Raw genomic sequence first — 57,461 nt, 5'->3', positions numbered from 1 at the left:
GCATGGGTAACCACGATGGTTTGGGCCGATACCGGAGCGGTGGTAGCGAGGGCCAGCATGATAGCGAGTTTCCGCATCACTTTGCGCCTTTCCGCCCGAGCTCGAAATCTGAAACCGGCTCGCCGCGCGGCTTCGTACGGTCCCAAGCCACCGCACCACCGATCATCACCAGGTCGGGCTCGGCATAGATGCTGAATGGACTGGCCGACCACAGCACCAAGTCCGCCTCATAGCCCGGCGCAAGTATGCCGACGTGCTTGTCGAGGCCCAGCAGCCGCGCCGGATTACTGGTGATCCAGCGGATCATCTGCTCGGGAGGAATGTCGATGCCGATGCGCCTCCCTGCTCCAGCCGCCTTGGCAGCAGCGATATTGAGCCGTTGGCCGTCCGCAGGAGAATCGGAATGCATCATCACGCATACGCCGGCGCGCTCGAGCATCGGCGCTTCTGCGCGGATCGCATCCTGGGCCTCCATCTTGAAGCCCCACCAATCGGCCCAGACTGCCGCACAAGTCCCGGCCTCGCGCATGAGGGCAGGTATCTTGTAGGCTTCAGTCGCATGGTGGATCGCGGCGATCCGGAAGCCGAATTCCTTGGCGAGCGCCAGCGCTCCGGCGATGTCATTGGCACGGTAACAATGCAGGTGGACGCGAATATCGCCCGCGAGGATGCCAGCCAGCGTTTCGAGTTTCAGGTCACGCGGAGGTGCCTCTCCGGTCCCCAGCCGCGCCTTTTCGAGCGACAGTTTGTAAGCCCGGGCATTGATGAAGCCCTGCCGCATATAGGCAATGACGCCTTGCCGGCTGGTCGGTCCGTCATTTTCGCTCTCTGCCCCCCAGCTCTTGGGGTTTTCGCCGCAGGCCATCTTGAAGCCCTGGGTATTGCCCGTGACCTTCATGCCCCACACGGTCGAGGCGCGGATCGGCTTCACCACAACCGAACGGCCCGCGAATATCGGCGTCGAACCAGGCAGGATCTGCATGGTCGTCACGCCGTTCGACAGCGCCCGATCGAAAGATGTGTCCTGCGAATTGACCGCAGTTTCGATCCAGGTGTCGGCGACGTTGGCACTGCTCAGGTCGGAAACGTCACTGGCCTCGCGGTCGGGATCAGACAGCGGACGGACAAAGGTCCCATCATGGCTGTGAACGTCAATGACCCCGGGCGTCACCCACCGCCCCCGGGCATCGACTTCGCGGACGCCCGGATTGACGAGCCCCTTGCCGACCGCGACAATCTTGCCAGCGCGAACCAGAACGTCACCGCCGTCGATCCGCTTGCCTGCGCCATCTAGGATTGTGGCGCCGCGAAGTAGTTGGTCTTCCGGTGTCGGCGCGCGATAGGTGCTGGGGTACGGATTTTCTTGCCACGGCGCTGCGGCCGCGCGCTGCGCGGTTGCCGGCACCGGCAACGTCAGCAAGGCCGCCGTAGCGAACACCGCTGCCGCCCGAACCCGCTTCATCATCGCCTTCAGCTCCTGTCGTTGAATCGCCACATCCAAGCCCGAATATCGTCGTCAGGCAGGACACTCAGGATCGAGTCGAGCGTCTCGGGCGCTTCATCCTGCCCTAGTTTGAACTTACCCGATACACTTGTCACTCGCGCGCGAAATCCGACGATCCGGGTCAGCATCCCGTGATAGCGCGAACCAAGCTCTGCCATGTGCCAGGGTTGCGGTCTTCCCGCCTCCATCGCCTCCACCAGTACGCCAAGCGCGTGCTCGGTAAGCGCATCGTCAAAGGTGACCTGCGCCTCGACCTTCACTTGCGCATAGTTCCAAGTCGGCGCCCAATCGCGCTTGCCGGCGTGTTCGGGCGAGACGTAGGCGTCCGGTCCGCTGAACAGGATCATCGCTGCCGCATCGCTGGTAAGCGTGGCGAGCAACGGATTCGACCGCATCAGATGACCGATCAATTCGACCAGATTGCCCTCGGCATCGAACACCCCGATCAGCGGCAGCTGGCTTGCCTGAAGCGTGGATGCCGGTCCGCCGCAGACCCAGGCGAGCGGGAATTCCTCGATTAACGCACGGACGTCCGCAGCGTCGAAGCGCTCAAACACGGAGACCGATCCTCCCTCGCTGCCTGCCGTGCCGGCGATGATGTCAGCCCCGTTCATGTGCCCCAACATTCCTTATTTCAGCATCCTTGTCCGTCACGCCCCGGTCCCGAACAAGCGCCAAAACGTAAAAGCTGCATGGTCCAGCGAGTGCTTGCGATGTTGAAACCGAAGGCTACAGTTGGCCCCCGCAGTTACGCCGATCGAATGGAAAAGGCAGGACCAATGCTCAGGCCATGGCAAGTCAGTCTGGTGGACCGGATCGACCCCTCTCGCAACATCCCGATATATATGCAGATCATTCAGGCGCTGATCCGCGACATCGAACGTGGCCGGCTTGCCTCGGGCGATTACTTGCCCAGCAGCCGCCAGCTTGCGACATTGCTCGGCGTAAATCGCAAGACAGTTGTGCTCGCTTATGAAGACCTGATTGCGCAGGGCTGGCTTGCTTCCGCAGGAACGCGCGGGACCATGGTTTCGAAGTCGCTCCCCCAGTCGGTCAAGAAAAAGCAGCCCGAAGCTGAAGTCACCATGAGCAATGTCGCGATTGACTACCGGGTGGCGCCGCCGCCAGACCGGTCGCTTGCTTTGCCGGCTGGCCCAGGTCTCAAGCTCGATGAAGGTGCTCCTGATGGCAGGCTGTTTCCTGCCGAACTTCTTGCCCGCGCTTATCGCTCCGCTACTCACCGAGCGGCGCGCAGGAACGGCTTTCAATATCGCGATCCCCGAGGCTCGCCACTGTTGCGCGAGTGCATTGCGACGATGCTCAAGAGCCAGCGAGGCCTGCCGGTCTCCGCCGAGAACATCTGCATCACGCGTGGCAGCCAGAACGGCATCTTTCTCTCCACTCAGGTTCTCGTCCAGCCCGACGATGCGGTCATTGTCGAGGATCTGACCTACGAGCCGGCTGTCGCCGCGTTCCGCGCGCTTGGCGCCAAGGTCCTGTCGGTGCCGGTCGATGAAGACGGTATGGATGTCGAGGCGGTCGAAGCGTTATGTCGTCACAATGCCGTGCGCGCTGTTTTCGTAACGCCGCATCACCAGTTCCCGACCACGGTCGCGCTGCGGCCGGAACGCCGCCTGCGCCTGCTCGCGCTTGCCCGCCAGTTCGGCTTTGCGATCATCGAGGACGATTACGACCATGAGTTTCATTTCGAATCGCAGCCACTGCTACCGATGGCGGGTTATGGCCCCGGCCAGGTGATCTATGTCGGATCGCTGTCAAAGCTGCTGCTGCCCGCCTTGCGGATCGGTTATGTCGCGGCTCCGCCGTCGGTGATCGATGCGATCGCACACCGGATTTCGTTGACCGATGGCATGGGCAACACTCTCACCGAGGACGCCGCTGCCGAACTAATCGAGAATGGCGAACTGCGCCGCCACGCCCGCAAGGTTTGGCAAGTCTACGCCCGTCGCCGCGAGAATTTCGCTGCCGAGATTGATCGCAGTTTCGGCGAGTTGGCCGAATACAGCATTCCTGATGGAGGCCTCGCCTTCTGGTTGCGCTTCGACACAGATCTCGATCAGCTTGAGGCGCGTGCCGCTGCGATGGGCCTGCGCTTTGCTGCATCGCGCTCGTTCATGATGCGCGACGATGCCCCGCGCGGCCTGCGTATCGGATTTGCCAGCCTGACGGAGCAGGAAGCACAGAGCGCCATCGCCGCTCTGCGCCAAGCTGCTGGCTGAACTGCACCTTGGCCCGGTGAGGCCGGCCGCAATTGGATGTTTCGCATTCGCCCGCAAATGACCAAGCTCCCTGAACTGCAGGAGGAATTCATGCGAATCGAGACCCTTCACGACAGCAGGCCAACGCACGCAATGGCCCACGCCTGACATGTACAATCGTCGCAGCCTCCTCGCCTTTGGTGCCAGCGCGGCTGTTGCGGCTGCGGCCCGGTCTGCCTTCGCAGCTTCGGGGGAGCTCGATGTTGCCTATATAAGCGGCCGGATTTGGACCGGCGCCGGGCGTGATGTCCGCACCGATGCGATCGGCGTAAAGGGGGATCGTATCGCGGCCATCGGCGCAGCGGCCGTGCGCGCTGGCATCGGCAAGCGCACAAGGATCGTCGATCTCGGCGGAGCCTTCGTCACGCCCGGCTTCATCGATTCCCATGTCCATTTCGTGAAGGCGTCTTTCATGCTGTCGCGACCCTCGTTGCGCGATGCGAACAGTCCGGAGGAATTCGTCGAGCGAATCGCCGCTGCCGCCAAGGCGCTGCCACGCGGTCAATGGCTTGAAGGTGGCAACTGGGATCAGGACCGTTGGGGCGGGAAAATGCCCGACAAGACGTGGATCGACGCCGTAACCCCGGATACGCCGGTCGCTGTCATACGCTACGATCTCCACACCTTGCTGCTCAATTCGGTCGCGCTCAGGTTGGCCGGGATCGACCGCAATACGCCCGAGGTTCCCGGCGGAGTCATCGAGCGCGACGCCAGCGGCGTACCGACCGGCATCATCAAGGACGCCGCGAAAGAATTGGTGCTGCGGGCGATCGGAACGCCGACCGATGCCCAGATCGACGCAGCCACGCGCAAGGGCATCGAGCTCGCTTTGAGCAAAGGCGTGACTCAGGTTCATCCGACCGAACTGGACTGGCTAACCTTCGAATCCACCCGCCGCCTGCATGCCGCAGGTGAACCCGGTATCCGCTTTCGGCACTATCTTCCACTCAAGGATTGGCAGCGCCAGACTGAGATGATCAAACAGGAGGGGCGGGGTGACGACTGGGTGCAGTGGGGAGCTTGCAAGGTTGTATTCGACGGCTCACTCGGCTCGCGCACGGCCTTGTTCTATGAGCCTTACCTCGACGAGCCCGGAACGCGCGGCATCGTGGTCACTGACCCCGCCGACTTGCGCCAATGGATGAAGGATGCCGACATGGCGGGCCTCCAGATAACCGCCCACGCAATCGGTGACCGCGCCAACGACACCATACTCGACATCATGGCAGCGGTCGCCGCCGCAAATGGCAAGCGCGACCGGCGGCTGCGGGTCGAGCATGTTCAGCATGTCAGGCCGGCCACGATTCCGCGCTTTGCCAAACAGGGCGTCATCGCGTCGGTCCAACCATATCACGCGATCGACGATGGGCGCTGGGCCGTGCGGCGGATAGGCGACGAGCGATTGAAGACGAGTTTCGCTTTTGGATCGCTGGTCAGTTCGGGGGCCCACGTCTGCATGGGATCGGATTGGCCGGTGGCACCGCTTGATCCGCTCACCGGGATTGAGGCTGCCATCAACCGACAGACGCTGGACGCAAAGAATCCGAACGGCTGGTTCCCTGAACAGCGCGTTTCGCTCGCCCAGGCGCTGCGCAGTTACACGCGCGAACCTGCCTATGCAGGGTTCAATGAGCGTTCGCTCGGCCTGATCGCGCCCGGTTATCTCGCGGACTTTGTCGTACTGGACCGGGATCTGTTCGCGCTGGACCCTCACCTGCTAACTGAGGCAAAGGTGCTGCGCACGATTGTCTCTGGAATTCAGCGTTTCGGCTGAAAGATTTATTGGCACAAGCGAGTAGGGATGGCCATTGGCCCCCCAGATAAACGCAAACTGGATGTTTTTCGGCCCAACGCGGGGTTCCAAGGTAGCGGCAAGATAGGGCTTGGCCCAGCCACGCCCGATCCGTCACGGTCCAGTTCATTAGCATTCGGGGGTTTGAGACATGGTTGCCTATCGCGCCGCAATTCGAGGTTCAAGCGTTGCCACAATGGCAGCCGTTCTGGCTTCGGCCGCGCCAGCTTTCGCACAGGAAGCGGCGAAAGAAGACGATACAATCATCGTCATCGCCCAGCAGGCGCAGAAACAGGTAACCAGCAACGGCGATCTTGGCGCGCTTGGCAGCCAAGATGCGATGTCGACGCCGTTCAACGTCACTACCTATACGGCCGAACTGGTGCTCAATCAGCAGTCCGAGACCATCGGCGACGTGATGAAGAACGATCCTTCGGTGCGCGTTTCATCGGGCAGCGGTAACCAAGCGGAACTGTTCGTCGTGCGCGGCTTCCAACTGTTCGGCGACGCGATTGCGATCGACGGTCTCTATGGCGTTGCCCCTCGCCAGCTTATCTCGCCGGAACTGTATGAGGGCATCCAGGTCCTCAACGGAGCGAGCGCGTTCCTTTACGGCGCACCTCCGGGCGGATCGGGCGTGGGCGGCGGCATCAACCTGACGCCCAAGCGCGCCAGGACGGAGCTCTACCGGGCGACGGCCAGCTTCGGCGGCCGAAGCATTTTCGGCGGCAACTTCGACGCCGGCAAGCGCTTCGGCGAAAACGAACAATTCGGTATCCGCGTCAACGGCGTGTACCGAAAAGGCGAGAATTCCATCCACGGCGAAGACAAGCAGGTCGGGGTTCTGGGCGCTGGGATCGACTTCCGCAGCGGCCCCGCACGGATCATGCTCGATGTCGGGTACGAGAACCAGCAGGTCTTCAAGCCTCGCCCGATCGTGCGCGTGGCCGCCACGCTCCCTTCGATCCCATCGCCACCGTCAGACCCATCGTACAACTATGCCCAGGACTGGACCTATACCAAGCTTCGGGATTTTTATGGAACGTTCCGCATCGAAGTGGATGTTGCGCCTAACGTGACCCTTTATACTGCCATCGGTGCGCGCGACGGGTCCGAATACGGTGATTACTCAACGCTCACAATGCTCGCGGTCAATGGCGACGGCACTCAGGCCCGCCTTTACGTACCTCGCGCCGACAATAACGAAGCCGGGCAGCTAGGTATGCGCGCGAAGTTCGCCACCGGCGGCGTCTCGCATCAGTTCAATGCCGGCGCTTCGGTGGCCTTCCAGGAAAACCGCAACGCCTTCATGAATGGCGTGTTTCCCGCAACGACCCGCCCCGCCGCATCCTGCACCAACATTCCCGCGGCATCGCTGACCGTCAACGTGTTCTGTTCGAACCTGTACAATGCGCCAGTGGTTGCTGCGCCGCTGACCGGTAACACTGCCCTTGCGACGGGCGGCGACCTGATCAATCTGCCTAGGTCGCAGACCTTTGCCTATACCAGCGCCTTTGCATCAGACACCCTAGGCTTCCTTGACGACCGTTTCCTGATGACGCTGGGCGGCCGCTATCAGCGGATCGTCGCCCGCACTTACAACAAGCAGAATGCGCAGACGTCGAATTACGTCCGCCATGCGTGGACGCCGGCGATCGGGATTGTCGCAAAGCCAAGCGAAAACATCTCGATATATGCGAACCGGATGGAAGCCTTGGTCCAAGGCCCGGTCGCATCAACGACTACCGTCGGCATCCTCAACCCCGGTCAAGTCTTTGATCCTTACCGGTCGGTCCAGTACGAGGCCGGCGTCAAGCTGGCGATCCACGGGCTAACCGGCACGCTGGCAGCCTATACCACCTCGCAGCCGCTGCAATTCAATGATCCTTCCCCGACCAATCCGACGCAGTTCACCTTCCGCGTCGATGGCGAACAGCGCAACCGAGGCATCGAACTCAGCCTGAATGGCGAACCCACCGACTGGCTGCGCTTCATCGGCGGCATTACCTATACCGACGCAAAAATCACCAAGTCGATCGCCGCTAACCTTGGCAAGCGGGCGATTGGCGTGCCTGAATGGCAGGTCAGCTTTGGTGCTGAACTCGTGCCGCCCTTCCTCAAGGCTGCGACCTTGACTGGCCGCGTGGTCTACACAGATAAGCAGTATGTGAACCTGACAAACACGCAGAGCATCCCCGCCTGGACGCGTTTCGATCTCGGCATGCGTTATGTCTTCGTTGTCGATGGCCACCCCATGACCTTCCGCGTCAGCGCGGAGAATGTCACCAACAAGGCTTATTGGGGTTCTGCTTCCGGCGGCTACCTGACGATCGGCGCACCGCGTACTTTCAAGAGCTCGATCACCTTCGAATATTGATCAGCTGACCACGCAGCACCGACCGCAAGGCGGCCCGGTTGGCGACAACCGGGCCGCTTTTCGTTCTCCGATAAAAGCCCTGATTGGACCCATGTTCTTTAAATTTGTGGAGGTTCATCGCCCCCAAGAATGAGGGCAATCCATAATGATCATGGCTCAGTCTGCTCCTTCCAATCGCTCGTCCCGGCAACGCATCCTGAAGTTTCATCGCTGGATCAGCCTTGCTGCGGCCACGTTCTGGCTCGTCCAGGCACTTACGGGGATCGGAATCCTGTTCCATTGGGAGATTGCCGACGCGGCTTATCCCTCGCCTCACCAACCGACCGACCTCGCCCGGATCGAACAGCGCATCGATGCGATCAGGTCTACAGGCGCGACGGTCAAGACAATCTGGACCACGGCCGGAGCGGCGGACCGCTATACCATCAATCTCGACAAGGGCAGCGTCCTGATCAGCGGCGACGGCACCGTGCTTCGTCCTGCTACGATCGAGAAACCCGCGCTGATGGGCATGCTGGTTGGCATCCACCATGACCTGCTTGGCGGCAAGCTTGGCAGTTGGATCGTATCGATCAGCGGCCTGCTGCTGCTCAGCAATCTGGCGCTCGGCCTGACTGCGGGCTGGCCTCGTGGCCGGGCGTGGCAGGCGGCGCTAGTTCCGACTCGTAAGGGTCCGTTACCCGCGCGCCTGTACAGTTGGCATCGCGCCATCGGCTTATGGGGTTGCCTGCCTGCCCTGCTCGTCGTCACCACTGGCACCCTGCTGAAGTTCGAGGATGGCGTGGGAGACCTGATCGGCGCTCGCCCGGTGGCTCTGCCGGCGGTGCCGCGCGCCGGGGATCCGGTCGGCTTTGCTGCCGCAGCCAGTTCCGCGCTTGCCGCCATACCCGGCAGCACACTAACGATGGTTCGCTGGCCCGACGAGGTCGACGCGACTTATACCGTGCGCGTCCGCGCGCCAGGCGAAATTCGACGTGCCTATGGCGCCAGTGTCGTGCTGGTGGATGCCAATACCGGCGCGGTTCGCGGCACTTATCCGATCGCACAGGCCGATCCGGCACGCGGCTTCATGAGCGCGCTGTTTCCCCTTCACACCGGGGAGTTCGGCGGGCTTGTGGGGCGTCTGTTGTCGGCGCTTGTCGGCTTTTGGCTGCTGGGAATCATCGTGCTTGGGACCATGTTGTGGACCAAGCCGCGCAGGTCAGGAAAGGCCTGACATGCGTTTCCACGCCAGCTTTGCAGTGATTGCGATTGCGCTCGCCGAGGCACCAACCAGTGCCGAGGACGCGCAAGACGGAATGGAGCAGCACCATCACGTTATCGACACCCCTGCGTTCAGGATCCCGGGCCTTGATTTGAGCGGGGACCTGCGGGTTCAGGGAGAGCTTAACTCGCCCGTCAAAGATGCCCGCGACCGCTGGCGTTCAGAATTCCGCGCCCGCATACGCGCCACGTATAGGGTGTCCTCCAGCCTTACGATCGGCGCCCAGATTGAGAACGGCGAGCCGGAGGACCCTGACTCAGCCGATATCGCGCTTTCGAACGTCGATGACTACCTCGATCCAACGTTGGATCAGGCTTGGGCGCGCTACACTCAGGGCGATCTAACGGCCGTCGCCGGAAAGTTCCCGCAGATCTTCAAACAAACCGACATGGTCTGGGATGCCGATTTCGCTCCCAAGGGGGTCGGCGCAACTTACGGTAAGCACCTTAGCAATGCCTACCTTGAAGCCCGGGCCACTTATTTCGTGATCGACAATGATACCGCAAGCGACAGTGACATGATCGGCGGGCAAGTGCTGCTCATGGCGGCTCTGTCACCAGTCCTGAATTTGACCCTTGCCGGCAGCTATTATCACTATCGCCTCGGATCGGTCGCACAGCCGGATTCGGAGGACATTCAGGGTAATATTGTTGCCTTGGGCCGATACCTGTCGGATTTCAGACTCGCAGGGGGATTAGCGGCACTGAACTGGAACGGCCTGACTCCGCGCTGGCCGATTGCCGTCACTTTGGACTATGTCCGAAATCTGGGGGCCGCGGTCTCTACGGATACCGCCGTGAACTTCGAACTCGTCGCCGGCCGTACTGAAAAGCGCGGCGATTGGCGTATCGCTTATAATTACGCACGCGTCGGCGTTGATGCCATTTTTGCCGCCTTCGCCCATGACAATCTCAGCCTTGCGACCAACTACAAGCTGCACGGGCTCAGTATCGCCCATGCTCCCGCCAAAGACATGGTCGTCGACTTCATGGTCTACCGCTACCGCCCGCTCGACCCGCTATACGCCGGAACGAATAACCCGGCGGCTTGGCTCAACCGAGTCCGGTTGAACTTCCTTGTGAACTTCTGAACCGGATTCGATCCGGCCTTCAATTACACCTCGTCGGGCAAGGTGGCGGCAATCCAAGGCGAGGCCTGTTCGTAAGCATGACCGACCTGCAGCACGGCAAGATCGGCATGATTGGGCCCGATGATCTGAAGCCCGATTGGCAGCTTACGTTTGCCGCCAAAACCAGCCGGAACGGCCAAGGTCGGCAACCCGGCCATGGTTGGCGGCAGGGTCACCTCCATCCAACGATGGTAACTGTCCATCGGACGCCCGGCAATCTCGCGCGGCCAGCGCTGCTCGACGTCGAACGGGAACACTTGCGCGGTTGGCAGCACCAGGAAATCGTAGCGCTCAAAGAGCGCACGGAATGCCTGATAAATTCGCGCACGTCCTTCCGAGGCTTCGGCAACCTGCTGGCCGGTCAGCTTCAGATAGCCCTCGACCTCGTAAATCGCTTCAGGCCTCATGAGGGCGCGCTTGGCGGGATCGGCATAATAGGAAAACAGATCGGAACCGACTGACCAGTACCGCAGCGCGACTGCTGTGCGCCACATCTCTGCCGCAGAAAGTGACAGGCTCGCTTCTTCGACTTCCATGCCCGCAGTGCGAAAGGCGGACAGCGCCTTCACGCAGGTTTCCATGATCCCCGGCTCCATCGCCAGCCCGCCTTGCAAGTCACCGAGCCAGCCAACGCGCCGGCCTTTCCATTCACGCTCAAGCGGTCCTGCGAAGCGTGCAGGGTCGTCGGAAAGCGAAAACGGCGCGCGGGAATCGGCCCCTGCCTGAACAGAAAGCATCAGGGCGAGATCGCGGACGCTGCGCGCCATCGGGCCTGAGGTGGCAAAGGTCTGCCCGAACACATCGCTCGACGGCACCGAGGGTACCCGGCCAAAGGACGGACGGAAGCCGAAGACGTTGTTCCAGCCCGCGGGATTGCGGAGAGACCCGCCGAAATCGCTGCCATCGCCCAAGGGTGTCATCCGTAGCGCCAGCGCCACGGCGGTTCCGCCGCTGCTGCCTCCGGCCGAAACCGCCGGGTTCCACGCATTGCGGGTGACCCCGAAGATAGGATTGAAACTGTGCGAGCCAAGCGCGAATTCAGGTACATTGGTCTTGCCAATGAACACTGCCCCGGCATTTCGCATTCGCGAAACGACCAGCGAATCTGCTTTAGGAATGTTGTTCCGCAGCAGGGGGGACCCTTGTGTCGTCAGAATGCCTTGGGTAGGCGCGGTATCCTTCACCGCATGCGGAAAGCCGTGCAGGGTGCCACGGAAGCGACCCGCCGCCGCATCTTCATCCAAGGCCGCAGCTGCGCGCATCAGTTGCTCGGAAGATACTCGCGAAACGATCGCATTAAACTTCGGGTTCAGTCGGTCGATCTGCGCGAGGTGTGCTGCCATGACTTCGCGGCTCGACAAGTCACGTCTATGGATAGCTCGAGAAAGATCGGTCGCGCCCAGCTTGACGATCTCACGTCCGGGAGCGGTAGTGGGGGATGCTATCACCTGCGTTGCCGCAATCGCGACCGGCACTGCCAACACGGACCGCCGGGTCCACTTGGCGCCTGCGGCGTCGGCATGGTCTTGCATAACTTGTTCACCTAGTGGTCTGAAACATGTTCGCGATCATTTGAATTTGGCGCGGGGCGGGTTGCTGGCGCGCCAACCATCGATCCTTTTAAGCCACTGGGCCGCTGAAACCGGACCAACCGTCTTGGAATCGGTATGTTCGGCGATGAATTCACGAATGTCCACGAAATAGGCCGGACCGCTTGGAATGGCCAGTTCCTTGCGCTTGGCCGCCATCCTGGCTTCCTGCTCAGGCGTCGGTTTTTCTGCAGCGACCGGCTTGAACAGGATCACGTCGAAGTCGGCACCATTCTCGTGGAAGAACAACTGGACCGGCGGAAGCCCCCCCGCTGCTCGAACCTGATCTGTCTGGTCGAGGCGGCGAACGAATTCTTCCTGCTTGCCTGGAACCAGCTTGAATATCTCGAACCATGCCTCTGGGAACGCCTCCTCGGCAACTCTTGTCTGAGCCGTGACCGGGCCGGCCATCAGAAGGGAACCGACAAGTGCAAGCGAGAAAATCTTCATGTGAGTTCTCCGTGATTCGCAGACACTGTCGGCATCCATGGTGGAACTATAAACCGCCAACTTTGCTTATATTGACTGGGCCAGTGCATCACGCGAGGATCAAGGTAATTGGCGCTCTGGGATCGCCACCTCGGCAAACAGGATTGGAACGTTGCTTCGCCGCGCACAATATTCCTCACGATCCAGCTCTTGCCTGCAGTAGAAAAATACCGCCCGGTCTGCCGCCGAATTGTTCAACCTCCGCTGCGCAGAGGTATTGCATCGTCGCGTCCTCGCCAAGATCCCGATTAAGCGCCATCAATATGCCCTGCTGCGCGGGGTTCGCGCATTCGCAGCGAGACGACAAACGCTGCGCCGCAGACTAATGCCAGATACCAGCCAAACACCCATTCCGCTCCCGCCTGTTTCAACTGCAGAGCGACGAATTCGGCCGTACCTCCGAAGAGAGCGGAGGCGATCGCGTGTCCGAGTCCGACTCCAAGTGCGCGGACTTCGGTAGGGAACAACTCAGCTTTGAAAAGCCCCGAAACAGACGTGTAGAAGCTCAAGATAAATAGGGCGCACGCAATTAGCGCGAAGGCTTGGTACGGGTCCGATGCTCCCTCAAGCGCAGAGAACAGAGGGACGGCTGCAATCGTCATACCGCCTGTGAATAGCAAAAGACACGTTCGGCGCCCGATCCGATCAGAAACAGTCCCGATGATGGGTTGCAGGAGCATGAAACCGAGTGTTGCCACAATCATCACTTTGCTCGCAGCAGGCGCATCTAGGCCGGCCGTATTGACGAGGTATTTCTGCATGTATGTTGTAAAGCTGTACAACGCTAACGCGCCCGCCGCGCTAAGTGTCATCACGGTGAACATCGCGCGCGGATGCCGCGCGAGCGCTCGCAGAGATCCGGCGTCACTTGTCTGCCTGCTCACGGTCTCATGCATTTGGTCTTTGAAAAGTAGAATGCTAATCGCCGCGATCGCGCCAATTGCGAATGGAATACGCCATGCCCCTTCTCGCAACGCGACCTCGCCAAGTAGCCATTGCAACAGGCCTAGAATGAGCAATGCGCTCAGTTGCCCGCCGATTAGCGTCACAAACTGGAAAGAAGCGAAGAAGCCCCGCTTCCCTGATTCTGCAACTTCGCTGAGATAGCTTGCCGCCGCGCCATATTGGCCGCCGCTTGAAAAGCCCTGCATCAGACGTGCTATCAGGAGAAGTACAGGCGCGGCGACTCCGATAACTTCGTAACCGGGCAGAATGGCGATCAGCAAAGACCCAGCGCCCATAAGCAAAACCGAAGTAACCAGCGCAGCCCGTCGGCCTCGACGGTCGGCAAATCGACCGAAGTACCAGGCACCGATCGGGCGGACCAAGAATCCCGCTGCGTAAATGGCGGCGACATTGATAAGCTGCGCGGTCCGGTCCCCCGAAGGAAAAAAGGACGCTGCGAAATATAGAGCGGTATAGGCGTAAGCGTAGAAGTCGTACCATTCTATTAGATTGCCTGCCGAACCCGCGATCGATGCACGAAGCCGCGACCGGCGATCAAGCGAGCGGATATTGCCGGCCTGTGAAATCTCCGACTCTAATCCCTGAGGTATCATGTAACCGCCTCCGCAAGGGGGGCTTCGACAATTTCGCTGGCGCCAATGAGCAATGGAGAGCGATGACCCTTGTGATGCGAGCACAGACTGTGGCCAATAGTCGTAACATCATTGATCAACGTGCCGCGCAGTAGCTCGTTCATGGTCACACCTCTCTCGCCGGTACCGCTGGCAACTGGCAAAGTTCGAGAGCGCGTGAACGCACTACCGCGACCTGAACAACCTGCGGATGCAGTCTTTCGATCCAAGCCTTGCGCCAAAGGTCATTGGCTTCGGTCGCAATCACTCCCATGGCTTGTCAATTCCTCGCGCAGCTCTGCCTTGCCGCTGTGGTATCCCACCACACGCATATTTTTCGTTCAACTGGTCCCCCGGCAAGCACCAAGAGCAAAAAACTAACGGGGCCAAAGATCGATCAGGATCTGGTGCGCTAAGATCAGGTCTGTCGGTCGATACTGTGAAATCCACTTGCCGAGTGTCGCCTTCCGATCCCCAAATCCACTGCGACCCGCTCACGCGGCAGACCACTGGTCAGCGCAATGCGCACCGCCTCCTGCTTGAACTCTTCTGAATGCTTGATCATCTCGTCGGTCTCCTGCTGCGAGCTCTAAACGCTCAGGTGACCGGCGCAAAACCGTTACAAGTCCATGCTGACGGTAACCGCGAACATAGCCAACATTCGCTGTCTCTGATTGCCAGTCGAAACTGGCCCTACGTTCAGTACTCCTGAGAGAATCATCTTGGAAGTATCATGGTCCATTCCAGAAAAAATGAAGCAAGATAATAGTTTGTCCGCTCCCGCGACGGAACCAATGCGCGGCTCGCGGATTATGATCCGCGCCGGCTTCAAGAGACCGGGGCGTGTGCACGCGATTGCACCTAGGGTATTTCCATGAATTTTTCGGTGAACCGTATGGCGCTGCTCAGCAGTGTTTCGTCTGTTGCAGCATTTCTTGTCATCCCGACTGCCGTTCAGGCACAGTCGACGTCCTGCTCGCAGACAGGCTCGACGATCACGTGCATTGATGGCGCATCGACGGTTCTGACCGCAAGCGTGCCTGCAACGACCAATACGGTTGCTGGACCCGGTCTGGTTACGGTCGATGCAACTGGCGCATCCACGATCAGCTACACAGCCACTGGTCCGATCGCGACGACTGGCGGACGCGCAGTCAGCCTGACCTCAACCGGCGGTGCTCTTGGCTTCGTGCCAACGGGCAGCACTGCGCCAGTAAACATCAGCACGACCGGCGGCGTTGGCGCCAATGGCCTGACGCTGATCACGCCGGGGCAAGCTGCAGTCGCCACCGTCGGAAACATCTCGACGAGCGGCGCCAACTCCTTTGGTGTCCTCTCAACTGCCGGCACCGACTTGACGCTCCGCACGGGCAACATTGTGACGACCGGCATCACCAGCACGGCTATCGATGCTGGCGCGCAGACCGGCAACATCAACATCACGGCAGGCAACATCAATGCATCGGGCCGCGGCATTCGCACCGCGACATCGAACGCCGGGACAAACACCATAGTCGTTGGCGACGTCACGACCGGAGCTTCGGGCATCCTCGCCAACGGTGGAACGGTCTCGGTGACAACCGGGACGATCACGACGTCGACCAATAGCGGAACGACAGCGGGCGGATTCGGTGCCGCAGCGCAGGCCTTCGCCGGCAATGCCACGGCGCGCACCGGCGCAGTCAGCACTGTCAACGGGGCCGGTGTGATCGCAAGTGCCATCAATGCCACCGGATCAGCCGATATCAGTGGCTGCCCAAGCGTTTCGACTACAGGCAACAATTCAACAGCAGTCGTAGGACAGGCTAACGGAACCGGCTCGGTTACGATCAACTGCGGCGTGCTCACCACGACCGGTGCGAACAGCAACGGTGTCTTTTCGCAATCGAACGGCGGCAATATGGTGGTCAACATCTCCTCTGCCTCGACAACGGGCGCTGGCGCTTATGGCCTGACGGCAAACACGAACGGCAGCGGCACCGTGACAACGAATGCCGGCACGATCACCACCACAGGTGCCGGCTCAACCGGACTGTTCAGCCGCGCAGGTACCGGTGCGATTGACGCCGGATATGGCAATATTACGACTTCAGGTGTCGGTGCGGGTGGCAATACCGCCAGTGCGCTCGACCTCGCCTCGGCCGGAACGATCAACCTGCGGGGCACCGGATCGACCCTGCGCACCAATGGTGCTGGCGTCACCGCCGCGCTCATTACTGGCGCGGGTGTGACCGGCAACCTCGGCAACGTCACCACTTCCGGTGCGGGAGCCCAGGGTGCGATCATTACCTCGACTGCTCCGGTGAACGTCACTGTCGGCAACGTTTCGACTACCGGGAATGCCCTCACGGTCAACGCCGGGACCAGCGCCGTCACCCTGACAGCCGGTACCGTCACAGCCAGCGAAGCCGGTGCAACCGGCACGGTGATCACCTCCACGGGCGCGATCGCCTTCAACGGCGGAAAGCAGACCGCTAACGGTGCAACTGCGCTGACCATTGCTGGCGGTGCCGGCGCAATCAACGCGACGGTCGCGGGAGCCGCCACCACCGGCAGCGCCACGGCTGTCGACATTGCCGGCGCGGGTCCGCTGACTTTTGCCAACACGGGCACCATCTCGACCGTCGGAGCGACCTCCACCGCGCTCAAGATCTTTGGCGTGACCAGCGCTACGGTAAATTGCGGCAACGTCTCCACCACCGGCGCCGCCAGCCCGGCGGTCCAGATCTCGGCGAATGGCACGACGAACGTGACTTGCGGCGCTGTCACCACCACCGGCGCGGGCAGTGACGGGGTGCTCGTCAACAATCTCGCGGGAACCACCACGGTCACCGGCGGAACCACGCTCGCGACCGGAACTGGATCGCGCGGGATTGTCGTGACCTCATCGGCGCCTGCCGCAGTGGGTCTTGTCACGCTCAACACGGGAACCGTCGCCGCCAACGGCAATGCGGTAATCGCCGGTGCCTCCAATGGCGCCAATGTGGTCGTCAATGCTACCGGCAACGTGTCCTCAAACACTGGCATTGGCATCCTCGCCAGCACCAGTGAAACGACTGCCGTTACGATCGGCGCGGGAACGACGACCACAGGTGTCCAGGGAGTCAGCCTGCAAGGCACTGCCGGCAACACCCTCGTCGTCAACGGAACTTTGCGGAACACCGCAGGCACAACGCCTTACACGGTGCTTGCTGGCGGCCCGTTCACGCTGACGCTGGGATCGGGTGGCACGATTGTCGGCCCGCTGCAGTTCACCACCGGTAATGACAGCTTCAACAACCAGGGAAGGTTCGCGGCGCCTGCTTCGCTCGATTTCCTGACCGGTAATGATACGCTCAACAACAGCGGAACGCTGACAGCCTTCACCGGTACATCGGCAATCGCAAATCTTGAGACCTTCAACAATGCCGGAGGCCTGATCGACCTTACGGACGGGGCGGCGGGCGATGTCCTGACGCTCACCAATTCCAACTACGTTGGCTCGGGCAATGCTCGCCTGGGGATTGATGTCGTGGGTTCTGGCGGCACCCTTGTCTCTGACAGGCTCGTCGTGGGCGGGACAACCGGGGGAACAACTACGGTTCTTGCCAACGTGGTGACTCCGGTCATTGATACGACCGGCGCTCTGGTCGTCGATTCCACGCTCAATAATGGCGCTTCCGGACAATTCGTTCTGGGCGGTCAGTCGCGATACGGTTTCGTCAACTATGCCCTTCAGGTCCGCGGCGGTGATACCTTCATCGTCTCGACCCCTGATGCCAGCATCTATGACACCATCTTCGTAGGCCGTCAGATGCGCGACCTGTGGTACAAGTCGGCCGACACCTACACGGCCTACGCCACTGCCCGCCGGATCTCCTTCGGTCAGGAACGCAAGAGTCCGATCGGGTTCTGGGCGCAGCTCTACGGCGGATCTGAAAAGTCGGGCGATACAACTCGCACCACTTCGGTATTCGGTACGTCATTCGGCGTTACGGACCGCGTAAAGACCGACTATCGCGGTGCACAGGGCGGCATCGACTTCGGAGGCTCGAACTTCGTGATCGGTGTTACCGGGGGTTACGCCAAGGCAACCACGCCGGAAGCAGCCGCGACACGTATCAGCACGGAAGGCCGGAACTACGGCGCCTATGCCCAGTTCGGCATGACCACCGGCCTCTATGCCGGCGTGCTCGTCAAGCATGACGATTACCACACGGACATGTTCAACGGCCTGGTGCAGGAAGGTTCGGTCCAACCGAACGCGCATAGCACTGGTGCCGAGGGCGAAGTCGGCTTCCGCACTGGCGGCGAAGGCAACATCAACTTCGATATCGGCGCTGGAGCGGCATACGTCCGCCACAGCATCGATACCTTCACGTTTGGTAACGTAACGTTCGATGCGGACAAGATGACCAGCATCCGCGGTCAGGTCCATGCCCGGGCAAGCTTTGCCGGAACCACTGCGCCCTTCATCGAAGTTCGCGGATTCCACGAGTTCAGGGGCGAAAACGGCTTCCTGGTGCAGAGCGGCTCAAACTCAAGCTTCCTCGATGGCAACAAGAAGGGAACCTGGGGCCGGGTTGAAGCCGGTATCGGCGGCGGTACTGGCGGTGGTCCGATCGTCAGCGCCTGGGCCGATTTCGGAGATACCCGTGGCTACGGTCTGCGCGCAGGCTTCCGCTTCTAAAGTCTGACACGATGAGTGAAGTGCCGGGTAAGTTGGAAACGACTCACCCGGTACTTTTGCGAAATTGAGGTTTCCGATCGGAAGGTTCCTACCAAGACGCAAATTGCCACTGGGCTTACGGCCATTTGGGATTTCCAACGGTATGAATGGACGACGGTGTTCCCAGCCATCTGCACTCGAAAATTCGCAACTCAGATAAAGGCGCGAGGGAGTGCTGTCCTGGTTGGACCCGATGAATGAGCGGCCGCTATTGCGATCAGCCGGGAAAAGTTGCCGTTCCGGATTGCCCAACGGATTGGTCATTCCGGACGTCGTTCAGCCTTTGCTTTCCAACTCCGCGATCCGCTCCGAACAGACCTCGTGGACAACCTGGCCAAGTTCTTCGACCCGCTGGCCGAGCCAAGCCAGCTCTTCGTCGCTGATCCGGTAGTGCTTCGAATATCGCGCCTTGACGTAGGCTTCCTTGAGCTTCTCGAACAGTGCGCGTTGCTTGCGGTTTTCGGCGGGCCAGACGTAAGTCAGCCGCCGATCCAGCCGCTCGGCCTGGGTGCGTAGGAAGCCGAGATTGTGCACGTGTGGGGTATAAAAGGTGCAGACCAGCAGAACGCAATGATACAAACGTTCGCAAGCTTGGTGCAGATCAAACGCAGCCTTTTTGTAATCGCTATCGTCCATCGCGTGCCGATAGCCGCGCATGAAACTTTGTGCGCTTGGCGACCAGTCTTCAAAATATTCCTGCGCCATTGCCAGGGCCTGTTTGGGCGTTTTGGGTTTGGGCGTGTGCAATTCGATGTCGTCGCTCTCGTAGAGCGCCACGCCGTCCTTGGCGACGTCCATGAAAAAGTAGCGGCCATGGGCAAGCCCGTCGTTCACTTCCTGCAGGGTGTGAACGATGAAGTTGACGGGCGTGCCGAGCGTGCCGGTGATGCCGTATTCGCGCATCAGCCGGTCATCGAGCTTGGCCCAGTACTTGACCCGGTCGGTGAGCCGCTTGTCATTGACGATGATCAGCAGGTCGAAGTCAGATTTGTAGCCCTTGGCCGTGTGCGGCTCATCGATCCACCCGCCGCGCGCGTAGGACCCGTAGAGGATCACCTTGAGGATGCGGCCAGCCTTCTTCCATTCGTGTTTGGCCAGCGCGAAGGCGTCTTCGAATTCCTCAAACAGGATCTGCACGACGCGCTCAAGCTCGCGCTGTTTGTTGGCCGGAAGATGATCAAGGTCGGTGCGCATCAGACACTCATGCTAGCAGAGCAGAACCTGACCTGCCCAGTGGGGCCAGCGCAAAATGCCCCACATTCGAGGTAACTGCTATGCCGGCCGCGATCGCATGGATTTGCGCCAGAGCTTGTCGCTGTGCGCCGCCGCGCGATCGGGGCTGAATGCGGCTTGTCTCTCGCAATCCCGCAGGCTCCGCTGGAAGTTGCCGCGACATTTGCGCGGCGTTGCCAATGGAAGCCATGCCATGCCCGAGAGGATCATTCGCCTCAGAACCGTGCTCGATCGCACCGGCCTGTCCCGCACGACCGTCTACCGCAAAATCGCGGAAGGAACGTTCCCCAGGCAGATCAAGATCGGAGTTCATGGCACAGGCTGGCACGAAAGTGCCATCGATGCCTGGATCGCCGATCCTGCCGGTTGGCACCGCGCGCAGAGCAGTTAACACAATCACGCTGCCTTGAGTTGTTCACCAGTTGAAGCCTTGGCCGGGACGCTCGCGCAGTAGTCCGCCCAGGCATCCATGAGTCCCCGGCGCTTGTCGAACAGGTCACCGCGCCGATAGGCAGCTTCCGCCTTGTTGCCGATGGTGTGGGCGAGCGCCATCTCGCAGACCTCATGCGAGAATCCGGTCGTCTCCGATGCCCAGTCGCGAAAGCTTGACCGGAATCCGTGCACGGTCACCTCGCTCTTCATTCGGCGCAGAAGCATGGCCATGGCCATCGACGACAAGGGCTTGCCTTCCTTGGGACCTGGAAAGACATGGCCTTCCTCACCCAGCTTGCGCATGGCCTTCAATACCTTCACCGCGCGCGCCGACAATGGCACCCGGTGTTCGCGCCCTGCCTTCATCCGTTCGGCAGGAATGGTTCATATCTGCCGTGCCAGATCCATCTCGCGCCATTGTGCGCCGTAAACCTCGCCCGACCGTGCTGCAGTGAGCACGGTAAACTCGAGCGCTGCTGCCGCGACGGCATCGCGCTCCCTGAGCTTACCCATGAAATCCGGCACATCCTCGAACGGCATCGCTGCATGGTGACCGCGTGACAGGCGTTTGCGCTTGGGCAGCAGCTGGTCGAGATGACCGCGCCAGCGTGCCGGGTTCTCGCCCGAGCGGTGCCCCTTTGCCTTGGCGGCATCGAGCACGTTCTCGATACGCCCGCGCATGCGCTCGGCCGTTTCCGGCACGCGCTTCCAAAAGGCCTCGAGCACCTTCAGCACATCCTACGTTGTGATTGCGTCGACCCGCTTTGCCCTGATCGGTTCAGCATAGGTCTTGAGAGTCATGACCCATTGGTGGGCGTGCTTGGAATTACGCCACGATGGCTTCATCGCTTCGATGTAATCATCGGCGCATTTACCAAACGTCGGGAGCTCCTTGTGCCGGGCTCGTTCAGCCTTCGGATCGCCGCCAAGTGCGATCACTTCGCGCAGCCGTGCAGCTTCCGTTCGGGCATGAGCAAGCGAGAGGTCCCTGGCACTTCCCAGTCCTAGCTCGACGCGCTTGCCCGACTTCCCATACAAAAAGATCCAGCGCCGCTTCTCGGCACTATCAACGTACAGGTAAAGGCCGCCGCCATCCGAATGCCGGCCCGGCTCCTTCAGCCGCGCGACCTGCACCGCGGTGAGCTTGTTGAGTGTCCTTCCAGCCATCATCCGTTCTCCTCGCGGCGGCGCTCTCAAAGTGCTCCGCCTAACGTTGGCACCCCACTTTCATGTCGTGCTTGAACGGTATCGCTCGGAATGAATCGGGACAAGAATAATCAGATTATAGCTTAATTATAGTGTGTTATAGGAAATTCTGGAGGCTTACCGAAAACGCTGGAGTAGCATTCTAGGCGGACTCCCGCTCCGCCATCTTCCATTAGAATTTTCATGTTTTACTGGGGGCTGGTATTTTGCTCCAAGCGATCAATCCTTCGCGCCGGGACAGGCTCAAGGCAAACGACGCCGCCGACGGATCCGGGACATAGGCTATGCCGTCGGTCAGCGGATCCATCCAGTCCGCCGTGGTCATTTCATTGCCATCGCTTCGCCGCCAGACGCCGGGTTCGCGAAATTCCATCGCCAAACCGCCCCGGGCCGCGCGGGCACGGGCCAGTGCCGCGACGAAGTCTTCGAGCTGCCGATCGCGGTTCTGCCAGTCGATCCAGCCGATGGAATTGTCCTGACAATAGGCATTGTTGTTCCCGGCCTGGCTGCGGCCGAATTCATCACCAGCGGTGAGCATGACCGTGCCGATAGAGGCGAACAGCGTTGCCAGCAGGGCGCGCTGGTCTGCTTGGCGGCGGGCGGTGATTGCGGGGTCGCTGCTCGGCCCTTCGGTGCCACAGTTCCATGACTGGTTGTCACCGTGCCCGTCGCGGTTGTCCTCGCCGTTGGCATGGTTGTGCCGCTCGGCATAGGCCACGGTATCGGCCAGTGTGAAACCGTCGTGCGCGGCGAGGAAATTGACGCTGCGGCAGTCCTTGCCGAAAATGTCCGATGAACCGGCGATGCGCGTGGCCAGCGCGCCGATAGCGCCATCACCGCGCCAGAACCGGCGTACGTCGTCGCGGAAGCGATCGTTCCATTCTAGCCAGTTCTGCGGGAACCTGCCCAGCTGATAGCCGCTGGGGCCGATATCCCAGGGCTCGGCGATCAGTACCCGGTCGGCGAGCAGCGGGTCGGCGGCGATTTCGGCAAAAATCGGGGCGTCCTCACTAAAGCCGGGACCGCGCGCCATGATCGTCGCAAGGTCAAAGCGGAAACCGTCAACGCCGCAATGGCGCACGAAGTGGCGTAGGCTGTCCAGAACGAGCGCGCGCAATGCCGGCCGGGCGAAATCGAGCGTGTTGCCGCAGCCGGTATCGTTGATTAACGAGCCATCCGGCGCATGAGCATAAGCGGCATTGTCCAGCCCGCGCAGCGAGAGCACGCCGCCATGAATGTCGCTCTCACCCGTGTGGTTGAACACGAGGTCGAGGATCACGCCGATCCCCGCCTTGTGTAAAGCCGACACCATCTCGCGCAGTTCCGTCACGCCGCCGGGACAAATGCCCGGATCGAGCGCCATCAGGGCGACCGGATTATAGCCCCAGGCGTTTGTCAGGCCGAGTGGCGGCAGGTGGCGCTCGTCGATCCATGCGACCACGGGCATGAGCTCGACGGCGCCGACGCCAATCTCTTTGAGGTGCGCGATCACCGCCGGGTGCGCCAGCGCCGCCACGGTGCCGCGCAGATTGGCGGGCACATCGGGATGTTGCATAGAGAAGCCCCGGACGTTGACCTCGTAGATCAGATCGCCGCGCGCGAAACGGGGTTTGCGGCGGCGGACTGTCGGCAGCCGCTCTGGCACGATGGCGCGAGGGACAATGCCAGCCGTGTCCTCACCGAACGCCGCAAGGCTGGGGTGCTGAAAGAAGCGCCTGTCGAGTTGGATCGCATAGGGATCGACGAGCAGCTTCGCCGAATCGAACCAGTGCCCGCGATCCGGCGCCCATTCACCCTCGGCCCGGTAGCCATAGCGCGCTCCCGGCACTTCTGCGGGAAGCTCTGCCAGCCAGTCATCACCATCACGGCGCATGGCGATGCGTCTTTCCGCATCGCCATCGAACAGGCAAAGCCACAGCGCGCTCGCCTCTGGAGAGCGGACCACAAAGCGGGTTCGCCCCCGGCCGATGCTGGCTCCGTAGGGCCGGGTCACGTCACCACATCAGGTGCGGCTCGCCCTGTATGGCGGACGATGCCCGCGATCGCTTCCGCCGCTGCGACCAACGCGGACAGGGCATCGCCAGTCTCGCGGTCAAGCGCGCCGCCGGCTGGTTCGTAAGCCTCGAGATAGACCCGCAGAGTTGCGCCTTCGGTGCCGGTCCCGGACAGGCGGAACACCACGCGGCTGCCGCCTTCGAACATAACGCGAAGGCCCTGATTGGCGCTGGTCGATCCATCGACGGGGTCGGTATAGGAAAAGCTATCCGCAGCCGCGACAACCAGCGCCCCGATTCTGCGCCCCGGCAGAGCCGGAAGGGCGGCCGTGACTTCTGCGATCAGCGCATTGGCCGCCGCGCTGTCGATCGCTTCGTAATCGTGCCGGGCGTAATAATTGCGCCCGAAGCGGGACCAGTGTTCGCGCACGATGGCATCGACGCTTTGCCCGCGCACGGAGAGCACGTTGAGCCAGAGCAGCACGGCCCAGAGCCCGTCCTTCTCGCGCACGTGATCCGATCCGGTCCCGGCGCTTTCCTCGCCGCAGATTGTCGCCTTGCCCGCATCAAGCAGCGTGCCGAAGAACTTCCAGCCGGTTGGCGTTTCAAAGCAGGGCACGCCCAGCGCTTCGGCCACGCGGTCAGCCGCTGCGCTGGTCGGCATGGAACGGGCGATACCCTTGATCCCTGCCGCATAGCCTGGGGCAAGGTGGGCATTGGCCGCAAGCACGGCGAGCGAGTCCGAAGGGGTGACGAACCGGCCCCGGCCGATGATCAGGTTGCGATCGCCGTCGCCGTCCGAAGCCGCGCCGAAATCGGGCGCATCGGGGCCCATCATCAGCGCGTGGAGTTGATGAGCGTGAACCAGATTAGGATCGGGGTGATGTCCGCCGAAATCCTCGAGCGGCTCCCCATTGCGGACGGTGCCCGGCGCGAAACCGAGACGCCGCTCAAGGATCTCGACCGCATAAGGCCCGGTCACCGCGCTCATCGCGTCAAAGGCCATGGTCATGCCGGCATCCACCGCGCGGCGGATCGCGGCGAAATCGAACACGCTTTCCATCAGCGCGGCATAGTCCGCCACCGAATCGATCACTTCGACCGTCATCGCGCCGACCTGCGACACGTCGATGGCATCGAGATCGATATCGGCGCTGTCCTCTGCCAGCCATCGGTTGATAACTTGCGTGCGCGCATAGATCGCCTCGGTCACGGCTTCGGGTGCAGGACCGCCGTTGGCGATGTTGTACTTGATGCCGAAGTCGCCTTCAGGCCCGCCCGGATTGTGGCTTGCCGAAAGGATCAGCCCGCCGCTTGCCCGATATTTGCGGATGACGTGGCTGGCCGCCGGGGTCGATACGATACCGCCCTGCCCCACCAGCACGCGGCCATAGCCGTTGGCCGCAGCAATGCGGATCGCCTGCTGGATCACCGTCCGGTTGTGGAACCGCCCGTCGCCGCCGATGACCAGCGTGCTGCCTGCCTCCACGCCGATGGCATCGAAGACCGACTGGATGAAGGTTTCGGCATAACCCGGCTGCTGGAATACCTGCACTTTCTTGCGCAGGCCCGATGTGCCGGGCTTCTGGCCGGGGAACGGCCGCGCGAGGTGAGTGATCACAGTCATGCCTTGCCCACCAGTTCGCGGTACAGCCCGGCGTAAGCCGCGCCGCTGTTGGTCCATGAGAAATCGGCCTTCATGCCGTTGCGCTGCAGGGTCTTCCATTCGCCCGGCTGGTAATAGAGCGCATTGGCGCGGGTGATCGCGGCGGCGAGCGCATGGTAATTGACGCCGTTGAACTGAAATCCGGTCGCCACCCCGGCCGCACGTGCCGCAAGGTTGGCGTCGATCACCGTATCGGCCAGCCCGCCCGTGCGCGCCACCACCGGCACGCAGCCATAGGCAAGCGCATAGAGCTGCGTCAGCCCGCAAGGCTCGAACCGGCTGGGCACGAGGATCGCATCGCCGCCCGCCTGCATGCGGTGCGACAGGGCTTCGTCATAACCGATCCGCACCGCGATCTTGCCCGGATGGCGCGCTGCCCCTTCCTGCAGGCCCGCAACGAGAGCCGCGTCCCCGCTGCCCAGCAGCGCCAGCCGTCCGCCAATCCCGGCAAGGTGATCCAGCACCTCGACCAGTACGTCCATGCCTTTTTGCCAGGTGAGCCGGCTGACGACGATGAACAGCGGCCCGTCGCCCGGTTCCAGCCCGAATTCCGCCTCTAGCGCGCGCTTGTTTGCCGTGCGGCGGGCCAGGGTCCGCTCGGTGAAAGGGCTGGCGATATGGGGATCGCTGGCGGGGTTCCAATCGGCGCTGTCTATGCCGTTGACGATGCCGCGCACCCGGTCGCCCCGGCTGGCCACCAGTCCTTCCAGCCCCATGCCGAACTCGGGGCTGCGGATTTCGTCGGCATAGGTCGGGCTGACCGTGGTGATCACGCTGGCGGCTTCCATGCCGGCCTTCAGCATGCCCACGCCGCCGTGGTATTCCACGCCGGTCATCGACCATGCCGATCGCGGCAGGCCCAGTTCGCGGAAGGTTTCCTTCGGATAATATCCCTGAAAGGCCATGTTGTGGATGGTCATGACCGATGGAACGGACTTGCTGCCCTTGACCGGCGCAAAGCGCAGGTAGGCCAGCGCCATGGCCGCCTGCCAGTCGTGCGCGTGGACCAGATCGAAACGGCGTCCTTTGACAAGGCCTCCGGCGAGGTCCGCGGCCGCTCGGCCCAGTGCCGCAAAGCGCCGCCAGTTGTCCGCCCAATCGCGCGCCTGCGGATCAGTGTAGAGCCCGCCCTGCCGGTCAAAGAACGCCGGCGCATCGAGCACGATTAGCGGCTGCGCACCCAGCTTGCCCGCAATCAGGCGAGCTGGCTGGCCGAGCAGGCTGTCATAGGTATGCAGCACCTTTGCCCGCTTGATCCCGGCCATGACCGCCGGATAGCCCGGCAACAGTGTGGTCATTTCAACACCGTGCTGAGCCAGTGCACCCGGCAAGGCTCCGGCCACGTCAGCCAGCCCGCCGGTCTTGACCAGCGGTACGGCCTCCGAGGCAACCGAGAGAACGGCCAATCCCATGGTCAGGCCTTGAGCCTTTCGATCATGTCGCGGGTAATCAGGCAGACCCCGTTCTCACTGCGGCGGAACCGCTTGGCATCGACCTCGGGATCCTCGCCGACGACCATACCTTCGGGAATGCGCACGCCTGAATCGATGATCACGCGGGTCAGCCGGGCACCGCGGCCGATGTTGCAATAGGGCAGGATCACGCCTTCGTTGACGCTGGAGAAGCTGCCCATCTTGACCCCGGTGAACAGCAGGCTGCGCGTCGCAACTGCGCCCGAAACGATACAGTCCTGGCTGATCAGCGAGGAGATCGCATGGCCGCGCCGGCCATCCTCGTCATGGACGAATTTGGCGGGGGCGGCGATGATCTGGTCGGTCCAGATCGGCCAGTCGCGGTCATACATATTGAGCTTGGGGACGGTATCGGTGAGATCGAGGTTGGCTTCGAAATAGGCATCGAGCGTGCCCACGTCGCGCCAGTATTCCTCGATCTGCTCGGCCGCTCTGATGCAGCTGTCGGTGAAGCGGTGCGCCACCGCCTTGCCGTGCTTGACGATGTACGGGATGATGTCGCCGCCGAAATCGCGCTTCGATCCGGGCGTAGCGGCATCGCGGCGCAGCTGTTCGAACAGGAACTCGGTTTCGAAAACGTAGATTCCCATCGATGCCAGCGCGTGATCAGGATCGCCGGGGATGCCTGGGGGATCGGCGGGTTTTTCGACGAATTCGGTGATCGTCGCGTTCTTGTCGACCGCCATGACGCCAAAGCCTGTGGCCTCCATGCGCGGTACGACGAGGCATCCTACGGTGACGTCAGCGCCCGAATTGACGTGCTGTTGCAGCATCAATTCGTAGTCCATCTTGTAGATGTGGTCGCCCGCCAGGATCACCATGTACTTGGGCGCATTGGACTGGATGATATCGATGTTCTGGTACACCGCATCGGCCGTGCCTTCGTACCACATCTGCTCGGAAATGCGCTGCGAGGCGGGGAGAATGTCAAAGCTCTCGTTGCGTTCGGGCCGCATGAAATTCCACGCACGGTTCATATGCCGGATCAGCGAGTGCGCCTTGTACTGCGTGGCGACACCGATGCGGCGGATGCCCGAATTGATCGCGTTCGACAGGGCAAAGTCGACAATCCGCGACATGCCGCCGAAATAGACGGCCGGCTTGGCCCGGCGGTCGGTCAATTCGAGCAGACGGCTGCCGCGCCCGCCTGCCAGCACATAGGCCATCGCATCGCGCGCCAGCGGTGCCTGAATCCTCTTCGCCATGGCATCCTTCCCCTTTTTTGGTCTTAACCCTGATATTCGAACATGACGGTCGCCAGCGGTGGCAGGACGACATGGGCCGCGCCGTGCTCGGCAAAAACCGCGCCCTGATTGCCCTGTCCGCTGCCGCCGTAATCCTGTGCGTCACTGTTAAACACTTCGCGCCAGGTGCCGCCGTGCGGCAGCGGCAGGCGGTAGTGTCCGTGCAGCGTCGGGGTCATATTGCTGACCACCGCGATCGGCGGCGCGCCGGGCGCCTTGCGCAGCCAGGCAAAGACCGAGGCACTGGCATCATCGACGACCAGCCAGTCGAAACCTTCGGGCTCGCAATCGCGCGCGTGAAGGGCGGGCTTTTCGCGGTGAAGCCGGTTGAGGTCACGCACCAGCCGCTGCACGCCAACATGGGCAGGGGCGCCGAGCAGTTCCCAGTCGAGCGCGCGCTCTTCGCTCCATTCGCGTCGCTGGGCAAATTCCTGTCCCATGAACAGCAGCTTCTTGCCTGGATAGCCCCACATCAGGCCGTAGTAAGCGCGCAGATTGGCGAACTTCTGCCAATCGTCGCCGCTCATCTTGCCCAGCAGCGAGCCCTTGCCGTGGACCACCTCATCATGGCTTAGCGGCAGGACGAAGTTCTCGCTGAAAGCATAGACAAGCCCGAAAGTGATCTCGGCATGGTGGTGTTTGCGGTGGACCGGATCACGCGCCATGTACTGCAGCGTGTCGTGCATGAAGCCCATGTTCCACTTGAAGCCGAAACCAAGTCCGTCTTCATGGACCGGCTTGGAAACTCCCGGCCAGGACGTCGATTCCTCGGCAATCGTCACGATCCCCGGGTGGCTGGCATAGACCGCCTTGTTCATCGCGCGCAGGAATTCGACCGCTTCCCAGTTTTCGCGCCCGCCCTGTTCGTTGGGTATCCATTCGTCGGCTTTGCGGCTGTAATCGCGGTACAGCATCGAGGCGACCGCATCAACGCGCAGGCCATCGACATGATAGTGCTCGGCCCAGAACAGCGCGTTGTTGACGAGGAAGCTGCGCACCTCGCGCCGCCCGAAATTGTAGATCGCGGTGTTCCAGTCGGGATGGAAACCAAGGCGCGGGTCTTCGTGTTCATATAGCGCGGTGCCATCGAAATGGGCGAGGCCGTGTTCATCGACGGGGAAGTGTGCCGGCACCCAGTCGATCAGCACCGATATCCCGGCGCGGTGCGCGCCGTCGATGAAGCGGGCGAAGCCGTCGGGGCCGCCGAAACGGGCCGAGGGCGCGTAGAGCCCGGTGGTCTGATAGCCCCAGCTGGGATCATAGGGATGCTCGGACACCGGCAGGAATTCGATATGGGTAAAGCCCATGTCGACCACATAAGGCACAAGCTTCTCGGCCATCGCATCCCACGACTGGAACCAGCCGTTTTCGTCGCGCTGCCATGATCCGGGATGGACCTCGTAGATTGACATTGGCTCGCGCCGGGCATCGGCCGCCGCCCAGTACGCCCGGTGCGCGGCATCGCCCCAGTCAGGCTTTGCGGGCATCGCAGTGAGTGAGGCCGTCTTCGGGCGCAGTTCGGCAGCAAAGGCGTAAGGGTCAGCCTTCAGCGGCTGAACCGTCCCGTCTGGTCCGACGATGCGGAACTTGTAGGCGCGGCCTTCGCCGATGTCGGGGACGAAGATTTCCCACACGCCGATGTCCAGACGCTTGCGCATCAGATGCCGTCGGTGGTCCCAGTCGTTGAAATCGCCGACCACGCTGACGAAACGCGCATTGGGTGCCCAGACGGCGAAGTGAACGCCGCTCACGCCTTGGTGTTCGATCAGGTGCGCGCCAAGCTTGTCGAACAGGCGCAGATGGGTGCCCTCGGCAATCAGGAAGTCGTCAGTCGGCCCCAGCACCGGGCCAAAGCTGTAGGGATCGCTGACCCACCATACGTGCCCGCCGCTCTGGCAACGGTACTTTACCGGCTGCGGCTTACCCTTGACCTTGCCTTCGAAAAGGCCGCGCGGGTCAACGCAGACCAGCTTGCCGAGTTTCTTGCCGGCGAGGCTGTGCGCCTCGGCCTGCTCAGCCCCCGGCAACACGGCGCGGGCGAAGCTGCCCCCCGGTCCATCATGCACGCCCAGCAGCGCGAAGGGGTCGGCGTGCGTCCCTTCCAGCAGTGCAGCAATAGCCTCTCCAGGCGGCCTCATAGGGCTCAGACTTTCCAGATGTCCTTCGCATATTCCGCGATGGTGCGGTCGGACGAAAACCAGCCGACATTGGCGATATTGTGCATGGCGCTCTTGCGCCAGCCTTTCTGGTCGTTCCAGCGCCGATCGACTTCGCGCTGCGCGGCGGCATAGCTGTCAAAATCGGCGGCCAGCAGGAACCAGTCGCTTTCATAGAGGCCGTCCATCAGCCCCTTGTAGCGGTTCTTGTCATCGGGCGAGAACACGCCCGACGAGATCGCCTCGACCGCCTGATGCAGTTCGTAAGACCCCTCGATCACTTCACGGGGGTTGTAGCCATTGGCCCGCTTTTCCGCGACTTCATCGGCGGTCAGGCCGAAGATGATGATGTTCTCGTCGCCGACGCGGTCCTTGATCTCGACATTGGCGCCGTCGAGCGTGCCGATGGTGAGCGCACCGTTCAGCGCGAACTTCATGTTGCCGGTGCCCGATGCCTCCATGCCGGCCGTGGAGATCTGTTCGGACAAGTCAGCCGCCGGGATGATCCGTTCGGCCAGACTGACGTTGTAATTGGGCACGAATACCACCTTGAGCAGCCCGCCGACCGATGGATCGGAATTGACCCGGCGCGCGATGTCGTTGGCCAATTTGATGATCAGCTTGGCGTTGTGATAGCTCGACGCCGCCTTGCCGCCGAAGATCTTGACGCGCGGCACCCAGTCGCGCTCCGGATGGCTGCGGATCTGGTCGTAGAGCGCGACCGTCTCGACCAGGTTGAGCAACTGCCGCTTGTATTCGTGGATGCGCTTGACCTGCACGTCGAACAGGGCATCGGGGTTCAGCCGCACCCCGGTCAGGTCTTTGAGGTGCGCTGCGAGCGCCACCTTGTTGCTGCGCTTGACCTCGGCAATCCGCTCACCCAGCGCTGCATCACCGGCGAGGGCATTGAGCGCGCTGAGCTGCTCGGCATCGTCAAGGAAGGCATCGCCGATGGCATCGCGCAAGGTCGAGGTCAGCGCGGGGTTGCACTGCTGCAACCAGCGACGCGGCGTGACGCCGTTGGTCTTGTTGTTGATCTTGCCCGGATAGAGCTTGTGCAGCGACGAGAACACCGTGGTCTTCATCAGGTCGGTGTGCAGCCCCGCGACGCCATTGACGCTGTGAGCTCCGGCAAAGGCGAGATTGGCCATGCGGACGCGGCGGTCCCCGCCTTCGTCGATCAGCGAAATCGCCGCGATCTCGCCATCGTCCATGCCGATCTTGCGGGCTTCGCGCAGCACGCGCGAATTGATCGCGTAAATGATCTGCATGTGGCGCGGCAGCAGCCGCTCGAACAGCGGCAGCGGCCAGGATTCCAGGGCTTCGGGCAGCAAAGTGTGGTTGGTATAGCCCACCGTGCGCCGCGTGATGTCGAGCGCCTCGTCGAATTCCAGCGCATAGTGATCGACCAGCAGCCGCATGATCTCCGCCACGGCGACCGCCGGGTGGGTATCGTTGAGCTGAATCGCCGCCTTGTCAGGCAGGGTCCGCACGTCGCCGTGATACTGCACGTGGCGGCGGATGATGTCCTGGATCGAGGCTGAGGTGAAGAAGTACTCCTGCCGCAGCCGCAGTTCCTGCCCGGCTGCGCTCGAATCCGCCGGATAGAGCACGCGCACCAGGCTGTCGGCACGCATCTGCTCGGCCAGCGCGCCAATGTGATCGCCGGCGTTGAAGGCATCGAGCTTGATCGGATCGAGTGCGCTCGCCGTCCATAGCCGCAGCGTGTTCACCCGCTTGCCGCGCCAACCAACCACGGGAGTGTCAACCGCAGTTGCCTCGACCGCTTCGGCAGGGTGCCATTCCACCCCGTCACCCTTGGCAATCACTTCGCCGCCATAGCCGATGCGGTAGCAACTTTCGCGGCGTTCGAATTCCCACGGATTGCCATGCGCCAGCCAGGTTTCGGGCAGTTCGACCTGCCAGCCATCGTCGATGCGCTGGCGGAACATGCCGTTCACATAGCGGATGCCATAGCCGTAGGCCGGGATATCGAGGCTCGCGAGGCTTTCCATGAAGCAGGCCGCCAGCCGGCCGAGGCCGCCATTGCCGAGTGCAGCATCAGGCTCCAGATCCTCAAGCGCCGAAAGTTCGAGCCCGTAGGTGCGCAGCGCCTGCTCCATTTCGCGCCCAAGACCCAGGTTCGAGATCGCATCGCGCAGCAGGCGGCCGATCAGGAATTCCAGACTCAGGTAATAGACGCGCTTGCCGCCGGCATCGTAAGTGCGCCGGGTCGATTCCATCCACTTGTCGATGATCTCGTCGCGCAGGGACAGCACTGCGGCGGTGAACCAGTCGTGCGTCTTGGCGGCACGCTCGTCCTTGCCGACGCGGTGGCGCAGGACATCGAGGATCTTGGCTTCGAGTTGCTCGATCTTGGCATTGGTTCTGGACGGCACGAAACACGAACTCCCTGTGCTCAAAGGCACCGCGCGTCCGGAGTTCGCCGACCCGGTTCGCGAGCTGTTCCGATTCAGCCATCCACCCCAGATGACTGTGTATGCCTGCTGATCGCGGCGGGGCAACACCTGAATTGCCTTGGCAGGAGGTTAGCGCACGATTTTGGCAATTTTCATGGTTGCCATGGCCGCATCTGCCGCCGAAGCTTGGAGGCAATGGTCCAGACTGCATCCGACGATATTCACAGACTGGCCGAAGCGGCAGGGCTGCAATGCTCGTGGCGCGATGTCGAAGGCCGCGATCAGATCGTCGCTGGCGATGCTCTGGCACGCATTCTCGAGCATTTGGGATACGAAACCGGCACCCAGCGCAAGCGCGCGGCAAGCCTGAAGCGCACATTGGAGGCCGGGACAGGCCTGCCGCCGCTGGTGGTTACCGAAGTGGGCATGGAGACGCCGCTGTCCACTAGCGCCAGCTCAGCAGAGCTGACCGACGAGCAGGGTGTCACGCAGAGGCTCGCCATCACCGATGCTGCGCTCTCGCCGGTGGCGCTGCCGGGATATTATGATCTGGTGCTGGCAGACGGCACCTGCAGTCTGGCCGTTGCCCCTGCCGCCTGCCCGCTTCCCGCAGCGACAGGCAAGCGCCTGTGGGGAACCTCGCTCCAGATCCCGTCCCTTCGCGGTACACGCGAAACCGCATTCGGCGGGCTTGGCGAGCTTTCGGAAGTCGTCCTGTCGCTGGCACAAGTCGGCTGTCAGGCCGTGGCTATCAATCCGGTCCATGCCCTGTTTCCGGGTGTGGGCGATGATTTCAGCCCCTATTCGCCGTCCAGCAGGACCTTCCTTAACACGGCAATGGCCGATCCGGCGCTGCTTGGCCTTGGCCCCCTCAAAGCAAGCCAAGGTGCAGCGCTGATCGACTGGCCCAGCGCTATGCCAGAGCACCTTGCCGCCTTGCGCGAGAGCTTCGCGGGCTTGAGCCCAGAGCAGCTGGCACGGATCGCCGCAGCAGACGGACGTGACGATCCCGGTCTTTCGCGTCATGCCCTGCACGAGGCGCTCTACTGCCATTTCCGCGCCAAGGGCGCGCGCGACTGGCGCGATTGGCCAGCGCGGTTCCGCAGTCCGGACAGCGCGGCATCAAGGCGCTTTGCCGAGCAGCACGCGGATGAGATTGCCTTCCACCTCTATGCTCAGCGGCTCGCGAGCGAAGGATTGAGCGCGGTTCAGGACGGCGCAAAGGCGGCCGGCATGTCGATCGGCCTGATTGCCGACCTTGCCGTTGGCGTGCGGCCATATGGCAGCGATTGCTGGGCAATGCCCGGCGCGATGCTGTCCGGCCTAACCATCGGCGCGCCCCCTGATCCGCTTGGCCCGCTGGGCCAGAACTGGTCGATCACCGGCTTTTCACCCGAGGGCCTGCGCAGTTCCGGTTATGCCCCGTGGATCGCCATGCTGCGATCGGCCCTGCGATCGGCAGGGGGCCTGCGGATTGACCATGCCTTCGGCCTCGCGCGGCTTTGGTTGATCCCGGAAGGCGGCGAATGCGCTGATGGCGCCTACCTGACCTACCCGTTCCTTGACCTTGCCAGACTGGTGACACTCGAAGCCCACCGGGCCGGGGCCATGATCATTGCCGAAGACCTTGGCACCGCTCCGCCGGGATTCACCTCGGCAGTCACTCATCGCAACATGCTGGGCATGCGGGTGTTGTGGTTCGAACGGGCGGAAGACCACGGATTTATCGGCGCGCATGACTATCCGGCAAATTGCGTGGCCATGACCGGCACTCACGATACACCCACGGTGGCCGGCTGGTGGAGCGGCCGCGACCTTGACTGGGCTGAGGAACTGGGCCGCCTGCCCGAAGGCGTCGATCGCCAGAAGGCAGAGGATATCCGCGATTGGGACCGGGGCCTGTTGTGGTCGACAATCGGGTCAGAAGGTCGCCCGGCGGCTGACAATCCCGATCCGGCAGTCCATGCCGCGCTTGCCCATATCGGCAAAAGCCCTGCCGTGATCGCCATTGCCCCGATCGAGGATTTGCTGGCGCAGATCGAGCAACCGAACTTGCCGGGCACCACGAGTGGCCACCCGAACTGGCAAATCAGACAGGACGCGCCGCTGGGTGATCGCTTGCGTGAATCCGGAACATTATCCCGGATTGCGGCAATTTCCTGCGCCGAAAGTAATCTCGGAGGCTAGACGCGCGGGGCGACTGCCGGCGTGCCCTTGAGCGAAGGCTTGGAAGCATTGGGCTTGGGCGGCGCTTCCTTCTTGGCCTTGCGGGTTTCCTTGGTTTTCTTTTGTTGACCTTTGGCCATGGAAAATTCCTCTCAGTCAGGCGCGGAAGAAGGGGAAGCGCTTGACGATGCCCGTGATCAGGTGATCGGACAGCAGGCCGCGCATGGTTTCAGCGCCGGTCCCGGTCATGCAGACAAGGTGCGTTCCGCCCGAGGGCAGCGGCTCGATCGCGCTGATCGTCACGCCGCCTTCGGTGCAACGCTTGCGCACAGTGGCTTCGGGCAGCTTGAGGTTCATCGCGCGGCTCATGTCTGGGCACACCCGGTTGCCATGGCGGCAGGCCAGCCGGCCGAGGCTTCTGCACCCAGCGCTATCTGGTAGTTGCGGATGCGGCTGGCGAACGAGCCTGCGGCGGCAAGGTGCTGCGTACGGGCGAGGCGACTGGGCGCGGCAGCGGCGCGCATCGTCGATACCTGATGCTGATGATAAAGGTGATTGAGATCCATGTCGCGGCTCCACCGTGTAAGCGGGAGCGCATATGGTCTCTCAGCCAAGGGTGCCTACGTAATGTTCGCCCTTGATGCTTGTCACCTAGCCGATGATCCCGGAAAACACAAGGAAAACGATCCGTCGCCGCCCCCGGCTCGGCCTGCCGCAACCATTTGCCGCCTGCTTTCAAGGTAGGTTCACTCCGCCGCGCTGCTGGGGTAGCCTGTGCCAATGACGGAATCGCAATTCCTTGCAGGCCGACTGCTTCTCGCCATGCCCGGGATGGGTGACCCGCGCTTTGATCATTCGGTTATCGCCATGATCACCCATGACGAGAGTGGTGCTTTCGGACTTGGGCTGGGGCACCTGCGCGAAGGCGTGGGGCTGCACGAAATCCTAGAGGAACTGGACATCGATCCCGGCAAGGCACCCGATGCGCCGGTTCACGATGGCGGGCCGGTAGAACCATCGCGCGGCTTCATCCTCCATTCGCGCGACTGGCAGGATGAGGCGTCACTCGATGCCGGACCGCTCGGCATGGTCTCGGCCTCGCTTGACCTGCTCCGCGCCATTGCCGAAGGGCGCGGGCCGGAGCGGTGGCTGATGGCGCTCGGCTTTGCCGGCTGGGGGCCGGGCCAGCTCGACAACGAGATGCGCCATCACGGGTGGTACGCCGCCGATTGTCATCCCGAAGTGATCTGGGAAACCCGCGCCGCTGGCCGCTGGCAAGCCGCCTGGCGCGCCGAGGGGATTGATCCGTCGCTGTTGGCGAGCGAAACGGGTAACGCCTGAGGTTCAGTTGAGCCGGAACGGCGTCTGGCTGGCGTTGTCGAAATAGTCGGCAGGAATCGGAAGCACATCATGCAAGGCGATCGCCAGCGCGCCGACAATGGCCAGCGCCGCGGTGTCCGCTCCGGCGGTCGCCTCTTCATAGCGCCCGGGGAGCATGACTGAAGCCAGGTATTTCCCATCCCCGCCGCGCGAAAGCATGTAGCCGGCATCGTCGCCAATCAACGAAAGCGCGGCACTGGTTCCGGTGCCCATGCTTACCAAAGTGTCGAACAGCACGGGGTCAGGCTCGGCCAAGCCATCAACAAATGCGGCCGAAGGCGCGTGATCGATCAAGCCATGAAACCGCCGCAGCATCTCCGCCTCGTCTTCAGGGAAGGCACCCGCGCAGGCAAACGCGAGTTCGCCAAGCGCATCAAACCACGAGCCTGGGGCAGAAAATTGCGGGGGAGCTTAGTCACGGGTACGGCCTTTCCAGTGCATTGCGCGAGCTTGCCCCCCACCCGGACAGCGTTAACTAGGCTGCATTGTAATATCAGTCGGTTTGCAAGCTTTCTGCGACGACTTAAGTGCCGCTGCCTAAGTACGAGTGCCTATCGCGTGCCGGGGCGGGACGGCCACGCCCGCCTTTGCTAACGCCGATTGCTCCCAGTCTGGTTACTGGCGCCAGGCGCGGAACGGATGGCCGGCATCGCAGTGCATGACTTCTGCCGTGATGAAGCGGGCATCGTCGGACCCCAGGAACAGGCCCAGGTTGACGATGTCTTCAGGCGAGCCCTCACCCGGCAGCATCTGGAGCGCGCGGATCGCCTCCTGCCGTTCTGCGCCGAGCGAACTGGCGCTGGCTTCGGTTTCCATCAGGCCCGGCGCGACTGCATTGACGCGGATGCCGTCTGCACCGAACATGCGTGCCATGCCCCAGGTCAGCTGGTTTAGTGCCGACTTGGTGACGCCGTAAACCACGGCCGGCTGGTATGATGCCATCGAGCTCTGGTTGATCACGCAGGACCCCCGAACCTTGGCGGCCGCCTTCAGCGCGGGCCGCAGCGCGCGGGCAAGGAACAGCGGCGACAGCGTGTTGAGGCCAAGGAAGAACTGGAACTTGTCCCACGACACCTGATCGATCGGCGTGTTCACCTCGCCATAGGCAGCGCCGGCGTTGTTGTAGAGCACGTCGATCAACGGGAACCGCGCGAGCACTTCGGCGCCGAGTGCCTCGACAGTCGCTTCCTGCGAAAGGTCGCCCACGAATGTTTCCACTGTGGCACCCAACCCTTCGGCGAGGACCTTCGTTTCCGCCAGTCCATCGGCCTTGACGTCGACCAGCCCCAGCGTTGCACCTTCGCGGGCATAGCCGAGCGCCAGCGCCCGTCCGAGGCCCTGCGCCGCGCCCGTGACCACCACGACCTTGCCTTCGTACCGCTTGCTCATGAACTCGCTCCCATTCGAATTTTCGCGCGCGTGATCGTCCGACGAACTGCTGCCCGCAAGCCTGCAAGCTATTTGATCGCCGGTGCGCGTCAGGCCATCGTCGCGGCAACATCCTCCAGCCGGGCCGCTGTCCATTCCGGCTCGGTGATCATCAGGTCGTGCCCGGTGTCGATATCCCAGACCCGGCCCTGCGACCGTTCGCGCAGCAGGTCCATATCGCGGCCCACAGTGGTCGAGGAGCAGATGATATGGCTCTCCGGAATGGCGCGCATCGCCGCCTCGTTGGTCAGGACCAGCGGCTGGGTATAGCAGGCCCACGGCTGCGGCCCGAGCCGCGCGGCGGTGAACTCGGCGTCCTCAGGATCGGTGATGCCGAAGAAGTGCGGCGGCATGTGCTCGGGGAAGTCGACGAGTTCCACGCCGTCGATCAGGCGCATGGTTGCCTCCAGCGGGGCGATGTTGGCACCGGCATGAACCAGTAGCGATTCGCCGTTCACCGGGTATGCGGCATCAAGATAGACGCGGTGGCCCACGCGTTCGGTGGCGCGGTCCGCGACCCCGGTGATAATCATCCCGCCATAGGAATGGCCGACGAGAATCACGTCGGTCAGGTCATCGACTTCGAGAATGCGGACGATGTCGGTGACGTGGGTATCAAGGTTCATGCCCGGAAACCGCAAGTGCTCACGCTCGCCCATGCCGGTCATCGACGGGTTGTAGACGATATGCCCCTTCGCCTGCAGCAGCCGCGCCACCTTCTTGTAGCACCAGCCGCCGTGGTGGCCGCCGTGGACCAGCATGAATGTCGCCATCGAACCGTCTCCCTGTCTGGCGGCGAAGGTGCAGCGGAGAGGGGACAGTGGCAAGCTGCGGTCAGAACGCCCTGCCGATATAGTCAAGCGGGCTGGCTGGGAAGCGACTAGCATGGCACGAACCGCCGCGAAGGAGAGCCCGCATGTCCCTAGATCACTACCGCCTGCTCGGGCGATCCGGCCTGCGGGTGTCGCCGCTCAGCCTCGGCACCATGACCTTCCGCGCCGAGGGCTGGGGCAGCAGCGATGAAGAGGCGGCGCGGATGGTCGATCTCTATATCGACCGCGGCGGCAACTTCATCGACACGGCCAATTTCTATGGCGGAATGGGAGGATCCGAAGACCTGCTCGGCCAGCTTGTGGCAGGGCGGCGGCGGCGGCTGGTAATCTCGACCAAGTATTCGCTCACCACTGCGCCGGGCGATCCCAACAATGCCGGCAATCACCGCAAGTCGATGGTCCATGCGGTGGAAGACAGCCTGCGCCGGATGAAGACCGACTGGATCGACCTGCTCTACCTGCACATGTGGGATTATCGCACCCCAGTGGACGAGATCCTGCGCGCCTTCGACGACCTGATCCGGTCGGGCAAGGTGCTTTACGCCGGCCTGTCGGACGTACCGGCGTGGCAGGCCAGCCGGATGCAGGCCGTCGCCGATCTGCGCGGCTGGAGCCCGTTCTGTGCGCTTCAGATTTCCTACAGCCTGATCGAACGCACGGTGGAGCGCGAGCTGATCCCGATGGCGCGCGAAATGGGCATGGGCGTCTGCCCGTGGTCACCGCTGGGAGGCGGCGTGCTGACGGGCAAATATGCCAAGCCGGGGAGCGACGGCACGCGCGAAGCGATGAATGTCGCGACCGGTAGGCTGAGCGATCGCAATTCAGCCATCGCCGCAGAGGTCGTTGCCGTGGCCGAGGAATTTGGCTGCACCCCGGCGCAAGTCGCGCTGGCCTGGACCATGCTCGATCCGGTTGTCACCTCGCCTGTGCTGGGCTGCCGGACCCCGGCGCAGCTGGAGGACAACCTCGGCGCGCTCGATGTGCGGTTCGATAATGGGCAGCGCGCCCGGCTTGACGCCGCGAGCGCCGTGCCGCTGGGCTTCCCGCACGAAACACTGGCTGGGCCGTTCATGGCCACGGCCTTTGGCGGGGTGACGGTCGAAACGCGCTAACTAGGCCGGCATATCCGCCGTGGCGCGGGTAATGACCATGCGATCACGCCAGACCCGGTGGCGAGCCTCGTCCGGCCCCTGGATCTCGACTGCAAGCGCGACGTGTCCAAAGGCCATAACGAGATCGAGCAGGCGCTTTTCCTGATCAGACAGGGCATCGAGCGGCCGCGTGTCGAGTTCGTCAAGAATCGCTGCAGCATGCGGGCTGACGGCATCGTAGAACGCCTGACGTTGCTCCGCCGAAGACGTGGACCGGGCAGCGGCGCGCTCAGCCGTGGTCGGCAGCGCCCACTGCGCGGCAAAGGGTTCCAACTGCGCATAGGCTGGGGGAAGCAGGGTCATTGAACTTTCCTCTCTCCGCCAAGCTAACACGCGCTGCATTTTTTACAACAGATATGTGGTAATTTTACTCGATAATCCCGTCGCGGCGCAATTGCCGGCGATGTTCTGCCATGAAACGTTCGCTGATCGCTGCCGGATCGGCATCGGGTGCCACGGAATTCTGCAGTATGCGCGGCCCGATGATGGCCGAAGCGAGCAGCATCACCGAATAGACTTCGGCGTCGACCTCCTCGCCGGGATGGGAAGCAGCGAGGCGCTTCGTCATGCCGGTAACCAGATCATCCCAACGCGGATATCGATCACGAATATCGCCCGGCGCGATGAAGTCGTCGATCCACAGTTTGATCAGTTCCGGGTTGGCGAGCACAAAGCGGTTGATCCCCGCCATCCGGTCAAAGCGCGAAGACCCGGCATCCATTCCCCGAGCCAGTTGCAGACTCGACCACTCCTTGACCGCCTCGATCATCGCCTCGCGGCTGGGAAAATGGTAATAGACCGTAGTGCGGTTGATCCCCGCCTCGCGCGCCAGGGCAGAGACCGAAAGCGCCTCTACTCCCTTTTCGGACAGCATGCGGACAGCCGTCTCAATGAGCGACTGGTGCGTCTCCTCAAAGCCGCGATTGCGCTTGCGCTCGGTTGTCCGGGTCTTCTGCATGCCGGCGTATCCCCCTTGATAAGGATCGTCCGGTTAGCCCCTTGCAAGCGAAATGCAAATCCCGGTCGGTCAGAGGTCCTCGGGATCCGCCGTGGTCACGCCGGGTCGCTCGGCCCCCATGCCCGAAAACCCGATGGAATAGCCGCCGTCGACCGGCAGGATCACACCCGTGACAAAGGCCGCCTCGTCGCTGGCAAGGTAGAGTGCGGCATTGGCGATATCCATCGCCGTGCCCCAGCGATTCATCGGAATGCCGGCAAGCACCGGGTAGCCCTCGGGCGGCGTGTCATGGCTGGCCGAGGCCGCGACAAGCCCGGTCCACATGGTCCCGGGCGCGATCGCGTTCACGCGGATATTCTTGTCCGAATAGTCGAGCGCGGCGATCTTGGTCATGTGATGAACGCCGGCTTTGGCCGCACCGTAGACTGAATGGTGCTTCCATCCGACCACGCCCGAGGCAGAACCGGTATTCACGATCGATCCGCCGCCGGTCTTCAGCATCGAAGTGATGCCGTATTTCATGCCGAGGAACACGCCGCGGATGTTGACGGAATGAATCCGGTCCCAATGCTCGGCGCTTTGCTTGTGCAGCGGCGCCATGCCGCCGCCGAAGCCGGCGTTGTTGCACAAAACGTCGATTTTGCCGAAACGCTCTTCCGCCACGGCAATCATCGCCTGAACCTGCTCCTCATTGGACACGTCGCAATGGATCGCGCTCGCCGAAGCGCCAATGGCCGCCGCAACCTCGTCCTGCTTGCCCGACACGTCGGCGAGCAGCACCTGCGCGCCTTCCTGCGTGAAGCGGTGCGCCATGGCCTTGCCCATGCCCGAACCCGCGCCGGTGATGATGACGCACTTGCCTGCCAGCCTGTCTGCCATTTCCGTTTCTTTCCTTAAGCCGTCGTGTCGATTGTCGGACGGACGGTGATTTCCGAGATGTTCACGTTGCGCGGCATCGACAGCATGAAGACCACGACTGCTGCCGCTTCCTCCGCCTCGACCACACCGTCCTTGTTGACGTGCGACTTGATCATTTCGCGCCAGGTCGGATCAGGCATGGACTCCGCCACCTCGGAGCGCGTCGCACCGGGCATGTAGATCGACACGCGGATGTTGCGATTTCCAACTTCCTGCCGCAGCCCGTCGGTCATGGCGTTCACCGCGTGCTTGCTCGCCGAATAGGAGCTGGTCATCGGCCCGCCCTTGCGGCCTGCGAGCGAGGAGATGTTGATGATGTCGCCAACGCCCTGTTTGAGCATGTGGGGCACCGCAGCGGCGCAGGTGTAGACCGTGCCCATCAGGTTGATGTCGATCGTCTGGCGATAGCGATCCAGGTTGGCGTTCTCGATGCCGCCCGAATCCATGATCCCGGCAGAGTTGATCAGGATGTCGATGCGGCCAAGCTGGGCGACGGTATCCTCGACCGCGCGGCGGGCATCATCCTCCACCGCCATGTCGCCGGCGATGGCGAGCGCCTTGCCGCCCGCTTCCTCGATCCTTGCGACCAGCGCCGCGAGCCGATCCGTCCGGCGCGCAGAGAGCGCCACGGTGGCTCCCGCCTCTGCCAGTGCAAAGGCGATTGCCGCGCCGATTCCCGATGATGCCCCGGTGACGAGCGCCACCTTGCCTTGCAGGCTGCCTGCCATTTCGACCTTCTCCCGAACTCTTCTAGGCGGCGGGGTGCCGAAGGTCAGGGAACAAGTCAAACGAAAATGCTGAACAGGTGATCAGCATCGCTATGCCGTCGTCGTGCCCAGCTTCCACCCCGCCATGCTGGTGTCGAGCGCCAGGGCATCGCGCGGCGGCATGGCGGGAGGCGGGCCGGGGTCGGGGTGATCGAACCACTCGCCTGTCAGATCCGGCGCACCCCGGTAATGCAGCTCGAACAGACGCCAGCCAAAGCGCCACTCGCCCGCATCATCGACCAGCCGTTCGTAATAGCGCCCGATCGAAATGTTGGTCCGCCCATCGGCCCAGGCGACACGTTCATTGACCATCACCCGCGCGCACCATTCGCCGTCAACCAGCGACAAGACCGGATCGCCGTAAGTGAACAGCACCCGGTGCATCCGGTCAAAAATCCGGCCAATGGTGGCCGCGATTTCCTGCCGGCCCGTCATCGTCAGGCCGGAAATCCGCCATTCGCCGTCAGCCGCAAAGCAGGCGGCAAAGCTCTCCGCATCCCCCCGCCACACCGCATCGGTATAGCGCGCGTAGAGCTGCCTAACCCCGGCGGAAACGGCCGCAAGGTCGGCCATTAGCGCGCCGACTTCTCGCGCGAAAGCCGCGTCATCAGCAACGCCGCGCGCTTCGCCTGCCGCCAGATTGAGGGCACGTTGACCGTCTCGGCAGCCGTATGATCGCCGCTGCTCGCTGGGCCGAGGCCGGCAAGACTGTCAACGTCGGCAGCGACGAACGACACGTCCCCTGCCCCGCGCTTCAGCGGATCGAGCGCCGCCATGGCCTCAAGCCCCAGCGAGGCGTTGACCCCGTTGAGCTTCGCCAGCAGCGCCTCGTTCCCGGGCGTCGGCGCCATCGGCGGGTACTTGTCCTCGAACTCGAACGTGGCCGATCCGCCATTGAACGGCCGCGCCACGATGGCGCGCATCTTCGCCAGCGTCCGTTCGATCGATTCGCGGCTCAGCGCGCGCATATCGCCGCGCGCGATGGCCTGTGCGGGGATGATGTTGGTCTTGCCACTCGCCTCGGCATTGGCATCGTTGGGCGAGAGGCTGGCCGAAGCCCCGCCCGCCACCATGCCCACGTTGAAGGTCAGGTTCGGCTCGGGCAGTTCCTTGCGAAAGGCGCTGAGGATATTGGCCAGCGGATAGATCGCCCCCTCGCCCGATCCGGCGGAGAAGATCCCGCTCGAATGGCCGCTCTTCGCGGTCACGGTCACTTTCCAGTTCCCCGCCGAGCGCCGCGCGACGGAGCCCATGTCCTTGCCGTCCGACACCACCAGCCCTTCGAAATCGAGCGCGGCATCGGCGCGCTTGCCCGCCGCGATCAGGTCGGCGCGGCTGATCGTCAGCGGCAGCCCCGCCTCTTCCTCGTCGCCGGTCAGCGCCACCTCGATGTTCGCCCCTTTGAGCGTCCCTGCCTTGTCCATGGCGCGCAAAGCCGAGAGGATGGTGACGATCCCGCCCTTGTCATCGCCCACGCCGGGGCCCTTCACTGTATTGGCGTCCAGCCGTTCGAACTTCTGGAAGGGATGATCCGGCTCGAACACCGTGTCGAGGTGCCCGATCAACAGCAACCGCTTGGTGCCCTTCTTGCCCTTGTGCTCGAAGTGCAGATGCCCCGCGCGGTTGACTCCGTCCTGCGCGATCCAGCGGGTGGTAAAGCCCAGCGCCTCGAACTCGGGCACCAGCATGTCGCGCACCTTGCGCACGCCATCCAGATTGCGGGTACCGCTGTTCTGGTTGACCATGCGTTCCAGCAAGGCGAGGTGCCGCGCCGCTTCCGCATCGACCGTGGAAATCATCACCCGTTCGGCAGAAGACGGCGGCGCAGCGAGCGCAGGGGCGATGGAGAAAACAAAGGCCAGGGTTACGGCGGCGAACAGCTTGGGCTTGGGCTTGTGCATCATCGCCCTACCCTAACCGATTGCTCCGGCCGTGCAATTACCCTGCGAACGGCCGACCGCTTGCGGCCCTTCGGATTAAGCCATACACCAAGGGCAAATCTGAGGTTTTCCCATCGGTAATCACCATGCTTAGTTCGGCCGCACTTTCCGCCGAAGCTCTCTCGAACGTCCTCGCGCAGAGCGTTGACTGCGTGAAGCTCATTGACCTCGAGGGCACCGTCCAGTGGATGAACCCCAACGGCCTATGCGCCATGGAGATCGACGATTCCGCCGCTGTCTGCGGTCTTCCATGGGCTACCTTCTGGCCGGATGACACGCGCCAGCAAGTGCTCGATGCGCTCCCTTCGGCCAGCCTTGGCAACGTCGTTCGCTTCGATGCGTTCTGCCCGACGATGAAGGGATCGCAACGGTGGTGGAATGTCACCGTAACCGCCGTGAAGGACATCGACGGCGCGCCGGCCGGTTTCCTCGCCATTTCCCGCGACATTACCGAAGTTGAGTTGCAACGGCAGGCCTTGCGAATCGCGGCCGAGGAAATGCGGCACCGCTTGCGCAATACCTACGCCATGATCGGCAGCCTGATGGTTGGCTTTGGCCGCGGACACGGCGTTGTCGAAACCTTTGCCAAGGAAATGCAGTCGCGCCTGATCGCGCTGAGCGCCGCGCAGTCGCTCTTCGTCTCCGGTGATGCGCCGGGGGATCTTTCGGTCCTGATCCCGGCCCTCGTCCAGCCGTTTGACATGCCTTCATGCAGGATAACGACCGGACAGATCGCGAACCACGCGGTTTCGCGCGAGCAGGCCGATGCCATTGCGCTGGTTCTGGGCGAACTCGCGGTCAATTCCGCCAAACACGGCGCGCTGCTGCAGGGCGGCACCATTGACGTCAGCGCCCATATCCAGGGCGAGCGGCTGAAGGTCGTCTGGAAGGAGGACTCTGCCGTACCGGTTTCCGGGCAGAGCCGACCGGGCGGACAAGGCCTCAATCTCGTCACCCGCATCGTCAAGGCCCGCGACGGCACGGCGAGCGTGGATTGGCTTTCGCACGGCCTCGTCGTGACCTTCGATTTTCCGCGCGATGAGTAACACTTCGCGGCCGCGACGCGCCTTCAGGGGCGCGGCGAAGGCAGGGTAACGCGCCTAGTCGATGAGCGCGAAGGCCATGAGCAAAAGACTTGAGACCAACCCGGCAACGGCAACGCCCACCAGCACGTAGATGCCGGCACCGAACGTGATACCAAGGCCGCAAAGGACCGCATGGGTCAGCGAAAGCGATCTGACCAAAGGCCCCGGTACTTGCTTCGATGTCAAGAAATGTATCTTCAGAGCGCCGCCGGGACTGGACGTCACAACATTTTCGTCAGGGACCTAGCCCTCAACGGGAAGGTTCGAAACGAAAGTTCCTAGCGCGGTTGAGGATTCCCGAACACTGGCTCCAGCATGCGACACGGTCACATTGGTCCCGGGATGGTTATCGGTGACGGCAACTGTTGCCGCCAGCTGCCCGGCGAGGGCATTGACGATGCCGGTACCAAGGCCGGATTTGGCCTTGGCAGGATCATCCGGCATCCCGCAGCCATTGTCAGATACGGTCAGGACCCAACCAGATGTGCTGGCGGCAAAGGCCACACCAATGTGACAGTGGTCCTGATCGGTATCGGGGAATGCATGCTTGAGTGCGTTGATCGCCAGTTCTGTGACAATCAGCCCCAGGCTGACCGACTGATCCGGGCTCATCGAACTGGCATCGGCTGTGACATTCAGCGTCAATTTTCTTGGATCGGCAATCATCGATGCGCCAATACTGGCGCACAGGTCTGTCAGGTAGGGCAGCAGAGCGACATCGCCGTTGGCGTTCGACGCCAACAGCCGTTGCAGCGTGGCAATCGACAAGACCCGGTGGTGGGCATCGCGCAGGTGATCGCGCGTTTCCTCTGACTGTGACCGTTTCACGCGCTGCATCAGGATGCTCGCAATGATCTGCAGGCTGTTGGCGACGCGGTGGTTCAGTTCCTGCAGCAGGACCTGCTTTTCGCGGATCAGCGAATCGTTCTTCTCTACCAGGGCACGAGCCGCAGATTCGGAATCGCGGATTGCCGTGATGTCGGTGACAGCAAGGACCAGCCGGATGGCAGCGTTTGCCTCATGGTCCAGCGCGTGGGCATTCAGGATCAGGATGCGATCGGGTTTGCCTCCGCGCTTCAGCACGAATTCGTAAGCGTCGATTGCCGCGCGGCCGCTGGCCGTTGCCTCGATTAGCGAGCGCAACTGCGGTCTGTCCCATTCGCCGTTGCCCAGTGCGAACAGCGATTGCCCGACCACGGCATCAATCCGCAAGTCAAAGGCTCGGCAAAACGTTTCACTGGCTGCTTGAACAACAAGCTTATCGTCGAGCAACAGAAGGGGCATGGCGGACGAAACAACCAGCGCCATTCCAAGGCTGCTGGAGTTCTCTGGCAAAACTGGCGTAAAAAATTCCATGGCCGAAGCCTTCGGAGACCGGAGACTCGCGGATCGAGAGCCATACCCGGTAGCCTGTCACGCCGTCTTTAGACTCGCAGGGCGCTCTGACCATAGCACCAAGCTGACAGAACCAGTCATGCAATCGGCGGGCAGGCGGATTGGCCCAGATGTGTCGCTTCGCTAACGCCACGTCTTGGCTGGCTCTGGCCAAATCTGGCGAAGGTGAGTGCTGAGGATTGCCGCGCATCTCTGCCCCCACGCAATTATCTTGCTTTTCCCGGCAACGTTCCCTATATCCCCCCCCAGCAATCGGCGCGCGGGTCCTCCCCGGCGCGGTCCCGGCAGCGTGAGGTTCGCGTTTTCATCGCTGAACCTGCCCGGACCTTCGATAGCCGAAATCGCTGGAAGCTTCCTTTTTCACGCAGGGTCGCATCGAAACGAACCCTCGCTTCGCATGCACGGTACCCGTGCGTGCGCCAAGCTCCATATTGAAAGAATACCATGTCCTATTTTTCTGACCTTGGCCTTGCCGAGCCCTTGCTCCGTGCGCTTGAAACCAAGGGCTATTCCGATCCCACGCCGATCCAGAAGCAGGCAATTCCCGCCCTGCTCGAAGGCCGCGACCTCCTCGGCATCGCGCAGACCGGCACCGGCAAGACCGCTGCCTTCTCTCTCCCCTCGCTTCACCGCCTGGCCGCCAATCCCAAGCCGCGCAGCCCGGCTTCGTGCCGGATGCTGGTGCTTTCGCCGACCCGCGAACTCGCTGCACAGATTGCCGAGAACATGCGCGGCTATGCCAAGTACCTGAACCTTTCTGTGCAGTGCGTGTTCGGCGGCATCCCCGTCGGCAAGCAGAGCCGCGCACTGGTTGCCGGCTGTGACGTGCTGGTCGCCACGCCGGGCCGCCTGCTCGACCTGATCGACCAGCGCGCCCTGACGCTGCGCAATGTCGAGATCTTCGTGCTCGACGAAGCCGACCAGATGATGGACCTTGGCTTCATCGTGCCGCTGAAGCGCGTTGCGGCGATGCTGCCCAAGGAACGGCAGAGCCTGTTCTTCTCGGCAACCATGCCCAAGGCGATTGCCGATCTGGGCAAGCAGTTCATCAACAACCCGGTGCGCGTCGAAGTAACGCCGCAGGCGACCACGGCTGAACGCGTCGACCAGTTCGTCACCTTCATCAACCAGGCGGAAAAGCAGTCGCTCCTGACGCTCAAGCTGCGTGCAGGGCTTGCCGAGACGGAAGGCCAGCAGAAGATCGACCGCGCACTGGTGTTCACCCGCACCAAGCACGGCGCTGACCGCGTGGTCCGCCACCTGCACTCGGCCGGTGTGACCGCTGCGGCGATCCACGGCAACAAGAGTCAGGCCCAGCGCACCGCCGCACTCAACGCTTTCCGGCAGGGGGCATGCCCGGTCCTCGTCGCCACCGACATTGCCGCGCGCGGCATCGACGTGACCGGCGTGAGCCACGTGTTCAACTATGAAATGCCCAACGTGGCCGAACAGTACGTCCACCGCATCGGGCGCACCGCGCGTGCCGGCGCAGATGGCGTTGCTGTCAGCTTCGTCGCTCCCGACGAGAAGCCCTACCTGCGCGACATCGAGAAGCTGACCCAGATCAAGCTGATGCCGATGCCGCTGCCGGACAATTTCATGGCCGAAGCCGCGCGTCTGCCGGCCCCTGCCAAGCGCACCGAACCTACCGATCCGAGCCCGCGTCAGGGCCGTGGCGGTGGTGGTCGCGGCATTGGTGGCGGTGGTCGTTCGGGCGGTGGCCGCAGTGATGGTGGCCGTTCGGGTGGCGCCGGTCGTCCCGGCGGTGATCGCGATTCCGATCGCCAGCATCGCCGCGGCCGGGGCGAATCCGCTCCGCGTCCGGAAGGTCGCCGCGACGAAACCCGTGATGACCGCCGCGAGCGCCGTCCGGCCCAGGGTGGCGGCTCCAGCTGGAGCCCGGCCAACTTCGGTCACGAAGGCGAAGGCCGCAGCGAACGTCCGCAAGGCGACCGTCCGGCACCGCGCAGTGACAACCGTGGCCCGCGTCCTGATAACCGTGGTCCCCGTCCCGAAGCGCGCAGCGATGGCGAACGCCGTCCGGCCCGCCCGCAGGATGCCCCGCGCGTTCATCGCAGCCCCGAAGGCAACCGCACTGGAGGCAACAACTCGGGCGGCCAGCGACGTTCGGGCGGCGGCTTTGGTGGCGGCATTGGCGGCAGCCGGGGTGCTCCGCGCACCTGAACTTTGATCGGCGTTTTCGGGCGCTGACCTGACAATCCGAAAATCCCCTGCGGGCCGGCGGCATGCGTGCTTCCGGCCCGCAGCAGTATCGCCGGGGCGCACTCGACATGGAGCCTCGGCAAGCTAGAAACCGGCAAGGCTTCTGGCAGAGGATTGTGATGGCATCTCCACTCGCAGGTAAGGTCGCACTGGTCACCGGTGCCAGCCGCGGCATCGGCAAGGGAATCGCCCTCGTCCTCGCCGAACAGGGCGCGCGAGTCTACGTCACCGGGCGCACCGTGAACGAGGGTGACTACTACCTCCCCGGCACAGTCGGCTCCACGGCAAGCGAATGCGATGCACGCGGCTTGCAGAGCGGTGGCAGCGGCGTTGCAGTTGCCTGCGACCACGGCGATGACGCGGCGGTGGCGGCGCTGTTCGAGCGGATCGCGCGGGATGAAGGCCGGCTCGATATCCTAGTCAACAACGCCTTCGCCTTGTCCGATGATCTGCTGGAACCCAAGGGTTTCTGGGAAAAGCCGCTCTCCAACCTGGAGATGTGGGACGTTGGCGTGAAGTCCAACTACGTCGCCGCCTGGCACGCCGCAAAAATCATGGCGCCGCAGGGATCAGGGTTGATCGTCGCAATTTCCGGTTTCGCCGCAACGACTTACACCTATGGCGTGATCTTCGGCACGTCGAAAACCGCGGTCGGCCGCATGACCCGCGACATGGCGGTCGAACTCGCGCCGCATAATGTCGCCGCGGTTACCCTCTGGCAGGGCCTGACCCTGACGGAAAAGGCCGTTGATAACATGGCGAAAATGGCGGACAAGATGACCACATCGATCACCACGATGACGGGGTCCTCGGTCGAACATCCAGGCCGCGTCGTGGCCGCACTGGCCGCCGATCCAGACGTCATGAAGTGCTCCGGCGGCGAATTCATCACCACAGAACTGGCGATGGAATATGGTCTCACCGACATTGACGGCAGTGTCATTCCCTCAGCCCGCGCCGCGCGCGGCGAGCCGATCTGGCAGCCGATAGGAGGACAATGACATGGACGAAGCCCGCCTCAAGCGCCTCGAATACGCCGCCGACCGCATCGAGATTACCGACTGTCTGACCCGCTTTTCGCGCGGTATGGACCGTTTCGACCGCGAGCTTTACCTCTCCGCCTTCTGGGGCGACGCCGAAATGGCCGCCGGACCTTACGTGGGCGATGTGGTAGGCTGCTGGGACTGGGCCGTGCCGATGCATGAAGCCGGGCAAATCGTCACGCACCACTCGCTGCTCAACCAGACAGTCGATATCGACGGCGATACGGCCCATTCGGAATGCTATTACATTTTCGTCGGCCGCAACCGCGACGAGAGCCTGTGGATGGCCGGCGGGCGCTATATCGACCGGCTCGAGCGCAGGAACGGTGAATGGAAAATCGCGCTGCGCACCAATATCATCGAATGGGGCTGCCTGCCGCCGCCGATGCCGATCCCCTTCGCCGACGTGCCGGGAATCGAGAAGAACGGCGTCTCCAGCCGCAACACGGACGATCCGTCCTATCGCCGCCCCTTGGTGAATTTGCGCGAACCCTTCAATCCGGCGGGTTGAGCGGCTAAGCCCGCCGCATGGCAACACCCCTCACCGTCCTGACTTACCTGCACAACGCCGCCGCGCGCGGTGAACGTACGGCGCTGATCGTGCTCACCGCCGTCGAAGGCGGCGCGGCGCGCGGCACCGGCACGCTGATGGGCGTGAGCGAGGCGGGGCACTGGTGCGGCTCGCTGTCGGGCGGCTGCACCGAAGCGGCGATTGCCGGCGAGGCCCGCCGCGTGATCGAAAACGGAAAGGCGAAAGTACTCCGGATCGGCGCGGGCTCGCCGTTGATCGACATCCGCTTGCCCTGTGGATCGGGGATCGACCTACTGATTGTGCCGCAGCCCGATGCTGCCGCCATCGCCGGGACCATCGCGCGACTTACTGATCGCCAGCCTATAGTGCTTGCGGCCGGAACAGATGGCGCGCTTGTGCTGCACGCAGCGAATTCCCGGACCCGGTCCGGGTGGCAGGATGCCAAGTTCCATCTCCGCCTCGATCCGCCACTTCGCATGATAATTGCTGGCCACGGCGAGGAAGTCGAAGCCCTTGCCCGGCAGACCGGTGCATGGGGCGCGGTGGTAGAAGTCATCACCCCGGACGAGCGCCTTGCCAGCCAGCTAGGCGTAGTCCCAATCAAGACCCCCACCTCGCCCGTGCCGCTCGACCTCGATCCATGGTCGGCGCTGGTGTTGCTGTTCCACGACCACGACTGGGAAGTACCGCTGCTCGCCCGGGCCTTGCCGCAACCGCACCTGTGGATCGGCGCCATGGGCAGCCGCACCACCCACGCCCGCCGCCTTGTCGCGCTGGCCGAGGCGGGCGTTCCAGCCGAGCTGTCATCGCGCATCCACGGTCCCATCGGCCTGATCCCCTCGGCGCGCGATCCCGAAACGCTGGCGCTGTCTGTGCTGGCAGAAGTCGTTGCCGCCTATGGCGCGCGGCGCAACTCCTCGGGGATTCCCTTGAGCCGCCAATTGCCCTAAGGCCGCGAGGGCACAGGGAGTTTTCGACAAGATGGCCGGCACGATCCTCGTCCTCAACGGACCCAACCTCAACCTGCTGGGCGAGCGCGAGCCAGAGATCTACGGCAGCACGACGCTCGCCGATATCGAGGCGCTATGCCGCAAGGCTGCCGAGCCAACCGGTCATGCCATCGATTTCCGCCAGACCAACCACGAAGGCGAAATGGTCGAATGGCTCCAGCAGCACCGCAAGGGGCTGGCCGGGATCGTCATCAATCCCGCCGCCTTCTCCTATGCCGCCTATCCGATCCTCGATGCGCTCAAGATGGTCGAATGCCCGGTGGTGGAAGTGCACATTTCCAACGTGCACCGCCGCGAGGAGGAATGGCGCAAGAACACGATCATGACCGCCGCAGTGACCGGGATCATTTCGGGTCTCGGCGCCGAGGGCTATGCAGCCGCCATCCGCTACATCGCTACGCAGGGGTAAGGCATGGTGGGCGAAGAGAAGGTCAAAGGCCCCGCCTCCTACTTTCCTTCAATCGAGAAGAAGTACGGCCGCCCGATTTCCGAGTGGCAGGCCGTGGTGCGCGCCGCGCTACCCGCCAAGCACATGGAACTGGTGAGCCTGCTGAAGGACCAGCACGGCATGGGGCATGGTCATGCCAATGCCATCGTCGCCCACACCCTTGCCGAGGACGCGGGCTAAGCGGCTTCAGAAACCTGCTTCAATAGCCAGTACATCGGCTGCGTCCGGATGCCATTGGGAGGCCATGGCCCCGCCCTGACCGAAGAGCCCTGTCACGCAGTCCGCGCGCCCGGCCATTTCGGCCAGTTCCGCGCCTCGCGGATCGTCGACCGGGCCGTTTGCGCCGCGTAGGTGGCGGATCCAGCCGCCGATGCCCGCAAGGATCGCCGGACAGTCGCGGCCCTGCTGCTGGTTCGCGGCCAGCGTTTCCAGCCAACGCTGCGGGATCTTCTGGCTACCATCCATGCCGATCTGGATCAGCCGGTGATTGAGCGCCGGATTGGCGAAGCGTTCAAGCAGCGCAACCGAATAGGCGGACAAGTCCTGCCCCGGCGCGGCGGCGATTGTCGGCGCGGCTTCTTCGCGCATCAGCCGCTCGGCCAAGGCACGGATCGCCGGATCGCTCACCGCTTCGTGCACGAAGGTGTGACCATGGGCGAGGCCGACATAGGCCAGCATTGAATGGGCGCCGTTGAGCATCCTGAGCTTGGCGGTTTCATAAGGACGGACGTCCTCGACCAATTCGGCCCCGACCTTGTCCCAAGCCGGTCGGCCCTGTGCGAACTTGTCCTCGATCACCCACTGGCTGAACGGCTCGGTCATCACTGCCGCTTCATCGCGCAGGCCGTCGAGCGTTTCGGCCACGGCATCGCGGTCTTCCGCCGTGGTTGCAGGCACGATGCGGTCGACCATCGTCGATGGGCAGGTGCATTCCGCCGTGAACCACGCCAGCAGCGCGGGATCGTGCAGCGCCAGATATTCGCCCATCAGCCGGGCAAGTTGCTGGCCATTCTCGGCCAGGTTGTCGCAGCTCATCAGCGTCAGGCCGGGAAGGCCTGCATCGTGGCGTCGGCGCAGGCCGAGGCCAAGGTAGTGATAAACGCTCTCGTCCCCGGCCAGCGCCGGATCGAGGCTGCCGCCAGCGGCGCGGCAATAGCCCTTTTCGGTGATGGTAAAGCTGGCAATGCGGGTGCTGGGTGCGGCTAGCGCGGCGATTACCGCTTCGGGTTCGTATGGTGCGACCAGCACGTCCCTGACCGCGCCGATGATGCGGGTTTTCGCGCCCTCGCCCGAGCGTTCGGTGACGGTGTAGAGCCCTTCCTGCGGGTTCATCTGGTGCGCGACCTCGCCCGACCGCAGCGAGACGCCGATGATGCCCCAGTCGCGGTCGCCGGCGTCCATCGCGCGGTCGGTGTACCATGCCTGATGCGCACGGTGGAACGCGCCAATGCCGAAGTGGACGATGCCAATCGCTTGCGCCTCGCGGTCGTAATCGTAGCGCTCGGCGTCGGCAGGCGCGAAGGTGCCCAGGGTAAACGGGTTCAGCCGCAGGTCGTTCACAGCTTGTAGGCCTGCTTCACCAGGTTGTAGGTCAGGTCCTTCGCCAGTTCGGCGGCTTCCCAATCCTCAATGCGGTGTTCGGCGACCAGTTCGGCAAGGAAGCCGCAGTCGATCCGCCGCGCAACATCGTGCCGCGCCGGGATAGAAAGGAAGGCGCGGGTATCGTCGTTGAAGCCGACCGTGTTGTAGAAGCCCGCAGTTTCGGTGGTCATGCGGCGAAAGCGGCGCATGCCTTCGGGGCTGTCATGGAACCACCACGCCGGGCCGAGCTTGAGGCACGGATAGTGCCCCGCCAACGGCGCGAGTTCGCGGGCGTAGCTACTCTCGTCCAGGGTGAAGAGGATGATCGACAGGCGCGGGTCATTGCCGAAGCGGTCGAGCAGGGGTTTGAGCGCCTGTACATATTCGGTACGGCTCGGCATATCGGCGCCCTTGTCGCGCCCGAACTGCGCGAAAACCTGCGCATTGTGGTTGCGGAAGGCGCCCGGGTGGATCTGCATGACAAGGCCGTCATCGATCGACATCCGCGCCATTTCGGTGAGCATTTGCGCGCGAAACAATTCCGCCTCGGCTGCGATGAACGCGCCCGCGCTGACCTTGCGGAACAGGGCCTCGGCCTCAAGCGCATTGAGGTCGGCGGTGAGCGCGGTGGGGTGGCCGTGGTCGGTGCTCGTCGCGCCGTTCTGGGCGAAGAACGCACGGCGCTGGCGATGCGCGGCGAGATAGCCGGACCATGACAGGCAATCCTCGCCGGTCAGGTTCGATAGCGTCTGCAGGTTATCGCGAAAGCCTTCAAACTCGGGATCGACCACCGGGTCCGGTCGATAGGCGGTGATGACCTTGCCCTGCCAACCCGAGGCGCGGATCGCGGCGTGGTGCTCAAGGCTGTCGAGCGGGCTTTCGGTCGTCGCGATTGTCTCGATATTGAACCGCTCGAACAGCGCACGCGGGCGGAAGGCATCTGTGGCCAGGGCATCGGTGATTGTGTCGAAATAGAAGTCCGAAGTCTCGCCATCGAGCCGGTATTCGATGCCAAAGGCCTCGGCAAACACCCAGTCGAGCCACATCCGCGAAGGGGTGCCGCGGAACAGATGATACCGCTCGGCAAACAATCGCCAGGCCGTGCGGGGATCGACTTCACCCCCGCCAATACCCAGATCTTCCATCGCCACGCCCTGCGAATAGAGCATGCGAAAGACGTAGTGATCGGGCACCAGCAGCAGATCGGTGGCATTGCCGAAATTCGCATCGCTCGCCCACCACTGCGGATCGGTGTGGCCGTGCGGGCTGACGATCGGCAGGTCCTTGACCGTATCATACAGCTCGCGAGCGATGGCGCGGGTGGTGCTTTCGGCGGGTAGCAACCTGTCGCGGTGCAGTTCGAGCGGACGCGGCATCAGCCGGCTACCGTTCGCAGGCGGGTGCGACGTTCCTCCTGCCCCTCCTCGCCTTCCGTGGCGAAAAGCAGGGCTTCGAGGACCGAGGCGAGGTGCCCGCGCATGGCGGCTCGCGCCGCTTCGGGGTCGCGGGCGCGCAGGGCGCTGACCACGGCGGAATGCTCGTCGACCACCGGCATGATATTGGCAGAACGTGCCTTTTCATGCAGCAGCGCCGCCTCGGCCGAAGTCTCGCGCATGTCCCACAGCGATGTGATCGCGCCGAGCAAGGCCCCGTTTCGCGCAGCACGCGCGATGGCGAGGTGGAAGGCCCGGTCGGCAGTTTCGGCTCCGGCGGCGTTGCGATCCGCGCGGGCGATGGCATCGACGTGGGCGGCGATCTCTTCGATCTCGTCATCGGAGGCGAGCGTCGCGGCGAGCGCCGCCGCTTCGGCCTCGATCAACGCGCGGGCCTCGGTCAGTTCAAAGGCCGAAAGATGCGATCCGGGGTGATCGTCCTCGCTCGGCAAGCGCACGACATAGGCACCCGAGCCGATGCGCACATCGACGATTCCCTGCACTTCAAGCGCAATCACCGCCTCGCGCACGGTAGGGCGGCTGACTTCATAGATAATCGCCAGTTCGCGTTCAGCCGGAAGGCGCGAGCCGACGGGGTACTTGCCCGCGATGATTTCGGCGAGGATGCGCCGGGCGAGGTGTTTGTAGATCCGGTCATGAACCGGGGACGCTGGGTGTTGCATGTCATGTTCCACTGGACTGACCAATGTGCGTTCATTGGCAGGCGCGACCAGTTAAATCAATCGCCAGCGCACGGCACACGCGGCGGCGTGCGCTAACAACTGTGCGAATGTCAGGAAAATGGAGCGGTGAAGGGAATCAAAAGAGAGACCTTTAGGCCCGCAAATTCGATGTTTCTGATTCTTTGAATTTAGAAATACCCCCAATTGTACCCCCAGCATCCATCTCTGGGTTCAAAGGACGGCTCCCTCTTGAACCTTTGCTAGACACTTTTTCGCATCCAGTGATTGTGGACCTTGTGATCTAAACGGCCCCTCACAGTAGTCAATCAGCTTCCCGAAATCCTCCCGCTCGCCTAACCGCGCCGCCACGCGCTCCACCTCGGCCAATGGCAGGCCGTTGTCGCAAGCCAACATCCGCAACCAGTCCTCGCGGCACTCCGCTCCGCACTCCCGGTAGCGCAGGGTAAGATCGAACTTTGCCCCTTCCTCCTTCTCGGCAAAGCCGCTGCCTGCGGCATGCGGCCTGCCTTCCGGCGAGGGTGGGAGGGGGAAGGAAAACCGGAATCGCTGCTCTGGCGCGGGCCAGCGGGCGAGAGCCCGCCACACGGGGGCTGCTACTTCGGGTTTGGGAACGAGGGCGACTCCCTTTGCGTTCCCAAAGGATCGCAAAGCGATCCAGCAAACAACGGCACCCTTGGACGAGCGAAGCCGCCGGATGCTCTGCGCGCGGGCCTGTGCTGGCCGACAACAAGCTGGCGCTCAACGCCGGCTGGGACCGCGATATCCTCGCGATCGAGTTGCAGGCCCTGGTCGACCTCGAGTTCGATACCGAGCTCATGGGCGAAGGGAGCGTCGCGGGAGGGCAAGGCGCTTGAGGAATTCAGGCGGACCAAGTAAGAAAGGCTGAATAATGATTGGCTTAGCTAGCAAAGGGATCGAATCTTTACCCAGCCGGTCGCTCCATTTCGCCAGCTTTTGCCTTCATGCCCTTGCGGATAGCCTCCCGTTCGGCGGGTGCCTGCATCGCACGCAGCCTCAGGTAATGTCTGATCGCGTCCAGATCGGCATCCGAGATTTGGCTGGATGGCGGCATCCCCGCCAATTTGAGCGCACCCTCCTTCACCACAGCCCGGAAGCCTGTTTCATCGAGGATCATGGGCGACCAGCGCAGGTCAGGTGCCGCTCCGCCGCCAATGGCATTCATGCCGTGGCAGACGATGCAGGCGTTTCCTGCAAAGGCCATGGCCCCCTTCATGATCGTTGCCTGGTCCGGTTTGAAATCTGGATCGCTCAAGGCCTCAGGCTCACGCATATCGACCGGAGCAACCTTGTCGCGGCCACCGATGGCAAAAACGAGGAGGTGGCGCGGAAGGCGGTAGTCGGTGCGGTAGGGCGCGTTTCCGGTGGCGAGGATGCCGCCCCCCTGTGATCCGCTGCCGGTCATCACAGCTACATACTGGCGATTGCCGATCCTGTAGGATATCGGCGGCGCAACTACTGGCGAGGCCGTCTTGTAGGACCAGACCTGCCGGCCCGTGCGAGCATCATAGGCAACGAGATACCCATCGATACGGCCCTGGAACACCAGATCGCCCGCTGTCGCCAGAACACCACCGGGCCAGTCGCCAGGCAGTTCCACCTGCCATGCCAGTTTCTGTGTGACAGGGTTCCAGGCCTTCAGGAGGCTTCGGCGACTTCCCGGCAAGTCTGCATCGCCAACCAGGCTCACCCCTATATTTCCGCCGAGCGCCATGCCGCCAGGCTTGGCTGGGCCGATGAGCGCGCCCATCTCGATAATCGGGAGATAGACCAGGCCGGTCTGCGGGCTGTACGCTTGCGGTAGCCAGGAATGCGCGCCTTGCGGCCCCGGCCAGAGTTCAAAGGGCATATTGCCCTCGAAGCGGATGCCAGGATTTTCGACTGGTCTGCCGTTCGCGTCGATCCTTTCCGCCCATG

Annotated in this window: 49 protein-coding genes and 3 pseudogenes (2 of these 52 cut by a window edge); 18 read left to right on the top strand and 34 right to left on the bottom strand. The window is 62.8% G+C overall.

Going from position 1 to position 57,461, the window contains the following annotated elements:
- The 3 genes in view from WG900_RS15880 to WG900_RS15870 are tightly spaced (at most 5 nt apart) and all read right to left on the bottom strand, a layout consistent with a single transcriptional unit that may run on beyond the window.
- Positions 1–77, bottom strand: partial view of an amidohydrolase family protein gene (locus WG900_RS15880; protein WP_339968611.1) — the 5' portion only. It extends 1,192 nt beyond the left edge of the window; 77 of the gene's 1,269 nt are visible here — the first part of the coding sequence; it begins with the start codon at positions 75–77; its stop codon lies beyond the left edge, outside the window.
- Complete coding sequence (locus tag WG900_RS15875) at positions 77–1,465, bottom strand: amidohydrolase family protein (RefSeq protein WP_339968609.1); 1,389 nt, start codon at positions 1,463–1,465, stop codon at positions 77–79. Before WG900_RS15875 ends, WG900_RS15880 begins: the two co-directional genes overlap by 1 nt.
- 5 nt (positions 1,466–1,470) lie before the next feature.
- The gene (locus WG900_RS15870; RefSeq protein WP_339968606.1) at positions 1,471–2,118 is read right to left on the bottom strand and encodes an FMN-binding negative transcriptional regulator; all 648 of its coding nucleotides are present in this window, start codon (positions 2,116–2,118) and stop codon (positions 1,471–1,473) included.
- A 165-nt stretch (positions 2,119–2,283) separates the two neighbouring features.
- Here WG900_RS15870 and pdxR point away from each other — a divergent pair, with 165 nt between their 5' ends.
- The 5 genes from pdxR to WG900_RS15845 all read left to right on the top strand — a co-directional run bounded on the left by pdxR (position 2,284) and on the right by WG900_RS15845 (position 10,306).
- Positions 2,284–3,744, top strand: a complete 1,461-nt coding sequence (gene pdxR / locus WG900_RS15865) for a MocR-like pyridoxine biosynthesis transcription factor PdxR (RefSeq protein ID WP_339968603.1) — start codon at positions 2,284–2,286, stop codon at positions 3,742–3,744.
- Positions 3,745–3,892: 148 nt separating this feature from the next.
- Positions 3,893–5,557 (top strand): amidohydrolase, encoded by a 1,665-nt coding sequence (locus WG900_RS15860; RefSeq protein WP_339968601.1) that lies wholly within the window; start codon positions 3,893–3,895, stop codon positions 5,555–5,557.
- Positions 5,558–5,771: 214 nt separating this feature from the next.
- Positions 5,772–7,952 carry a TonB-dependent receptor gene (locus WG900_RS15855; RefSeq protein WP_339968599.1) on the top strand — a complete coding sequence of 727 codons (2,181 nt, stop codon included), beginning with the start codon at positions 5,772–5,774 and terminating at the stop codon, positions 7,950–7,952.
- 145 nt (positions 7,953–8,097) lie between these two features.
- Positions 8,098–9,168 carry a PepSY-associated TM helix domain-containing protein gene (locus tag WG900_RS15850; RefSeq protein ID WP_339968597.1) on the top strand — a complete coding sequence of 357 codons (1,071 nt, stop codon included), beginning with the start codon at positions 8,098–8,100 and terminating at the stop codon, positions 9,166–9,168.
- 1 nt (position 9,169) lies between these two features.
- A complete protein-coding gene (locus WG900_RS15845) occupies positions 9,170–10,306 on the top strand; it encodes a putative porin (RefSeq protein WP_339968595.1) in 1,137 nt (378 codons plus the stop codon).
- A 23-nt stretch (positions 10,307–10,329) separates the two neighbouring features.
- On the opposite strand, the gene WG900_RS15840 is transcribed toward WG900_RS15845, so the two are convergent.
- The 4 genes and pseudogenes from WG900_RS15840 to WG900_RS15825 form a co-directional block, all read right to left on the bottom strand.
- Entirely contained in the window at positions 10,330–11,877 is a 1,548-nt protein-coding gene (locus tag WG900_RS15840) for an amidase (protein WP_339968593.1), read from the bottom strand.
- A gap of 36 nt (positions 11,878–11,913) precedes the next feature.
- Positions 11,914–12,384 carry a hypothetical protein gene (locus WG900_RS15835; protein WP_339968590.1) on the bottom strand — a complete coding sequence of 157 codons (471 nt, stop codon included), beginning with the start codon at positions 12,382–12,384 and terminating at the stop codon, positions 11,914–11,916.
- A 287-nt stretch (positions 12,385–12,671) separates the two neighbouring features.
- Complete coding sequence (locus WG900_RS15830; RefSeq protein WP_339968588.1) at positions 12,672–13,982, bottom strand: MFS transporter; 1,311 nt, start codon at positions 13,980–13,982, stop codon at positions 12,672–12,674.
- A gap of 434 nt (positions 13,983–14,416) precedes the next feature.
- Positions 14,417–14,565: pseudogene (locus WG900_RS15825) on the bottom strand (transposase); the annotation flags it as partial.
- A gap of 309 nt (positions 14,566–14,874) precedes the next feature.
- Between WG900_RS15825 and WG900_RS15820 the strand changes: the two are divergent.
- Positions 14,875–18,669 carry a beta strand repeat-containing protein gene (locus WG900_RS15820; RefSeq protein WP_339968585.1) on the top strand — a complete coding sequence of 1,265 codons (3,795 nt, stop codon included), beginning with the start codon at positions 14,875–14,877 and terminating at the stop codon, positions 18,667–18,669.
- A 315-nt stretch (positions 18,670–18,984) separates the two neighbouring features.
- On the opposite strand, the gene WG900_RS15815 is transcribed toward WG900_RS15820, so the two are convergent.
- Positions 18,985–19,902, bottom strand: coding sequence for a HEPN domain-containing protein (locus WG900_RS15815; protein WP_339968582.1), 918 nt, complete (start codon positions 19,900–19,902; stop codon positions 18,985–18,987).
- Positions 19,903–20,134: 232 nt separating this feature from the next.
- On the opposite strand from WG900_RS15815, the gene WG900_RS15810 reads away from it, so the two are divergent.
- Positions 20,135–20,332, top strand: a complete 198-nt coding sequence (locus WG900_RS15810) for a helix-turn-helix transcriptional regulator (protein WP_339968623.1) — start codon at positions 20,135–20,137, stop codon at positions 20,330–20,332.
- Between the two features lie 5 nt (positions 20,333–20,337).
- Here the strand turns inward: WG900_RS15810 and WG900_RS15805 are convergent, their stop codons facing one another.
- From WG900_RS15805 to WG900_RS15765, 8 genes and pseudogenes are all read right to left on the bottom strand, one after another.
- Positions 20,338–20,739, bottom strand: a complete 402-nt coding sequence (locus WG900_RS15805) for a tyrosine-type recombinase/integrase (RefSeq protein WP_339968580.1) — start codon at positions 20,737–20,739, stop codon at positions 20,338–20,340.
- Between the two features lie 18 nt (positions 20,740–20,757).
- A pseudogene (locus WG900_RS20235) lies at positions 20,758–21,540 on the bottom strand (tyrosine-type recombinase/integrase).
- A 220-nt stretch (positions 21,541–21,760) separates the two neighbouring features.
- On the bottom strand, positions 21,761–23,572 hold the full coding sequence (gene glgX, locus WG900_RS15790; protein ID WP_339968572.1) for a glycogen debranching protein GlgX: 1,812 nt from the start codon (positions 23,570–23,572) through the stop codon (positions 21,761–21,763).
- The gene (locus tag WG900_RS15785) at positions 23,569–25,200 is read right to left on the bottom strand and encodes an alpha-D-glucose phosphate-specific phosphoglucomutase (protein ID WP_339968569.1); all 1,632 of its coding nucleotides are present in this window, start codon (positions 25,198–25,200) and stop codon (positions 23,569–23,571) included. The genes glgX and WG900_RS15785 overlap by 4 nt, the downstream gene beginning before the upstream one ends.
- Positions 25,197–26,651, bottom strand: coding sequence for a glycogen synthase GlgA (gene glgA, locus WG900_RS15780; protein WP_339968567.1), 1,455 nt, complete (start codon positions 26,649–26,651; stop codon positions 25,197–25,199). The genes WG900_RS15785 and glgA overlap by 4 nt, the downstream gene beginning before the upstream one ends.
- Before the next feature lie 2 nt (positions 26,652–26,653).
- Positions 26,654–27,916 carry a glucose-1-phosphate adenylyltransferase gene (gene glgC, locus WG900_RS15775; protein ID WP_339968564.1) on the bottom strand — a complete coding sequence of 421 codons (1,263 nt, stop codon included), beginning with the start codon at positions 27,914–27,916 and terminating at the stop codon, positions 26,654–26,656.
- A 23-nt stretch (positions 27,917–27,939) separates the two neighbouring features.
- Positions 27,940–30,093 (bottom strand): 1,4-alpha-glucan branching protein GlgB, encoded by a 2,154-nt coding sequence (gene glgB / locus WG900_RS15770; protein ID WP_339968562.1) that lies wholly within the window; start codon positions 30,091–30,093, stop codon positions 27,940–27,942.
- A gap of 5 nt (positions 30,094–30,098) precedes the next feature.
- A complete protein-coding gene (locus WG900_RS15765) occupies positions 30,099–32,510 on the bottom strand; it encodes a glycogen/starch/alpha-glucan phosphorylase (protein WP_339968559.1) in 2,412 nt (803 codons plus the stop codon).
- A 216-nt stretch (positions 32,511–32,726) separates the two neighbouring features.
- On the opposite strand from WG900_RS15765, the gene malQ reads away from it, so the two are divergent.
- Complete coding sequence (gene malQ, locus WG900_RS15760; RefSeq protein ID WP_339968556.1) at positions 32,727–34,718, top strand: 4-alpha-glucanotransferase; 1,992 nt, start codon at positions 32,727–32,729, stop codon at positions 34,716–34,718.
- Here the strand turns inward: malQ and WG900_RS15755 are convergent.
- The 3 genes from WG900_RS15755 to WG900_RS15745 are packed head-to-tail and all read right to left on the bottom strand — an operon-like array spanning position 34,715 to position 35,263.
- Positions 34,715–34,837 carry a hypothetical protein gene (locus WG900_RS15755; protein WP_310531003.1) on the bottom strand — a complete coding sequence of 41 codons (123 nt, stop codon included), beginning with the start codon at positions 34,835–34,837 and terminating at the stop codon, positions 34,715–34,717. The genes malQ and WG900_RS15755 overlap by 4 nt on opposite strands.
- Positions 34,838–34,853: 16 nt before the next feature.
- Positions 34,854–35,066 carry a hypothetical protein gene (locus WG900_RS15750; RefSeq protein WP_310531004.1) on the bottom strand — a complete coding sequence of 71 codons (213 nt, stop codon included), beginning with the start codon at positions 35,064–35,066 and terminating at the stop codon, positions 34,854–34,856.
- Positions 35,063–35,263 (bottom strand): hypothetical protein, encoded by a 201-nt coding sequence (locus tag WG900_RS15745; RefSeq protein ID WP_339968551.1) that lies wholly within the window; start codon positions 35,261–35,263, stop codon positions 35,063–35,065. Before WG900_RS15745 ends, WG900_RS15750 begins: the two co-directional genes overlap by 4 nt.
- 214 nt (positions 35,264–35,477) lie before the next feature.
- On the opposite strand from WG900_RS15745, the gene WG900_RS15740 reads away from it, so the two are divergent.
- Positions 35,478–36,038: a YqgE/AlgH family protein gene (locus WG900_RS15740; RefSeq protein WP_339968549.1), complete on the top strand. Its 561-nt coding sequence runs from the start codon at positions 35,478–35,480 to the stop codon at positions 36,036–36,038.
- 3 nt (positions 36,039–36,041) lie between these two features.
- Here WG900_RS15740 and WG900_RS15735 read toward each other — a convergent pair whose 3' ends face one another.
- From WG900_RS15735 to WG900_RS15725, 3 genes are all read right to left on the bottom strand, one after another.
- Positions 36,042–36,392 (bottom strand): hypothetical protein, encoded by a 351-nt coding sequence (locus WG900_RS15735; protein WP_339968546.1) that lies wholly within the window; start codon positions 36,390–36,392, stop codon positions 36,042–36,044.
- A gap of 300 nt (positions 36,393–36,692) precedes the next feature.
- Entirely contained in the window at positions 36,693–37,466 is a 774-nt protein-coding gene (locus WG900_RS15730) for an SDR family NAD(P)-dependent oxidoreductase (RefSeq protein WP_339968544.1), read from the bottom strand.
- An 89-nt stretch (positions 37,467–37,555) separates the two neighbouring features.
- On the bottom strand, positions 37,556–38,278 hold the full coding sequence (locus WG900_RS15725; protein WP_339968541.1) for an alpha/beta fold hydrolase: 723 nt from the start codon (positions 38,276–38,278) through the stop codon (positions 37,556–37,558).
- Between the two features lie 143 nt (positions 38,279–38,421).
- Here WG900_RS15725 and WG900_RS15720 point away from each other — a divergent pair, with 143 nt between their 5' ends.
- A complete protein-coding gene (locus tag WG900_RS15720; protein WP_339968538.1) occupies positions 38,422–39,450 on the top strand; it encodes an aldo/keto reductase in 1,029 nt (342 codons plus the stop codon).
- On the opposite strand, the gene WG900_RS15715 is transcribed toward WG900_RS15720, so the two are convergent.
- The 6 genes from WG900_RS15715 to WG900_RS15690 all read right to left on the bottom strand — a co-directional run bounded on the left by WG900_RS15715 (position 39,451) and on the right by WG900_RS15690 (position 44,036).
- A complete protein-coding gene (locus tag WG900_RS15715) occupies positions 39,451–39,792 on the bottom strand; it encodes a hypothetical protein (RefSeq protein ID WP_339968535.1) in 342 nt (113 codons plus the stop codon). It abuts the gene before it with no gap.
- Between the two features lie 64 nt (positions 39,793–39,856).
- Positions 39,857–40,447 (bottom strand): TetR/AcrR family transcriptional regulator, encoded by a 591-nt coding sequence (locus tag WG900_RS15710; RefSeq protein ID WP_339968533.1) that lies wholly within the window; start codon positions 40,445–40,447, stop codon positions 39,857–39,859.
- Between the two features lie 69 nt (positions 40,448–40,516).
- A complete protein-coding gene (locus tag WG900_RS15705) occupies positions 40,517–41,326 on the bottom strand; it encodes an SDR family NAD(P)-dependent oxidoreductase (RefSeq protein ID WP_339968530.1) in 810 nt (269 codons plus the stop codon).
- A 14-nt stretch (positions 41,327–41,340) separates the two neighbouring features.
- The gene (locus tag WG900_RS15700; RefSeq protein WP_339968527.1) at positions 41,341–42,093 is read right to left on the bottom strand and encodes an SDR family oxidoreductase; all 753 of its coding nucleotides are present in this window, start codon (positions 42,091–42,093) and stop codon (positions 41,341–41,343) included.
- Positions 42,094–42,183: 90 nt separating this feature from the next.
- Entirely contained in the window at positions 42,184–42,705 is a 522-nt protein-coding gene (locus WG900_RS15695) for a nuclear transport factor 2 family protein (protein ID WP_339968525.1), read from the bottom strand.
- Positions 42,705–44,036 carry a M20/M25/M40 family metallo-hydrolase gene (locus WG900_RS15690; protein ID WP_417598163.1) on the bottom strand — a complete coding sequence of 444 codons (1,332 nt, stop codon included), beginning with the start codon at positions 44,034–44,036 and terminating at the stop codon, positions 42,705–42,707. Before WG900_RS15690 ends, WG900_RS15695 begins: the two co-directional genes overlap by 1 nt.
- Positions 44,037–44,158: 122 nt before the next feature.
- On the opposite strand from WG900_RS15690, the gene WG900_RS15685 reads away from it, so the two are divergent.
- The gene (locus WG900_RS15685; RefSeq protein WP_339968520.1) at positions 44,159–45,118 is read left to right on the top strand and encodes a sensor histidine kinase; all 960 of its coding nucleotides are present in this window, start codon (positions 44,159–44,161) and stop codon (positions 45,116–45,118) included.
- A gap of 54 nt (positions 45,119–45,172) precedes the next feature.
- Here the strand turns inward: WG900_RS15685 and WG900_RS15680 are convergent, their stop codons facing one another.
- Complete coding sequence (locus tag WG900_RS15680; RefSeq protein ID WP_339968518.1) at positions 45,173–45,316, bottom strand: hypothetical protein; 144 nt, start codon at positions 45,314–45,316, stop codon at positions 45,173–45,175.
- A gap of 84 nt (positions 45,317–45,400) precedes the next feature.
- The gene (locus WG900_RS15675) at positions 45,401–46,441 is read right to left on the bottom strand and encodes a sensor histidine kinase (protein ID WP_339968516.1); all 1,041 of its coding nucleotides are present in this window, start codon (positions 46,439–46,441) and stop codon (positions 45,401–45,403) included.
- Positions 46,442–46,996: 555 nt separating this feature from the next.
- Between WG900_RS15675 and WG900_RS15670 the strand changes: the two are divergent.
- The 6 genes and pseudogenes from WG900_RS15670 to WG900_RS15645 form a co-directional block, all read left to right on the top strand.
- A pseudogene (locus WG900_RS15670) lies at positions 46,997–48,436 on the top strand (DEAD/DEAH box helicase); the annotation flags it as partial.
- Positions 48,437–48,894: 458 nt separating this feature from the next.
- Positions 48,895–49,776: an SDR family NAD(P)-dependent oxidoreductase gene (locus tag WG900_RS15665; protein ID WP_339968510.1), complete on the top strand. Its 882-nt coding sequence runs from the start codon at positions 48,895–48,897 to the stop codon at positions 49,774–49,776.
- A 1-nt stretch (position 49,777) separates the two neighbouring features.
- The gene (locus tag WG900_RS15660; protein WP_339968508.1) at positions 49,778–50,329 is read left to right on the top strand and encodes a nuclear transport factor 2 family protein; all 552 of its coding nucleotides are present in this window, start codon (positions 49,778–49,780) and stop codon (positions 50,327–50,329) included.
- A 17-nt stretch (positions 50,330–50,346) separates the two neighbouring features.
- Positions 50,347–51,300, top strand: coding sequence for an XdhC family protein (locus WG900_RS15655; protein ID WP_339968505.1), 954 nt, complete (start codon positions 50,347–50,349; stop codon positions 51,298–51,300).
- A gap of 31 nt (positions 51,301–51,331) precedes the next feature.
- Positions 51,332–51,769, top strand: coding sequence for a type II 3-dehydroquinate dehydratase (locus tag WG900_RS15650; protein WP_339968503.1), 438 nt, complete (start codon positions 51,332–51,334; stop codon positions 51,767–51,769).
- Between the two features lie 3 nt (positions 51,770–51,772).
- Positions 51,773–51,988 carry a DUF4287 domain-containing protein gene (locus WG900_RS15645; protein ID WP_339968500.1) on the top strand — a complete coding sequence of 72 codons (216 nt, stop codon included), beginning with the start codon at positions 51,773–51,775 and terminating at the stop codon, positions 51,986–51,988.
- 6 nt (positions 51,989–51,994) lie between these two features.
- Here WG900_RS15645 and WG900_RS15640 read toward each other — a convergent pair whose 3' ends face one another.
- From WG900_RS15640 to WG900_RS15630, 3 genes are read right to left on the bottom strand one after another with little or no spacing between them, the layout of a single operon-like run.
- A complete protein-coding gene (locus tag WG900_RS15640) occupies positions 51,995–53,368 on the bottom strand; it encodes a mannitol dehydrogenase family protein (protein ID WP_339968498.1) in 1,374 nt (457 codons plus the stop codon).
- Positions 53,365–54,765 (bottom strand): glucuronate isomerase, encoded by a 1,401-nt coding sequence (gene uxaC / locus WG900_RS15635; RefSeq protein WP_339968496.1) that lies wholly within the window; start codon positions 54,763–54,765, stop codon positions 53,365–53,367. Before uxaC ends, WG900_RS15640 begins: the two co-directional genes overlap by 4 nt.
- The gene (locus tag WG900_RS15630; protein ID WP_339968494.1) at positions 54,765–55,505 is read right to left on the bottom strand and encodes a FadR/GntR family transcriptional regulator; all 741 of its coding nucleotides are present in this window, start codon (positions 55,503–55,505) and stop codon (positions 54,765–54,767) included. Before WG900_RS15630 ends, uxaC begins: the two co-directional genes overlap by 1 nt.
- 734 nt (positions 55,506–56,239) lie before the next feature.
- Between WG900_RS15630 and WG900_RS15625 the strand changes: the two genes are divergently transcribed.
- Positions 56,240–56,380 carry a hypothetical protein gene (locus tag WG900_RS15625; RefSeq protein ID WP_339968492.1) on the top strand — a complete coding sequence of 47 codons (141 nt, stop codon included), beginning with the start codon at positions 56,240–56,242 and terminating at the stop codon, positions 56,378–56,380.
- Between the two features lie 68 nt (positions 56,381–56,448).
- Here WG900_RS15625 and WG900_RS15620 read toward each other — a convergent pair whose 3' ends face one another.
- Positions 56,449–57,461: the end of an outer membrane protein assembly factor BamB family protein gene (locus WG900_RS15620; protein WP_339968490.1), read on the bottom strand. Its footprint extends 1,093 nt past the window's final position; the window shows 1,013 of its 2,106 coding nt (coding positions 1,094–2,106); the start codon falls outside the window, past its right edge — the gene reads right to left on this strand; it ends in the stop codon at positions 56,449–56,451.

It is taken from the genome of Novosphingobium aquae, from assembly GCF_037572715.1.
Classification (GTDB): Bacteria; Pseudomonadota; Alphaproteobacteria; order Sphingomonadales; family Sphingomonadaceae; genus Novosphingobium; species Novosphingobium aquae.
This window is presented reverse-complemented; position numbering and strand designations above follow the sequence as displayed.

Excerpts from the sequence above, each read along its gene's own strand:
- WG900_RS15830 (WP_339968588.1), bottom strand. The coding sequence starts at position 13,982 with ATGATACCTCAGGGATTAGAGTCGGAGATTTCACAGGCCGGCAATATC.
- WG900_RS15700 (WP_339968527.1), bottom strand. The coding sequence starts at position 42,093 with ATGGCAGGCAGCCTGCAAGGCAAGGTGGCGCTCGTCACCGGGGCATCA.
- WG900_RS15870 (WP_339968606.1), bottom strand. The coding sequence starts at position 2,118 with ATGAACGGGGCTGACATCATCGCCGGCACGGCAGGCAGCGAGGGAGGA.
- WG900_RS15725 (WP_339968541.1), bottom strand. The coding sequence starts at position 38,278 with ATGGCGACATTCATGCTGGTCCACGGCGGCCACCACGGCGGCTGGTGC.
- WG900_RS15665 (WP_339968510.1), top strand. The coding sequence starts at position 48,895 with ATGGCATCTCCACTCGCAGGTAAGGTCGCACTGGTCACCGGTGCCAGC.
- WG900_RS15820 (WP_339968585.1), top strand. The coding sequence starts at position 14,875 with ATGAATTTTTCGGTGAACCGTATGGCGCTGCTCAGCAGTGTTTCGTCT.
- WG900_RS15655 (WP_339968505.1), top strand. The coding sequence starts at position 50,347 with ATGGCAACACCCCTCACCGTCCTGACTTACCTGCACAACGCCGCCGCG.
- WG900_RS15675 (WP_339968516.1), bottom strand. The coding sequence starts at position 46,441 with ATGCCCCTTCTGTTGCTCGACGATAAGCTTGTTGTTCAAGCAGCCAGT.
- WG900_RS15755 (WP_310531003.1), bottom strand. The coding sequence starts at position 34,837 with ATGGCCAAAGGTCAACAAAAGAAAACCAAGGAAACCCGCAAGGCCAAG.
- WG900_RS15855 (WP_339968599.1), top strand. The coding sequence starts at position 5,772 with ATGGCAGCCGTTCTGGCTTCGGCCGCGCCAGCTTTCGCACAGGAAGCG.
- WG900_RS15730 (WP_339968544.1), bottom strand. The coding sequence starts at position 37,466 with ATGAGCAAGCGGTACGAAGGCAAGGTCGTGGTGGTCACGGGCGCGGCG.
- WG900_RS15705 (WP_339968530.1), bottom strand. The coding sequence starts at position 41,326 with ATGGCAGACAGGCTGGCAGGCAAGTGCGTCATCATCACCGGCGCGGGT.
- WG900_RS15735 (WP_339968546.1), bottom strand. The coding sequence starts at position 36,392 with ATGCTGCGGCGGTTTCATGGCTTGATCGATCACGCGCCTTCGGCCGCA.
- WG900_RS15750 (WP_310531004.1), bottom strand. The coding sequence starts at position 35,066 with ATGAGCCGCGCGATGAACCTCAAGCTGCCCGAAGCCACTGTGCGCAAG.
- WG900_RS15815 (WP_339968582.1), bottom strand. The coding sequence starts at position 19,902 with ATGCGCACCGACCTTGATCATCTTCCGGCCAACAAACAGCGCGAGCTT.
- WG900_RS15645 (WP_339968500.1), top strand. The coding sequence starts at position 51,773 with ATGGTGGGCGAAGAGAAGGTCAAAGGCCCCGCCTCCTACTTTCCTTCA.
- WG900_RS15875 (WP_339968609.1), bottom strand. The coding sequence starts at position 1,465 with ATGATGAAGCGGGTTCGGGCGGCAGCGGTGTTCGCTACGGCGGCCTTG.
- WG900_RS15710 (WP_339968533.1), bottom strand. The coding sequence starts at position 40,447 with ATGCAGAAGACCCGGACAACCGAGCGCAAGCGCAATCGCGGCTTTGAG.
- WG900_RS15660 (WP_339968508.1), top strand. The coding sequence starts at position 49,778 with ATGGACGAAGCCCGCCTCAAGCGCCTCGAATACGCCGCCGACCGCATC.
- WG900_RS15720 (WP_339968538.1), top strand. The coding sequence starts at position 38,422 with ATGTCCCTAGATCACTACCGCCTGCTCGGGCGATCCGGCCTGCGGGTG.
- WG900_RS15695 (WP_339968525.1), bottom strand. The coding sequence starts at position 42,705 with ATGGCCGACCTTGCGGCCGTTTCCGCCGGGGTTAGGCAGCTCTACGCG.
- WG900_RS15745 (WP_339968551.1), bottom strand. The coding sequence starts at position 35,263 with ATGGATCTCAATCACCTTTATCATCAGCATCAGGTATCGACGATGCGC.
- glgA (WP_339968567.1), bottom strand. The coding sequence starts at position 26,651 with ATGGGATTGGCCGTTCTCTCGGTTGCCTCGGAGGCCGTACCGCTGGTC.
- glgB (WP_339968562.1), bottom strand. The coding sequence starts at position 30,093 with ATGAGGCCGCCTGGAGAGGCTATTGCTGCACTGCTGGAAGGGACGCAC.
- WG900_RS15650 (WP_339968503.1), top strand. The coding sequence starts at position 51,332 with ATGGCCGGCACGATCCTCGTCCTCAACGGACCCAACCTCAACCTGCTG.
- malQ (WP_339968556.1), top strand. The coding sequence starts at position 32,727 with ATGGTCCAGACTGCATCCGACGATATTCACAGACTGGCCGAAGCGGCA.
- WG900_RS15715 (WP_339968535.1), bottom strand. The coding sequence starts at position 39,792 with ATGACCCTGCTTCCCCCAGCCTATGCGCAGTTGGAACCCTTTGCCGCG.
- WG900_RS15860 (WP_339968601.1), top strand. The coding sequence starts at position 3,893 with ATGTACAATCGTCGCAGCCTCCTCGCCTTTGGTGCCAGCGCGGCTGTT.
- WG900_RS15785 (WP_339968569.1), bottom strand. The coding sequence starts at position 25,200 with ATGACTGTGATCACTCACCTCGCGCGGCCGTTCCCCGGCCAGAAGCCC.
- WG900_RS15835 (WP_339968590.1), bottom strand. The coding sequence starts at position 12,384 with ATGAAGATTTTCTCGCTTGCACTTGTCGGTTCCCTTCTGATGGCCGGC.
- WG900_RS15690 (WP_417598163.1), bottom strand. The coding sequence starts at position 44,036 with ATGATGCACAAGCCCAAGCCCAAGCTGTTCGCCGCCGTAACCCTGGCC.
- WG900_RS15805 (WP_339968580.1), bottom strand. The coding sequence starts at position 20,739 with ATGAAGGCAGGGCGCGAACACCGGGTGCCATTGTCGGCGCGCGCGGTG.
- WG900_RS15630 (WP_339968494.1), bottom strand. The coding sequence starts at position 55,505 with ATGCAACACCCAGCGTCCCCGGTTCATGACCGGATCTACAAACACCTC.
- WG900_RS15685 (WP_339968520.1), top strand. The coding sequence starts at position 44,159 with ATGCTTAGTTCGGCCGCACTTTCCGCCGAAGCTCTCTCGAACGTCCTC.
- pdxR (WP_339968603.1), top strand. The coding sequence starts at position 2,284 with ATGCTCAGGCCATGGCAAGTCAGTCTGGTGGACCGGATCGACCCCTCT.
- glgC (WP_339968564.1), bottom strand. The coding sequence starts at position 27,916 with ATGGCGAAGAGGATTCAGGCACCGCTGGCGCGCGATGCGATGGCCTAT.
- WG900_RS15850 (WP_339968597.1), top strand. The coding sequence starts at position 8,098 with ATGATCATGGCTCAGTCTGCTCCTTCCAATCGCTCGTCCCGGCAACGC.
- WG900_RS15810 (WP_339968623.1), top strand. The coding sequence starts at position 20,135 with ATGCCCGAGAGGATCATTCGCCTCAGAACCGTGCTCGATCGCACCGGC.
- WG900_RS15845 (WP_339968595.1), top strand. The coding sequence starts at position 9,170 with ATGCGTTTCCACGCCAGCTTTGCAGTGATTGCGATTGCGCTCGCCGAG.
- uxaC (WP_339968496.1), bottom strand. The coding sequence starts at position 54,765 with ATGCCGCGTCCGCTCGAACTGCACCGCGACAGGTTGCTACCCGCCGAA.
- WG900_RS15740 (WP_339968549.1), top strand. The coding sequence starts at position 35,478 with ATGACGGAATCGCAATTCCTTGCAGGCCGACTGCTTCTCGCCATGCCC.
- WG900_RS15840 (WP_339968593.1), bottom strand. The coding sequence starts at position 11,877 with ATGCAAGACCATGCCGACGCCGCAGGCGCCAAGTGGACCCGGCGGTCC.